At 36.9% G+C, this 57,671-nt stretch carries 49 protein-coding genes, 1 rRNA gene and 4 riboswitches (1 of these 54 running past the window's edge); of the genes, 9 read left to right on the forward strand and 41 right to left on the reverse strand.

Translation table 11 applies throughout. The features are described from left to right. From QRN68_RS07325 to QRN68_RS07400, 16 genes are all read right to left on the reverse strand, one after another. Positions 1-150, reverse strand: a 16S ribosomal RNA gene (locus tag QRN68_RS07325); the annotation flags it as partial. A 428-nt stretch (positions 151-578) separates the two neighbouring features. Then, entirely contained in the window at positions 579-1,904 is a 1,326-nt protein-coding gene (locus tag QRN68_RS07330; protein ID WP_285396113.1) for an NCS2 family permease, read from the reverse strand. Positions 1,905-2,036: 132 nt separating this feature from the next. Continuing rightward, a riboswitch (purine riboswitch) is annotated at positions 2,037-2,138 on the reverse strand. A 491-nt stretch (positions 2,139-2,629) separates the two neighbouring features. Continuing rightward, on the reverse strand, positions 2,630-5,638 hold the full coding sequence (locus QRN68_RS07335) for a SpaA isopeptide-forming pilin-related protein (protein ID WP_285396114.1): 3,009 nt from the start codon (positions 5,636-5,638) through the stop codon (positions 2,630-2,632). Between the two features lie 656 nt (positions 5,639-6,294). Further along, the gene (locus QRN68_RS07340) at positions 6,295-6,963 is read right to left on the reverse strand and encodes an MOSC domain-containing protein (protein WP_285396115.1); all 669 of its coding nucleotides are present in this window, start codon (positions 6,961-6,963) and stop codon (positions 6,295-6,297) included. A gap of 627 nt (positions 6,964-7,590) precedes the next feature. Further along, positions 7,591-9,144, reverse strand: coding sequence for a glutamine-hydrolyzing GMP synthase (gene guaA / locus QRN68_RS07345; RefSeq protein ID WP_285396116.1), 1,554 nt, complete (start codon positions 9,142-9,144; stop codon positions 7,591-7,593). Positions 9,145-9,296: 152 nt separating this feature from the next. Continuing rightward, positions 9,297-9,398, reverse strand: a riboswitch (purine riboswitch). A 36-nt stretch (positions 9,399-9,434) separates the two neighbouring features. Continuing rightward, positions 9,435-11,618: a transglutaminase TgpA family protein gene (locus QRN68_RS07350; RefSeq protein WP_285396117.1), complete on the reverse strand. Its 2,184-nt coding sequence runs from the start codon at positions 11,616-11,618 to the stop codon at positions 9,435-9,437. Next, entirely contained in the window at positions 11,615-12,796 is a 1,182-nt protein-coding gene (locus QRN68_RS07355) for a DUF58 domain-containing protein (protein ID WP_285396118.1), read from the reverse strand. Before QRN68_RS07355 ends, QRN68_RS07350 begins: the two co-directional genes overlap by 4 nt. After that, on the reverse strand, positions 12,793-13,737 hold the full coding sequence (locus tag QRN68_RS07360) for an AAA family ATPase (RefSeq protein WP_285396119.1): 945 nt from the start codon (positions 13,735-13,737) through the stop codon (positions 12,793-12,795). Before QRN68_RS07360 ends, QRN68_RS07355 begins: the two co-directional genes overlap by 4 nt. Before the next feature lie 193 nt (positions 13,738-13,930). Beyond that, a complete protein-coding gene (locus QRN68_RS07365) occupies positions 13,931-14,611 on the reverse strand; it encodes an ABC transporter ATP-binding protein (protein ID WP_285396120.1) in 681 nt (226 codons plus the stop codon). A gap of 107 nt (positions 14,612-14,718) precedes the next feature. After that, positions 14,719-15,531 carry an ABC transporter permease gene (locus QRN68_RS07370; protein WP_285396121.1) on the reverse strand — a complete coding sequence of 271 codons (813 nt, stop codon included), beginning with the start codon at positions 15,529-15,531 and terminating at the stop codon, positions 14,719-14,721. Further along, entirely contained in the window at positions 15,531-15,983 is a 453-nt protein-coding gene (locus QRN68_RS07375; RefSeq protein WP_285396122.1) for a nitrous oxide reductase accessory protein NosL, read from the reverse strand. The genes QRN68_RS07370 and QRN68_RS07375 overlap by 1 nt, the downstream gene beginning before the upstream one ends. Further along, positions 15,980-17,260 carry a right-handed parallel beta-helix repeat-containing protein gene (locus QRN68_RS07380; RefSeq protein ID WP_285396123.1) on the reverse strand — a complete coding sequence of 427 codons (1,281 nt, stop codon included), beginning with the start codon at positions 17,258-17,260 and terminating at the stop codon, positions 15,980-15,982. The genes QRN68_RS07375 and QRN68_RS07380 overlap by 4 nt, the downstream gene beginning before the upstream one ends. A 52-nt stretch (positions 17,261-17,312) precedes the next feature. Next, entirely contained in the window at positions 17,313-17,969 is a 657-nt protein-coding gene (locus QRN68_RS07385; RefSeq protein WP_285396124.1) for a nitrous oxide reductase accessory protein NosL, read from the reverse strand. A 415-nt stretch (positions 17,970-18,384) separates the two neighbouring features. Further along, the gene (locus QRN68_RS07390; protein ID WP_285396125.1) at positions 18,385-18,702 is read right to left on the reverse strand and encodes an NAD synthetase; all 318 of its coding nucleotides are present in this window, start codon (positions 18,700-18,702) and stop codon (positions 18,385-18,387) included. Between the two features lie 315 nt (positions 18,703-19,017). Further along, complete coding sequence (nadE, locus tag QRN68_RS07395; protein WP_285396126.1) at positions 19,018-19,842, reverse strand: ammonia-dependent NAD(+) synthetase; 825 nt, start codon at positions 19,840-19,842, stop codon at positions 19,018-19,020. Positions 19,843-19,863: 21 nt separating this feature from the next. Next, the gene (locus tag QRN68_RS07400) at positions 19,864-21,324 is read right to left on the reverse strand and encodes a nicotinate phosphoribosyltransferase (protein ID WP_285396127.1); all 1,461 of its coding nucleotides are present in this window, start codon (positions 21,322-21,324) and stop codon (positions 19,864-19,866) included. Between the two features lie 314 nt (positions 21,325-21,638). Here QRN68_RS07400 and QRN68_RS07405 point away from each other — a divergent pair, with 314 nt between their 5' ends. Further along, a complete protein-coding gene (locus QRN68_RS07405; protein ID WP_068986411.1) occupies positions 21,639-21,980 on the forward strand; it encodes a P-II family nitrogen regulator in 342 nt (113 codons plus the stop codon). Between the two features lie 14 nt (positions 21,981-21,994). Further along, a complete protein-coding gene (locus QRN68_RS07410; protein WP_285396128.1) occupies positions 21,995-23,290 on the forward strand; it encodes an ammonium transporter in 1,296 nt (431 codons plus the stop codon). 80 nt (positions 23,291-23,370) lie between these two features. On the opposite strand, the gene QRN68_RS07415 is transcribed toward QRN68_RS07410, so the two are convergent. Continuing rightward, positions 23,371-23,871, reverse strand: a complete 501-nt coding sequence (locus QRN68_RS07415; RefSeq protein WP_285396129.1) for a methylated-DNA--[protein]-cysteine S-methyltransferase — start codon at positions 23,869-23,871, stop codon at positions 23,371-23,373. Between the two features lie 109 nt (positions 23,872-23,980). Between QRN68_RS07415 and QRN68_RS07420 the strand changes: the two genes are divergently transcribed. The 3 genes from QRN68_RS07420 (at position 23,981) to QRN68_RS07430 (ending at position 26,510) form a co-directional block, all read left to right on the forward strand. After that, positions 23,981-24,712 (forward strand): ABC transporter ATP-binding protein, encoded by a 732-nt coding sequence (locus tag QRN68_RS07420; RefSeq protein WP_285396130.1) that lies wholly within the window; start codon positions 23,981-23,983, stop codon positions 24,710-24,712. Then, a complete protein-coding gene (locus QRN68_RS07425) occupies positions 24,709-25,461 on the forward strand; it encodes an ABC transporter permease (protein ID WP_285396131.1) in 753 nt (250 codons plus the stop codon). The genes QRN68_RS07420 and QRN68_RS07425 overlap by 4 nt, the downstream gene beginning before the upstream one ends. 74 nt (positions 25,462-25,535) lie before the next feature. Beyond that, a complete protein-coding gene (locus QRN68_RS07430) occupies positions 25,536-26,510 on the forward strand; it encodes a proline dehydrogenase family protein (RefSeq protein ID WP_285396132.1) in 975 nt (324 codons plus the stop codon). A gap of 313 nt (positions 26,511-26,823) precedes the next feature. On the opposite strand, the gene QRN68_RS07435 is transcribed toward QRN68_RS07430, so the two are convergent. The 11 genes from QRN68_RS07435 to QRN68_RS07485 form a co-directional block, all read right to left on the reverse strand. Further along, positions 26,824-27,378 (reverse strand): methyltransferase, encoded by a 555-nt coding sequence (locus QRN68_RS07435; RefSeq protein WP_285396133.1) that lies wholly within the window; start codon positions 27,376-27,378, stop codon positions 26,824-26,826. A 189-nt stretch (positions 27,379-27,567) separates the two neighbouring features. Next, positions 27,568-28,179 (reverse strand): response regulator transcription factor, encoded by a 612-nt coding sequence (locus QRN68_RS07440; RefSeq protein ID WP_285396134.1) that lies wholly within the window; start codon positions 28,177-28,179, stop codon positions 27,568-27,570. Between the two features lie 16 nt (positions 28,180-28,195). Further along, positions 28,196-29,344, reverse strand: coding sequence for a sensor histidine kinase (locus QRN68_RS07445; RefSeq protein ID WP_481817438.1), 1,149 nt, complete (start codon positions 29,342-29,344; stop codon positions 28,196-28,198). A 183-nt stretch (positions 29,345-29,527) separates the two neighbouring features. Further along, positions 29,528-30,559 (reverse strand): Delta(5) desaturase DesA, encoded by a 1,032-nt coding sequence (gene desA / locus QRN68_RS07450; RefSeq protein WP_285396135.1) that lies wholly within the window; start codon positions 30,557-30,559, stop codon positions 29,528-29,530. A gap of 110 nt (positions 30,560-30,669) precedes the next feature. Beyond that, positions 30,670-31,170 carry a GNAT family N-acetyltransferase gene (locus QRN68_RS07455; protein ID WP_285396136.1) on the reverse strand — a complete coding sequence of 167 codons (501 nt, stop codon included), beginning with the start codon at positions 31,168-31,170 and terminating at the stop codon, positions 30,670-30,672. Positions 31,171-31,326: 156 nt separating this feature from the next. Beyond that, complete coding sequence (gene metH, locus QRN68_RS07460) at positions 31,327-34,758, reverse strand: methionine synthase (protein ID WP_285396137.1); 3,432 nt, start codon at positions 34,756-34,758, stop codon at positions 31,327-31,329. Continuing rightward, positions 34,751-36,598: a bifunctional homocysteine S-methyltransferase/methylenetetrahydrofolate reductase gene (locus QRN68_RS07465; RefSeq protein ID WP_285396138.1), complete on the reverse strand. Its 1,848-nt coding sequence runs from the start codon at positions 36,596-36,598 to the stop codon at positions 34,751-34,753. The genes metH and QRN68_RS07465 overlap by 8 nt, the downstream gene beginning before the upstream one ends. A gap of 86 nt (positions 36,599-36,684) precedes the next feature. Then, a riboswitch (SAM riboswitch) is annotated at positions 36,685-36,784 on the reverse strand. Positions 36,785-36,910: 126 nt separating this feature from the next. After that, positions 36,911-38,299, reverse strand: coding sequence for a protoporphyrinogen oxidase (locus QRN68_RS07470; RefSeq protein ID WP_285396139.1), 1,389 nt, complete (start codon positions 38,297-38,299; stop codon positions 36,911-36,913). Positions 38,300-38,482: 183 nt separating this feature from the next. Further along, complete coding sequence (locus QRN68_RS07475) at positions 38,483-39,772, reverse strand: globin-coupled sensor protein (RefSeq protein ID WP_285396140.1); 1,290 nt, start codon at positions 39,770-39,772, stop codon at positions 38,483-38,485. Between the two features lie 728 nt (positions 39,773-40,500). Then, positions 40,501-41,787, reverse strand: coding sequence for an SEL1-like repeat protein (locus QRN68_RS07480; protein ID WP_285396141.1), 1,287 nt, complete (start codon positions 41,785-41,787; stop codon positions 40,501-40,503). Between the two features lie 57 nt (positions 41,788-41,844). Next, on the reverse strand, positions 41,845-42,861 hold the full coding sequence (locus tag QRN68_RS07485; protein ID WP_285396142.1) for a YdcF family protein: 1,017 nt from the start codon (positions 42,859-42,861) through the stop codon (positions 41,845-41,847). Positions 42,862-43,045: 184 nt separating this feature from the next. Between QRN68_RS07485 and QRN68_RS07490 the strand changes: the two genes are divergently transcribed. Together QRN68_RS07490 and QRN68_RS07495 are read left to right on the forward strand one after the other, a co-directional pair. Next, positions 43,046-43,507 carry a large conductance mechanosensitive channel protein MscL gene (locus QRN68_RS07490; RefSeq protein WP_285396143.1) on the forward strand — a complete coding sequence of 154 codons (462 nt, stop codon included), beginning with the start codon at positions 43,046-43,048 and terminating at the stop codon, positions 43,505-43,507. Then, positions 43,495-43,782, forward strand: a complete 288-nt coding sequence (locus QRN68_RS07495; protein WP_285396144.1) for a DUF2653 family protein — start codon at positions 43,495-43,497, stop codon at positions 43,780-43,782. The genes QRN68_RS07490 and QRN68_RS07495 overlap by 13 nt, the downstream gene beginning before the upstream one ends. 453 nt (positions 43,783-44,235) lie before the next feature. On the opposite strand, the gene QRN68_RS07500 is transcribed toward QRN68_RS07495, so the two are convergent. The 5 genes from QRN68_RS07500 to QRN68_RS07520 form a co-directional block, all read right to left on the reverse strand. Continuing rightward, entirely contained in the window at positions 44,236-45,858 is a 1,623-nt protein-coding gene (locus tag QRN68_RS07500; protein ID WP_285396145.1) for an S-layer homology domain-containing protein, read from the reverse strand. 82 nt (positions 45,859-45,940) lie between these two features. After that, positions 45,941-47,107 (reverse strand): endonuclease Q family protein, encoded by a 1,167-nt coding sequence (locus tag QRN68_RS07505; RefSeq protein WP_285396170.1) that lies wholly within the window; start codon positions 47,105-47,107, stop codon positions 45,941-45,943. 72 nt (positions 47,108-47,179) lie between these two features. Further along, positions 47,180-47,350: a hypothetical protein gene (locus QRN68_RS07510; RefSeq protein WP_285396173.1), complete on the reverse strand. Its 171-nt coding sequence runs from the start codon at positions 47,348-47,350 to the stop codon at positions 47,180-47,182. Between the two features lie 266 nt (positions 47,351-47,616). Then, positions 47,617-48,411: a heme ABC transporter ATP-binding protein gene (locus QRN68_RS07515; protein ID WP_285396146.1), complete on the reverse strand. Its 795-nt coding sequence runs from the start codon at positions 48,409-48,411 to the stop codon at positions 47,617-47,619. Between the two features lie 5 nt (positions 48,412-48,416). Beyond that, entirely contained in the window at positions 48,417-49,463 is a 1,047-nt protein-coding gene (locus QRN68_RS07520) for a FecCD family ABC transporter permease (RefSeq protein ID WP_285396148.1), read from the reverse strand. Positions 49,464-49,612: 149 nt separating this feature from the next. After that, positions 49,613-49,802, reverse strand: a riboswitch (cobalamin riboswitch). A 174-nt stretch (positions 49,803-49,976) separates the two neighbouring features. On the opposite strand from QRN68_RS07520, the gene QRN68_RS07525 reads away from it, so the two are divergent. Continuing rightward, complete coding sequence (locus tag QRN68_RS07525; RefSeq protein WP_285396149.1) at positions 49,977-50,573, forward strand: biotin transporter BioY; 597 nt, start codon at positions 49,977-49,979, stop codon at positions 50,571-50,573. Between the two features lie 117 nt (positions 50,574-50,690). After that, on the forward strand, positions 50,691-51,278 hold the full coding sequence (locus QRN68_RS07530) for a YdhK family protein (protein ID WP_285396151.1): 588 nt from the start codon (positions 50,691-50,693) through the stop codon (positions 51,276-51,278). A 28-nt stretch (positions 51,279-51,306) separates the two neighbouring features. On the opposite strand, the gene QRN68_RS07535 is transcribed toward QRN68_RS07530, so the two are convergent. The 8 genes from QRN68_RS07535 to QRN68_RS07570 form a co-directional block, all read right to left on the reverse strand. Further along, the gene (locus QRN68_RS07535) at positions 51,307-52,017 is read right to left on the reverse strand and encodes a response regulator transcription factor (protein ID WP_285396152.1); all 711 of its coding nucleotides are present in this window, start codon (positions 52,015-52,017) and stop codon (positions 51,307-51,309) included. 6 nt (positions 52,018-52,023) lie between these two features. After that, positions 52,024-53,388 (reverse strand): sensor histidine kinase, encoded by a 1,365-nt coding sequence (locus tag QRN68_RS07540; RefSeq protein ID WP_285396153.1) that lies wholly within the window; start codon positions 53,386-53,388, stop codon positions 52,024-52,026. Positions 53,389-53,726: 338 nt separating this feature from the next. Continuing rightward, positions 53,727-54,263: an NADPH-dependent FMN reductase gene (locus QRN68_RS07545; protein ID WP_285396154.1), complete on the reverse strand. Its 537-nt coding sequence runs from the start codon at positions 54,261-54,263 to the stop codon at positions 53,727-53,729. 63 nt (positions 54,264-54,326) lie between these two features. Then, complete coding sequence (locus QRN68_RS07550; protein WP_285396155.1) at positions 54,327-54,944, reverse strand: nitroreductase family protein; 618 nt, start codon at positions 54,942-54,944, stop codon at positions 54,327-54,329. A gap of 109 nt (positions 54,945-55,053) precedes the next feature. Then, positions 55,054-56,037, reverse strand: a complete 984-nt coding sequence (locus QRN68_RS07555) for a ring-cleaving dioxygenase (protein WP_285396156.1) — start codon at positions 56,035-56,037, stop codon at positions 55,054-55,056. A 51-nt stretch (positions 56,038-56,088) separates the two neighbouring features. After that, positions 56,089-56,523: a MarR family winged helix-turn-helix transcriptional regulator gene (locus tag QRN68_RS07560; protein WP_285396157.1), complete on the reverse strand. Its 435-nt coding sequence runs from the start codon at positions 56,521-56,523 to the stop codon at positions 56,089-56,091. Between the two features lie 39 nt (positions 56,524-56,562). Next, complete coding sequence (locus QRN68_RS07565) at positions 56,563-56,898, reverse strand: hypothetical protein (RefSeq protein WP_285396158.1); 336 nt, start codon at positions 56,896-56,898, stop codon at positions 56,563-56,565. Between the two features lie 6 nt (positions 56,899-56,904). After that, positions 56,905-57,671, reverse strand: the 3' portion of a protein-coding gene (locus QRN68_RS07570; RefSeq protein ID WP_285396159.1) for a YcdB/YcdC domain-containing protein. It continues 1,456 nt past the right edge of the window; the window shows 767 of its 2,223 coding nt (coding positions 1,457-2,223); its start codon lies off the right edge, out of view; its stop codon occupies positions 56,905-56,907.

Below are 57,671 nucleotides of genomic sequence, written 5' to 3' on the forward strand. Positions count from 1 at the left end.
TATCCCAAACTATAAGGTAGGTTGCCCACGTGTTACTCACCCGTCCGCCGCTAACGTCAAAGGAGCAAGCTCCTTCTCTGTTCGCTCGACTTGCATGTATTAGGCACGCCGCCAGCGTTCGTCCTGAGCCAGGATCAAACTCTCCATAAAAAGAAATTTGATTAGCTCAAATTGTTTTGCTGGCATCATGTTTGATGTCCAAAATTTTGTTTCGTTCACCAACTCAAGGTTAGCTACTAAAAACTTTATTGATTACGTTTTGCTTGTTCAGTTTTCAAGGTTCATTATTCTGTCACGCTTAAGTGACTTTCTATACTTTAACATAATGTTAACTCTACGTCAACTCTTTATGTTAGTATTTTTTATGTTGTTGTTTATGTTTCGTAACAACGTGTTTAAATATATCACTAATCTTCTAGTAATACAACCGTATTTAAAAAGAAAAATAATTCCGTGAAATTGAATTCATAGAAAAATGAATCCTTTCCTATATAAATGTTTCTGTAAAAAATTATTCTTCCCAACAAAAAAAGCTGCTCACAAATATCGTCAAATCGAATTTGTGAACAGCTTCTATTTTATAAAGTTGCTAGATACAATAAGAAGATTACCGCGAAGACATACATAATCGGATTTACTTCTTTCGCTCTCCCTTTAATAATCATTGTTAATGGATAGAAAATGAAACCTACTGCAATACCAGTTGCAATTGAATATGTTAACGGCATCATAATCATTGTTAAGAATGATGGTACTGCGATTTCAAAACGATTCCAAGCAATTTGGCCTAAAGAAGAAACCATTAAAACTCCTACTATTATTAATGCTGGAGCAGTAACAGCTGGAGTAACAACTCCTAACAACGGTAAAAAGAATAGTGATAATAAAAATAAACATCCAGTTACAATTGAAGCGAAACCTGAACGGGCACCAGCTGCTACACCTGAAGAAGATTCGACATAAGATGTAATAGTAGATGTACCCAAAATTGAACCAATAATCGTTGCAATTGAATCAGAAATTAAAGCTTTACCCGCGCGTGGTAAACGATTATCTTTAACTAATCCTGCTTGGTTAGCTACCGCAATCAATGTCCCTGCATTATCAAAGAAGTCAACAAATAAGAAAGTTAAAATTACTGACAGCATTGATAATGTATAAAAGCTTGGGTCAGAGAAAGAACTGAATAGCGCTCCAAACGTTGGTGAAATGCTAGGTGGTGCTGATACAACTTTTTCAGGCAAATCAACTAGGCCTGTAAACATACCAACGATTGATGTTATTACCATTCCGTAGAATACGCCGCCTTTAATACCACGCACCATTAAAATAACTGTCACTATAATACCGAAAATCGCTAGCAATACTTGTGGTTCGTGTAAATTACCGATACCAACTAAAGTTGCATTATTTTTAACTATAATGTGTGCATTTTGCATCCCAATAAAAGCTATGAATAAACCGATACCAGCACCTACTGCTAATTTTAATTCCATAGGGATAGCATTAATTAATTTTTCACGTAAGCCTGTTAATGTTAATAATAAGAAAAATAGACCTGAAATAAATACTGCTGCTAGTGCATGCTGCCACGGACTACCATTTACTAATACTACTGTATAAGCAAAAAATGCATTAAGTCCCAAACCTGGTGCTAAAGCGAGCGGATACTTTGCCAAGATCCCCATAATAAAACAACCAATTGCTGCTGACACTGCAGTTGCAACAAACACTGCTCCATAATCCATACGTAAAGCGTCTGGTAAATCCTTTACATTCGCTAATGTCAATGTTACTGGGTTTACCACTAAAATGTAAGCCATTGCTAAGAACGTTGTAAAACCACCAAGAACTTCGCGGCGATAATTAGTTCCTAATTCATCGAACATGAAATACTTTTTCATTTTAAAGAAATCCTCCGTATGGTCGTCTTCAATATCGAAAACAAAAAAGACACGCTGACTACTCTACTAGTCGCATGTCTACGATACATTTCATCACCGTTTTTGTGTGAAATTGATTAGTTTCTATACATTGATATATATAACTAAAATCGTAGTCAAGTTATTTACGGTAACTTGGTAGAAACTCACGGGCCTTATCCCCGACATTATACGACGACTTATTTAATTTACAATCGTAATATATCATTTCATTTTTCAGATTTCAACCCTATTTCCGAACATTTTTCATAAATAAAATACGAAAGTTCGTGTAAAATACTTATTTAATGTTCATGTTCTCTAAAATTAACGTTTATTTTTATATTAATCTTGAAAATCAAATATTCTTTGTGCACATTCAAACGGCAAACCGTCTGCAAAACTACCTCACTGCTCATCAATAAATTCAGAACCATTAATTGCATGCTCCATCAATACAGACGCTTTAAAGTACGCTGTTAAAACGATCGTACTTACAGCTATATTTCAAACATCTTTTAATATGATAGCTCTATCAGTACAGAACGACTTCGCAGACTATACAACCTATATATTATCGAATACCGTCAACTCAACCACTAAATGGACGGTGTAGGAATATAGATTACATAACTGCTCAAAACCTTAAAAAGCGCGAAAATCAATTTTAGAAACGTTGATTTTCGCGCTTTTCTGATGTGACTTTTTTAAATTTCTTTTCTGCGTCGTAATAACAAACCTGCTAAAGCTACTAAGACTAAACCAATTACTTGATATAAAGTTGCGTTACTTTCCCCTGTTTGAGGTAAGCGTTCATTTGAAGTTTGTTGCTTCTCTTTGTCAGCTTTTACATTTTGAACATCTTTGTTGATTTGCTTTTCTACTACATTACCCGCATTTTTTAGATCATATGTTTTTTCAATCGGTTTCACCAGTTGTTCTTCTTGTTTCTCTGGAATTTTTTGATCCTCTACATTACCTGTATCCTCGGAGTCTTTCGTTCCATTCTGTTCCACCGGTTGTTCTGGCTTTGGTTCCTCTACTACATTACCCTCATATTTAGGGTCATATGTTTTTTCAATTGGTTCTATCGGTTTTTCACTTGGTTCTACCGGTTTTTCTGGTGTTACCGGTTTTTCACTTGGTCCCACCGGTTTTTCTGGTGTTGTCGGTTTTTCACTTGGCCCCACCGGCTTTTCTGGTGTTGTCGGTTTTTCACTTGGCTCCACCGGTTTTTCTGGTGTTGTCGGTTTTTCACTTGGTTCAACTTGATTAAATGCTTTTAACTGAATAACAGATTCTTTGTCTACCAAACTAACTTCAAATTCGATTGGTTTGGCATCAAGTTGGTAACCTTTTGGTGCTTTTGTTTCCACAAACGCATATTTACCTGGACTTAGGTTATCTACTTTAATTTGACCGTCTTTATCTGTTACTAATTTTAATACAATTACTTCGCCCTTTTGATTAACGAGTTTGAATTCTGCACCAGGTAATACTGGACCTTGTTCATTTTTACTATGTTTTGTCAACACTACAGTTGTCTTGTTATAGGAATTTTCTACCGTTACTTGAACATCTTCTTTATCGTGCTCAATTGTAAACTCAGTTTTTTCATGTAAAGGTTTATATCCATATAATGCTTTTGTTTCCACAAACGCATATTTACCTGGACTTAGGTTATCTACTTTAATTTGACCATTTTTATTAGTTACTAATTTTTCTTTAATTACTTTGCCTTGATCGTCAATTAACGCAAATTCAACGCCTTCTAATTTTTCTTTCGTATCAGCATTTATTTTCGTTAAAACAATTGATCCTTTAGGGATTTTTGTATTTACAATATCATAACCTTCAACTTTAGACTCATATCCCTCTACTGGTTGCTCTTTCACAGCATATTTGATTTCTTTACCGCCTGCTGTGTATTGATCTAAGTTACCGAAGTTATATTTCCAACCGTTTTCTGCTGTTACTGTTTTTGTAGCAATAACCTCATCGTCTTTTAGTAAATCTACTTTGATGTCTGAAGGGCGATCTTGTTCACTATCGTTTTCCCAAGTTTTTGTTCCCTCAATTGAGAATTTTTTTAAACTGTTACCAATTGCTACTTCTACACCTTTTGTAGCGCCAGCTTCTATTGTAAATGGAAATTCCTCATTTTCATCAAACGTTACATATTTAGGAGCTGATACTTCTTTTATATAGTAATCACCAGCTTTTAAGTTTGGTACTTTTACAATTCCTTTGTCATTGGTTGTATATTGATCGCCAATTTGTTGACCATCTTTTGAGAAAACTTTGAATTGAACACCTGGAATGACTTGCTCTTTATTACCTTCTATATGTTTTAGTATTCTTAATGTACCTTTGTCTGGCAAATCTCCCTCAGCCCAGCCATTAGAAAAAACATTTTTTACTTCAACCATGTTTTTCTCAGATACTGGCTCTTGGCCGTTGACTGTGTAAGTCAAATCATATGCATTCTTCAGATATTTTTCATTTACCCCTTCAGCTGTAATAGTTGTTTTATAACTTACAGTGAATGATGTTGAGCTTGCATGTTCTTGTTTAATCACTACTTCAAATGAATTATCATCTTCAAAATGCACATGTCCATACCCATTGCTTTCAAACTCTGCAGGTGTGAAATAGCGATCACCTAAATTGCCATTTGTGCTGATATAAAAGCTATCTCGCTGTATTTTTTGACCACCTTGCGATTGATCGTGTAAAACGATATCACTTTCAAGGCTTTCTCTCTTTAAGTTGAAGTTTAGGAACCAGCGAACTTCATCTGATTTATCTGGCTGAATATCTCCTGCTTTATAGAAGAAGACTCCTGGAGAAGAACCACCACTTGGATGCGTAATTGTTACAGCTTGCTTACTTAAATCTGTTCCAAAGTCCGTATTAATCGTTTTCGATTTTCCATATTCTACATTTGTTGCTTGAATAGTAAATTCAAAGTAACCTCTAATGTTTTCACGTGACTCTACTTTGTCATTGAACGTACATACGACTTGTCCACCAGTCACATTACACGAACCGTAATCTTCTAGTTCAATAGTCGAATTGAACCCTCTTAATTCTGATGGCAATGTCATCGTAAGTGTATCGCCTGTTTTTAATTTGACATCAGACTTTTCACTAAATTTTACAAGAATTCCTGTTTGTTCACCGTATGATAAATCTGTTTTTTTAATTTCGGCACTATCAAGCAATCCTGCATGACTTAGTTCTCGTGCTTTATCTACAACAGAAACATTCGGTTCGGTTGGTTCTGGTGAAACACCTTCTTCAGTTGGTACTGGTTTTGCCGAGTTACCATTTTCTTCAGTTGGTGCTGGTTTTGTTGAGTTACTATCCTCTTTAATTGGTTCGGATTTTGTTGAGTTACTATTTTCCCCGACAGTTTTAGATTCTTCTGTAGGGGTACTTGGTTTTTCTGTAGGAGCATTTGGTTCTCCTGATTGTTCAGGTAAATCAACGCTCTTTTCTTCTCCTACTGCCCCATCATTTACACCAGCGCTTTCATTAGCTTCTGGTCCGTTTTCTACTACAGATGGTTCTTCTGAACTTTTTGCTTCAGTTGTTCCAAGTGTTTCATGTGCTCCATTATTTTGGTCCACTTCACTCGCAAACACTGAAATTGGTGATAGTACTGTTTGAAATACGAGCAGCAATAAGAGTACTGCTATGTTTATTTTTTTCATGTTTCTCTCCTTTTCTAAGCCTAGAGAGATACCTGTTAGTGTTTACTGACGATTTATATCCTTTCTTAATGTCAGAAAGATATGTCACAAACAATAGGTTGATCCCTCTTTCCTTTAAATCACTTGTTTCCATAAATGAATACATTCTAATAAGTACTCCACAGTATAGGTAATCACGACGACTTATGAATTGTGGTGTACAGTTTTTCATGTATCAGTCCTACTTTTGTTATGTCTTTTATAATAGAACTCACCACCTTTTAGGTTTATGGACTTATTATATATTCAGACACTAAACAAATTCTAAACAATTAAGGACTTTTAGTTCATTCAATTCAGACAAATTCTATATTTTTTCCATTTCATTTATCTTTATACAACAACAAAAAAACAGTAAATATCACTCAAACAGAGTGCCTTTACCGTTTTTCACCATAGGTCTATTCACTTCACTTACGTAATATACTTATTTTTATGCATAGAAAATTTTTATTTATAACTCAACTTTCACAAAGTACTAAGTGAATGCATTTAACAATTTACCCCTTTTATCTATCTGTATTGAAACTCATACGAAAAAATCCGCTAGAATCCATTCGAATTCTAGCAGATTATAATACAGCGATTACAGGAGAGCTCTCTTGATCGGCATATGTTTAATTCATTACTTTACTTTGCAAGAGCTGAATTCTTTTTTCTAATTTTTGTTTCCAATCTTCTGCTAATGCATCAACTGCTTGTATACGTTTCATCGCAAGTGCGTCTTTGTTTTTAAAATACACTTCATTGCAGTGCAAGACAGAAACACGCGCAGGGTCCTTTTCCACTAATTCAATTTTTGAATCTGCACAGATTTTCCCTTCTTCCAGTACACGCGCAAGGAAGCCCGTATAGCCTGTTTCAATTAAACGTTTGAGTAATATGTTCACCTCAGTATATTTATCAATCGTACTACATGGTACACGTCCTTGGGTAATTTGGATGACAGCATCACCTATTTTATAAATATCGCCAATACAAATATCAGCTTCCAACATATTCGTTACTGTTAAGTTTTCACCGAATGCCGCTGTCGGCAACGGTTTACCAATTTCCTGTTCCCATTGTATATAATGCTCCGCAGGATATAAACAAACGGCACGGTCAGGACCACCATGATGTTTTTTATCTGCTACATCGTCCCCCTCAAATCCACGAGCAGACAAATAAACTTCTTGTATTTTTCGTTTTTCAATCCCTGTAATCATTGAACGCCCATTACTATAATGCAATTCTTTCGGCATACCAACAGCAAGTGTATGAATCATCGCTATATTTTTTCCCATTTCAATCCCCCTAATCTAAACTAAACAACTACATAGAGCTATTTATATTCATTAGTTTACTATACCTAAAGCTTAGCAAGTATTATCCTTAAAAAAAGAGTTTCAAGAGCACAATAAGTAACATTATTAATAAAGTATCTAGTATATCTTTTTAATAGTTTTAAATCTAAAAAAGATATACTGTAATCAGCATAGTAGGATATAGGGCTCTTCACCATAACGTGTGGTTGATTTCTTTGCTAGAAAGAGCTTGTTTTTCGATAAAAGCCCAAATAGTTTCGATAAAATGAGATTTTGTTTCGATAAAAGCTCAAATAGTTTCGATAATGAGCGATTTTGTTTCGATAAATCCAGGTCTTCGTTCCTCTACATGCTCGCCGCAGGGTCTCATCTGTGACGCTGATCCCCAAGGAGTCGCCCAGTCGGAACGAAAATCAACTAATATACAGCGCGTATATTTTAAAAAATGTCATCCACAACTTTTGGTGATGAGCCAGATAAAGATATACTAACCAAATATTTCTTTTATTTAGATTTATGGTATCAGATCTTGTATCACAAAACAAAAAAGCTTGGTAGAAACCTTATTAGATAAGGCTCTCCAAGCTTTTTCTAGCTGTTATTTAATTATTCCCACTCAATAGTTGCAGGTGGCTTAGATGTAATATCATACAGCACGCGGTTCACGTGTTTTACTTCGTTTACTAGGCGAACAGAGATTTTCTCTAATACATCCCAAGGAATGCGTGCCCAGTCAGAAGTCATACCGTCGATAGATGTTACCGCACGGATACCGATTGCGTAGTCATACGTACGAGCATCGCCCATTACGCCAACTGAACGGATGTCCGGTAATACCGTGAAGTATTGCCAGATGTCACGATCAAGACCAGCTTTGGCGATTTCTTCACGTAGGATGAAATCAGATTCGCGTACGATTTCTAGTTTTTCTTCTGTTACTTCACCAAGTACACGGATACCTAGACCAGGACCTGGGAATGGTTGACGCCAAACGATTTTTTCATCAAGACCAAGCTCTAGCCCTAATGCGCGCACTTCATCTTTAAATAATGTGTTAAGTGGCTCAATTAATTTGAATTGCATGTCTTCTGGAAGACCACCAACGTTATGGTGTGATTTAATAGTTTGGGCAGTTGCTGTACCAGATTCAATGATATCTGTATAAAGTGTACCTTGTGCTAAGAAGTCCATTCCTTCAAGTTTAGACGCTTCTTCATCGAATACGTAAATAAATTCGTTACCGATAATTTTACGTTTTTTCTCTGGGTCAGAAACGCCAGCAAGCTTATCCATGAAACGTTGACGTGCATCAATTTTAATAAGATTCATGTCAAAGTCTTCAGTGAATGTTTTCATTACTTGTTCAACTTCACCTTTACGGTTTAAGTTGTGGTCTACGAACATACAAGTAAGCTGATCACCAATTGCTTTATGAATTAATACGGCTACTACAGAAGAGTCTACACCGCCAGAAAGTGCACATAATACTTTTTTGTCACCTACTATTTCGCGGATTTTCGCGATTTCAAGCTCAATGAAGTTTGCCATTGACCAGTCGCCTTTTGCTTCACAAACATCGAACACGAATTGACGTAATAAATCATTACCGTATACAGAGTGACGTACTTCTGGGTGGAATTGTACTGCATAAAGTTTACGTTCTACATTTGCCATTGCAGCGATTGGGCAAGCAGCACTTGTTGCGATTACCTCAAAGCCAGCAGGCACTTCTGTTACATGGTCACCGTGGCTCATCCATACGATTTGTTCTGTTGGTAACTCACCGAATAGTTTGTTTGAAGCTGTTACTTGGATCTCAGCTTTACCATATTCGCGTGTTTCAGCACCTTCTACTTTACCGCCTTGTGTATGTGCCATTAATTGCATACCGTAGCAAATACCTAGGATTGGTAAGCCTAATTCGAAAATAGCCGGGTCTACATGGAAGGCATTTGCATCATATACAGAGTTTGGACCACCTGAAAAGATAATACCTGCTGCGTTCATATCTTTAATTTCTTCTGCCGTAATCGTATGTGGATGTAACTCACTGAATACACCAAATTCACGGATACGACGCGTAATTAATTGGTTAAATTGGCTACCGAAGTCAAGAACGACGATTTTTTCTTGCTCTTTTAATAAAGGGCTAGCTGACAATATTTCCACCTCTTCTACTATTTTTAAAGGAACTTTTCATATGTTCAAAGAAAAACGCGTATGAAAGTAAAGACTTCCTACGCGTTCATAAGCTCTAAATTTACAAAGGCGAATGCGTAGCAAAGACAAGTATTTTACTAACCTTCTCACCTATCCAAAACATTCACCTTCATAGAGAAATCATTTATGGTGATTTCGTAGAAACATCCGAACCTTATTATCGAACTTATATGAAAGCAATCCTAATCATATATAATTTTTTTTCATTTTACTCTTTGTACCCATCAAAATCAACTGATAGTGCGATTGATTAAATATTCCCAACTTTCTTTCAGTTTTATAAAATCAACCTCTTGTTTATCCTTGCCATAAATATGTTGTTCATATACAGCGGTCAGTTTTTGCATCTGCTCTGTCTCTAACGATGCATCAACTCGTTCAGCAAATGCTCGCAATGTCTCGCCTTCTTTTCGGCGTAATCCAATACGAGATAGTTGCTTCGTTAACGCATGATAAGAAGCATCAAAGTTTGTCCAGTTCGCTTCTTTTTTACGATATGCACGTACTTGCATTTTAGGTATCCACGTTTTACGTTGCATAAACAGAGTAATCCCAGCGATGATCATCAAAATGCCTAGAGCAATCCATACATAAGTAAGTTTTTTAAACCATGTCCATACTGCATCTAAGCTAAGTGTTGTTTGGCTAGATGTTTCTTTCTTTGGTTCTTGCTCTTTCTTCTCTGGTAGCTCTTGTTTTTTTTCTGGCTGCAATTCTTGCTCTTGCTGTGGAGTGTCTTGCTTTATATCATAATCAATATTAATATTTCTCGAAAAGCCAATCGTTGGTTCAAACTCCATCCAGCCTGTTCCAGGTACGTATGCTTCCACCCACGAATGTGCATTATCATTCGTAATTCGATATTCACGTAAACCATCTGACATCGGACCAGGTTCACCAGGTGCAAAGCCTTTTACCCAGCGTGCGGGTATCCCCGCGGAACGTAGGAGCACTACCATTGCTGTTGAGAAATTATCACAGTAACCCACTTTAGTATCAAATAAAAACTGGTCAACATAATCTTGATCCTCAGCAGGGATTGCTACATCTGTTTTATCGTATCTAAAGCCATGCGTTGAAAAATATCTCTCAACTGCTTTTATTTGATCATATACCGAAGCCTTATCTTGTGTGATTTCTTTCGCTAAATCCCCTACACGTTGTGGAAGTGTATTTGGCAACTGTAAAAAACGATCAAAGGACGAATCTAATGTTCCTAGCATGGATGGTTTTGACGTTTGGAGCTGCTCCATGCTATATACTGGCTCACTATAATCTATCGTATAGTTAGACAATGATTTTGACTCGCCATTTTGTTGTTCTATTGCTATTTTTTCAGTACGTCCATCCTGAATAAACAGAGGTGAATCTTGAGCAGAAACAGATATCATGCCATACGTTTGAATTAAAAATGGCATTGGAGTAGCAATGTCCATCTGAATCTGGCGTTCATTTTCAGGAGTTCCAACTTGTAACGAAGTTAGGATAGGGTTATTGTTCTGATAAACATTTTTTCCAAAGTTCCCCTCTGAAAGAATCCAGCCCTTCGATGTATAAGTATCCTTTGTATCTATCCGCCAATAATGACGATCACGGGAAGTTGCTGTGAAAACTAGTGTATTATCACCTTGAAACGGCCCCCCTAATCGGCTATCATCCTCGCTGTAACCAACTGTTTTTTTACCTGTTCCTGAGTCCCCTTGCCCTGCAACCCCTTGAATAAAAGGCACTGGATCAGCCCAAGTCGGTCCTGCCTTAGGTAAAAAGAATGCCACTGTACTAACAAGCATTACCGAAACAATCATCGGTATAACAAGTTTCCACTTTCCTATACTGCTTGGTGCATCTGTTTGAAGCCATAAGCGCTTGACAAAAAGAAAGCCAGTCATCATTAATCCAAGCACAATAACTTTAACAATGGCCACTTTTCCATCATAGTCACTAAATGTATCTAGTGTGGCAATAAAGAATACCGTTAACACAAAGAAATAGAATATATTTTTCCGCACAGTTATCCAGTGGTGAATTAGATATATTAACATCCAAATAAGCACAAGGAATAGCGTAGTCCTAAACGCATCTGATACTTGTCCAAAATCGCCCGAAAGAATGGTTGTCATATTCCATTTCCATTCATTTATTAAAAAAGGTAATGTCTGTCCAGATATCAATGGATTTTCACTATAAGTAAACACTATAAACCAAGTAATATAGCCAAATTTCACTAATCCCGAAAGTAATGGATGTACTTGAAATAAGCTAAGTACTAGTGATAAACCAATAAACACTAAAAATAAATGTAAAAATCCTGTATTTGTTAGCTCCATTACAGGAATAAGCCATTCACGTAAAATTAGAAAAATAATTACGTATGCTATTGCTAGTTCTATAAAATTTCCTAGTGATTTTTTCACGGCTTCATCACCTCCGTGAACAAATGATAAAAATCTGTTGGATCTACATGCACAAGTTGAATTTGCTTATAACGCTTTGCTAACTCTGTTTGCATAGGTGGCTCCTTCGCTACTACAAAACAAATACAGTTTTTCACCATATTAGCAAGATTATGAAGTAATTCATCTGATACTTCACTCGTAACATACAGTAACGTTGCAACATGCTTAAAGACTTGCTGATCTCGTAATTGGAATTTGACAGTTTCCGCAGGTTTTAAAGCAGCTAAATGATACATTACTTGATCTAGCTGCTTATTACCTTGAATAATTGGAAACACCTTCGTGTTGGTACCAGCTAAAACAAATGAAATATCTCCTCGTTCTTCGACAATTGTTTGTAACATCGATGCCACAAGCTCAATTTTTTCTTCAAATAACGGAGACTTTTCGGCATGGAGTACCAACAATAACTCTTGTGATTGACGATCTTCAAATTCCTTAGATTGCAATGTTTGTGTTTTCGCAAATGATTTCCAGTGAATCCACGAAAAACGGTCACCTGGAACGTATTCACGTAAGCCAACAGCCATTGATGTATCCTTAACAATCGAATAAGGTGACATCATTGTACCAACATCAAATTTGGTTTGAAGTGCGGCATACCTCATTTCTCGTACTCTCGGATAAATTAAAATGACTTGTTCCTTTTCTGCCGCAACTTTCTTTTTTGCCCAGCCAAAAAAATCACAGAAAACAATATTAACACCTAAGTAACGATGCTCGCCACGGGGCATATTTTCCAGTACATAATTCCAACTAAATTTTTTCCTGAAGCCTACAAACTTAATAGCATTCGTTCCTTGCACCTTCGATTGAACAAGGGCTTCACTGTTCACAAGTTCCTCCATCATCATATAAGCAAACGGAAAACGTGTTTTTCGTTCTACCGAAATTGTAACCTTAGCAGATTGCCCACTTTCAATATGAGAGGGCTCAATTTTGCGTTCCACAAGGAGAATATCTTCTTTTACTAGTAAGAAAACAAATGCATATAACAAAAATGGACTAACCGTAAAAAATACGAACCAGCTGACAAATCCACCTTGGAACATGGCATAACAAAACGTTACGATCATTAACAAAGATACTAATAAGAAATGTTTACTTTTCTCTATAAAAGTTTGCCATTTCTTCATTGCTCAGCAAACCTCTTCGTTGGCACAGGTGTCTTCGCAATAATACGCTCAATAATTTCCTCTGCCGCCACGTTATCATAACGGGCATCTGGTTTTAATACTAAACGATGACTAAAGACAAACGGCACTAAATATTGGACATCGTCAGGAATAACATAACTACGCCCTTTTATAAATGCATAAGCTTGTGAGGCTTTCATTAAGGCAATTGTTGCCCGAGGGCTCACTCCTAAATGCACATAACTATCTTCCCTTGTTTGAGTCGCTAGCTCGACCATATAGTTTTTAACAGATCCTTCAACATGTACACCTTGTACAAGTTCCTGTAATTCAATTAATTGTGCAACGGTTAGCACAGCTTCAATTTTTTCAATCGGCTTACCATGTTCAGCACGACGTAGAATCTCCACTTCTTGCCCTCGTGTAGGATAGCCCATCTTTATTTTTAGCAAGAAACGATCAAGCTGTGCTTCTGGTAACGGATATGTGCCTTCATGCTCAATTGGATTTTGAGTGGCCATAACGAAAAACGGCTGGTTAATTGTTAACGTTTTACCATCAATAGTGACAGATGCTTCCTCCATTCCTTCGAGTAAAGCAGACTGTGTTTTCGGAGATGTACGGTTAATTTCATCTGCTAAAATGACATCTCCCATAATCGGACCAGGTCGAAACTCGAATTCCAACGTTTTCGGATTATAAATGGATACCCCCAAAACATCTGACGGCAATAAATCAGGTGTAAATTGAATCCTTTTAAACTGTGCATCAAAGGATTTTGCCAGTGCTCGTACCATCATCGTTTTACCGACACCAGGTACGTCCTCAAGCAAGACATGTCCCCTTGCCAGCAAGGCTACTATGCTAAGCTCCGCAACCTCTCTTTTGCCTATCATTACTTTTTCTATATTTTCTAATACATCTTGTATGTGTGAACTCATAATTCAAAAAACCTCCTATTTCATCCAACAATTGTTTGAATTGCATGATAACTTTCTTAAGCATAACGAAATATGTTTTGTAACACAATTATATAATAGTGGTAATAAAACCTTAGAATGAGAAAGAAGGCTTGTTTGAATTCTCGTTCAAACAAGCCTATCTCCTAGTATAACGTCATTACCTATCAAAATGTTACAAATTTAATTTTTTTAACCATAAATTCTCTAAAGAAGATGAATCTTCTTGTAAAAGTATTTCCTTTAAATTACCAGAAATAAGTATTTTTCCTTCATGTAAAACTAACACGTCGTCTGCTATTTCCTCCGCAAAAGCAAGTAAATGCGTGGAAAATATTACGGTACTGCCCCTCTCTTTTTCCTCTAGCATCATTTTTTTCAGCTCTGCTATCCAAAACGGATCAAGGCCATTTGTCGGCTCATCTAAAATAAGCAGCGAGCCATCGCCAAGTAAGCTTTGGGCGAGATTAAGCCGTTGACGCATGCCCTTTGAGAAATGCTTCACTCTTTGCTTTCGAACATCCCATAAAGCAACGCGTCTTAGTACATCTTCTTGTTGTTCTTTATCAATTTTCTTCAAAGAGGCAAGAAGCTGCAAAATTTCTACTGCTGTTAACATGGACGGAAAATCCACATCATCAGGCATGTATCGAATAGCTTGTGGTTTATGCCATATTATCTCTCCTGATTTTTGCTTTTCTTGGCCAGTTAACAGGCGAATTAAAGTACTCTTTCCAGCACCATTTCCTCCTACAAGCGCTAAAATACGCCCCGCCTGTAAAGAAAAGGAGGCTTCTTGAAGACCTCTATTATTGTCATAGATATTCGATAATTCCTTTGCTTCTAATAGCATCATCTTCTATCTCCTTTCTATCAATTATGCCTCGGCATAATTGCGTCCAGAATCGACTTTGTGCTTGCACAAAGAACTCCTTTCCGATTCTGTGACATCCGCCGGAGGCTTTATCTTCTTTCATTGAAAGAAGATAAACGGACTCTAGCATAAGCTAATGGACATACTATCCAAAGCAATGTCACCGCCACGTACACTGCGTAACCTAATGGTGATGAATAAAACTGCGTTATATTATAAAATGCTGGTCCAAGCACGCTAGCCTGATCCGTAAAAATGAAATAGCCAAAGCGTAGCCATTCTACAGGATTAATGTGTATCGCTATAATTGTCAGCTTTTGCAGAACATGCCCCGCCACGACAGTTCCAATAGCCATTAAAGCGTAAGAAATAAGCAACAAAAAGATTGACCAAAAAACAAGTGATAACGACAGTGCAAATAATCTTGTTTTCGCAAATGCCCCAACCGCAATGGCCAATGACACAAAAATGAATATACATAGCAATGTTAGGATAATGAAAATAAACGGTAGACGTACTCCACCTAAAAATCCACCAAGCGCTAGTATAGCCCCAAACGCTACTACAACGACCAATAAAAAGGCAAGCACGGATGCCATATACTTTCCTAAAATATATTGTTTACGTGTCATCGGATATGTCTTTAATAAAGAATACCAACCTGATTCCACGTCACCAGCTACACTCATACTTCCGATAGTTAATATAAAAAGCGGTAATAAAAACAGCAATACATTTAAAAACGAGGCTGTTTGCCGCGTAAAGCCCTCTACATCTGGCAGTGCCATTTGCTGAATCACAATGATAGCTGTAAAAACGAATGTGAAAAGTATACCGACCAGTTGCATCCAACGACTTCTGAGCATTTGCTTCAATTCTAGTTTGATAAGCATACTATACATTACTCATGGATCCCCCATTTAAAATCATCTAAATCCGTATAAGTAAGTAGCTGCCCATCACCCTCTTTAGACATCCACTCCTGTGCCGCTTCCTTCGTATCGAATGCAACTACCCCATAATTCATCGGTGTCCAATAATCCTTGTTGTACACATACACAGCTTCAAAAACGTCAATCCATTCATCTTTTGCTGCGTCTTTTATATAGGCAGCTCCAATCTCATCTTCTCCATTTGCTTCTATATATTCCATAAGACAGCCAATGTCGTCGAAAATTTCATAATCACCATTCTTCAGCGCAATCTGACCAGCATACGCATTGTGAACTATACTCATATTACAAATTTTGCAAACATCGGTTTCACTAACTATTTCACGAGGCTCATATGTTTTTTCACTACACCCCACCAACACACCACAACATAGCATTACAATCATGATCCATTTCTTCATTCTGTTATTCCTCTTTTCCATAGCCATAAACTACTTAATGTCAAGAATAAACCTACTAGCATTTGCACCACATTCATCTTATTCTTTTCTTCAGTATCCTTCATCGCCAATCTCGGAGTATTATCAACTAGCATATTCTTTTCAGTTTTGTTGATTTGCCGATCAAGAGATGTCAGTAAAATGACACTCGGAGATTCTACGAAATATTGGTAAACAGGCTGACGTACCATCCATTGACCAAAGCTTGACACAGCCACGTACGGGACATCGCCGAAACCATTGTCTTCTAAATCAATTCCCGAATAATCATCGTAATAGTTGCCTACTAGTTTAAAGCCTTGCTTATCGGAGCGCGCCGTTAAAATATTACCTGTAAAGCTATTATTACTAGCCGTGGTGTCTTCACTTACCTTTGTACCCTCAAGTGCTGTTTGGTTCATCTGAAAATCATTTGTTTCAACTTGAACATTCGAACTTTTCTGTAGTGCTACACCAGTTCTATTATTTTTGATGGTGTTAAACTTAATTTCCGCTTGCTGTACATCATATAGCAGCATTCCGTAGCCATTAAAATCAACATGATTCGCTACTGTATTACTTTCAAGGAGAATGTCTTTTGTCATCATAATCATAAGACCTGTGACATTATGAAGATATGTATTAAAAAGTGCTTCAGCATCACTCGTATACATAAAATGCGTACCGTAACGACTGTTCGTAACCTTATTTCGTTGAACTACGATACGCTTTACATCCTCTACATAAATTCCGTCCTGTACTTGCTCAATGGTATTGTCCTCGATAATGATGTCCTCACTCTTAAAAACAGCTATCCCATTACCTTTTTGTGAATAATGCCCCTCATTACCAGTCACATTAACTTCATGTATACGTACATTTTTAGAACTTTGTACATGAACACCGGTATGAACGTCTTCAATTTGTAATTTACGTAGCTCAAGTCCATCTACATTACTAGCGACAATAGCTTTGTTTTTACCTGATAAAGTTATATTTTCTACAGTTATATTGGCAGTATTTTCAATTCGAAGTGCCGGCTCGTTTCCTTCAGCAATAAGTTCAGTTCCCTCTTCACCTTGTAACATTATCGGTTTTGTCACGATGAAGTTGCCATGGTAACGACCAACAGGAATATGTACGACCTCTCCTGGTTTGGCTGCATCAATTGCATTCTGTACATCGAAATCTGCATACACTGTCTGGCTGACAAATAGATAAAACAATAAGGCAAACCCTATTTTTTTCACCAATCCCATACCTCCCAGTTCAGCACGAAAAGACTAGAGGAATTCCCCCTAGTCCATCCGATTAATGCCCTTGACCATCATGACTCTTCTCTTTCTCTTCCATATGCATAGAGTCAGATTCACCTTTGGCTTCTTTTTCAGCTTTTTCTTTCATTTTCTTTTTACGACGCTCTAATGCATCGTCTTTAATTTTTTGTAATTCTTCTACATGTGCAGTTGGATTGTCAGCGATAAATTTGTCTGCCTCAGCTTTATCGTTGAAATAAACATATCCCCAATTCATCGGAGATTTTAGGTCTGTTTTGACGATCGTTGCATCATCAACCTTTACCCAATCTTTTGTATTAAAATCACGGACAAATTTTTCGTTCTTTTCATTATTTGCAACTTCGGCATTTACTAAACAGCCAATGTCGTCATAAAAGGCAATTGTTCCATCCTCTTTAATTGCTTGAGTAGAGAATTCACCCATCTCTTCGTCCTTCATATACACTTTCATATTACACATTTCACACATTGTATCTTCTTTCGGCTCTTGTAAACGTGAATCAGCTACAGCAGTTTCTTTTTTAGTTTCTTTTTCAGTTTTATCCTTCGCTTCTGCTTCATTCGCTGCAACCTCTTGCTTAGTTTCTTCTTCCTTAACTTTCTCTTTTTCTGTACCACATGCACCGAGTAAAAGTACTACCGCTAGCGCAGGTAACCATAATTTTTTCACAACTACTTCCCCCAATTTCTTTTTTCTGTTACTACTAACTACTTTACACACAAGTTGTGAAATAAGTTAAAAATTACTGTGAAGGATTGGAAAAATTATCTTGAATATTCATTGAACATCTTGACTTCAAATATTTTGAATAAAGGATATTAAATTTCCATTTTTGATAGTCAATAGCCTCTTCAGCAAAACGTGTGGTTGATTTCCATTCCGACTGGGCGCTTTCCTGGGGGGCGTCCATTCTCCACTACAATCAACTAAAATATAGCGCATATGTTTTTAAAAATGTCATCCACAACTTTTGGTGATGACCAGTCAATAGGATTATTCTTCTTTTCTAACTTCCAGTAAACTTTCCCCAAATGAAAAAACTCTCTACATCAAGAAAGATGTAAAGAGTTCCATTCACGATCAGTTATATTGAAGAGCGGTAACTATTGAGAAGCTTCTTTTGCTTGCTGACACGACTTAGCTTAACGGCCGTTTCATTTAATTCATTGCGTATTTGTAAATCGTATGCACCGTCCAAATAACTAGCCTCTATTTTATTGGAGCGTTGTTGAAATTGTTTAGGGTTGCTAGTTTTCTTCTTATCTTTATTATTTTTCATACTATTTTTAAACTGTTGTTTCGGATTTTGCCCGAAATTGTGGCTTATATCCCCTGCATGTAAATACTGTTGCTCTTTACGAAATGTACTACTTGTCGTCGCACTTACTCTAGAAGTCCTCATAAATAATTACCCTCCTTTACTTTTTATCAACTCTATAGGTATTTATATCGACATTATATGCTTAAACTTAATAATACAGAACCAACTTACATAAAAAAAGGAGAAAAGAGCTATTTTCAAAAGTGGGGTTAATCACTTTTTCTCATAACTCTTTTCCTGAATATTGCCTATTTTCATAATATGGGGTTGATTTTCGTTCCGACTAAAGGCAGGGTCTCAGCTGTAACGCTGATTCCCAAGGAGTCGCCAAGTCGGAACGAAGATCCACTCTTAACAAATCATCTCCAACTATTGGTGATGAGCCTCAAATGTATATCACTTCCAAAAATCATCAAATATTGTAATTGGCATATGACGTTTATGTTGAGAACGTAAATAATGTCCTTCTAATGTTTTACGAGCTTCCTCAGGGATCTCCTTCCCTTCTAAATAATCATCAATCTGATCATATGTCAGACCAAGTGCTGCTTCGTCTGGTAAAGAAGGGCGATTTTCCTCTAAATCTGCAGTTGGTACCTTTAAATAAAGATGCTCTGGGCAATTAAGTGCAGTTAATATTTGTTTACCCTGACGCTTGTTGAGACGGAAGATTGGCATTAAATCCGCGCCACCATCCCCAAACTTAGTGTAAAAACCTGTAATAGCCTCTGCAGCGTGATCTGTCCCAAGCACAACAGCATTATTCATAGCAGCAATAGAATACTGCACCTTCATTCGCTCACGTGCCTTTTCATTCCCTTTTACAAAATCACTTAGTTCAATTCCTGCATTAGCTAATGCTTGTACACTAGCATCGACGGCATTTTTAATATTTACTGTGAAGGTTTTCGTAGGTTTTATATAATCAATCGCATCCTGACAGTCCTTTTCATCAGCCTGCACACCATATGGTAAGCGGACAGCCCAAAATGAATATTTTACTTCTCCCGCCTCGGCATTTAACTCATCAACTGCGAGCTGTGTTAGCTTTCCAGTTAATGTGGAATCTTGTCCACCTGATATCCCAAGAATAAATCCTTTTACAAAGCTGTTACGCTGAGCATATTCCTTTAAAAAATCAATGGATTTGCGAATTTCTTCCTGAACATCGATCGTAGGTAATACACGTAATTCCTTAATGATTTCTTGCTGTAATGTCATTTCACCTTCACTCCTTACGTTTTACAATCGATTAACCATTTCACGAGCTTCTTCAATATTGCGCATTTTATTATCCCAGCATTTTTGGCTTAAATCGACTGGGTATTCCTCAGGATTCATGGCACGTTTATATTCATCCCATAACAACTCCAAATTTTCAGCTGCATAGTCACGCATTTCTTCTAAAGTAGGATTTTGATAATTAATTTCGCCATTTTTAATGACTTGTTGTTGTAAATTCTTCGCTTCAAAGTTCGTTACAAATTTTGATACGAATGTATGAACTGGATGGAACATTTTAATGCGCTCCTCTGATTGAGGATTTTCATCTTGCATCGTAATGTAATCTCCCTCTGCCTTACCATTCTTTCTATCAATAATGCGATAGACATTTTTAAGACCTGGCGTCGTTACCTTTTCAGCATTCGCAGAAATTTTAATCGTATCCTCTAATTGCCCTTCATTATTTTCAATAGCGACCATTTTATAAACAGCCCCTAAAGCAGGCTGGTCGTAAGCTGTAATAAGCTTTGTGCCGATTCCCCACACATCGACTTTTGCACCTTGAGCTTTCAAGTTTAAGATTGTATATTCATCTAAATCATTCGATACGATAATTTTAGCGTTTTGGAATCCTGCCTCATCTAACATACGACGAGCTTCTTTTGACAAGAAAGCTACATCCCCACTATCTAAACGAATTCCTATAAAATTAATTTTGTCACCAAGCTCTTTAGCCACTTTGATCGCTGTTGGCACACCTGATTTTAACGTATTGTAAGTATCCACAAGGAACACGCAATCACGATGACGTTTTGCATAGGCATGAAATGCATCATAATCATTTTTATAGGCCTGTACAAGTGCATGTGCATGAGTACCCGACACTGGTATATTAAAGAGTTTACCTGCTCGAACGTTACTAGTTGAAGCAAATCCACCTATAAACGCTGCACGTGTTCCCCAAATGGCCGCATCCATCTCTTGAGCGCGTCGTGTACCGAACTCCATCGCCACCTCATTTTTTATAATTTGTTTAATGCGGCTAGCCTTTGTCGCAATTAAAGTTTGGTAGTTCACAATGTTAAGTAATGCTGTTTCAATTAGCTGTGCTTCTACTAATGGTGCTTCAATGCGGACAATTGGTTCATTAGCGAAAACAAGCTCACCTTCCGCCATAGAATACATATCCCCTGTAAACCGAATATTTTTTAAATACTCGATAAAATCCTCTTTATAACCAACTACTTCACGCAAATACGCAATATCCGAATCACTGAAGCGAAAATCACGTAAATACTCAAGCATTCTCTCTAACCCCGCAAAAATAGCATAACCATTGCCAAAAGGTAATTTTCTAAAATATAATTCGAAAATTGCTTTTCTATTATGTATACCATCAGCCCAATACGACTCTGCCATATTGATTTGGTATAAGTCCGTGTGTAGCGCTAAGCTATCATCTGCATAGTTTGATCTCACAAGAAACCCCTTCTTCCGCTTTGATAATTAGTCCTAGTATACACTATATACCCAAATTCTTGCGTTTGAACATTCTCCTGTATTCATGTTAGATTTCCTCACACGAATAATCAGAAAATTTCGAACTGTACACATTTTAGACACATTTTTTAGTACCGCTTTCATTCCTTTTATAAAAACCTTTTTAGCAAACTATTACGAAACGCGAAATATACGGTGTAACAAAACATAACATGCATTACAAAAAAATAATTGCACTGTTTTTGATGCCGTTTTAACATGTAAATTAAAATTACGACAAGGAGCTGGTAGTGATGAAGAAAATAGAAGCAATCATTCGTCCCGAAGTTTTCGGCGCTGTTAGGGACGGACTGGCACAGGAAGGAATTGCAGGACTAAGTGTTTCTGAAATTGCTGGCTGCGGAAAGCAATTAGGCCGGACTGGGTTATTTCGTGGAAATACCTATGAAATTGAATTTTTACCGAAGTTGAAACTAGAAATGATTGTGGATGACGAAAAAGTAGATCCAATTGTAGAAGTTTTATTACGTGATGCAGCAACCGGCAAAGTTGGTGACGGTAAAATCTTTATTTATCCAGTAGAACAAGCAATTCGTATCCGCACAAAAGAAGTCGGATCGATTGCAGTAGAATAAAGGGGGCGATATATATGGATGAAGCAATATTATCTGTAAATTTAGTTTGGATGATGCTCGGTACAATTTTAGTATTCTTTATGCATGCAGGATTTGCGATGGTTGAGGCTGGCTTTACGCGTTCAAAAAACGCAGTCAATATTATTATGAAAAACTTCCTTACGATTTCACTTGGCGGTATCGTCTATTTTCTATGTGGTTACGCTATTATGTTCGGTGATACAGTTGGCGGTTTCTTCGGTACAAGTGGCTTCGCTTTAACAGGTGTAGATGATCTTTCCTTCTTTATCTTCCAAACAATGTTTGCAGCAACTGGAGCAACAATTTTATCTGGAGCAGTGGCAGAACGTACGAATATCTTTGCTTATATCGGCGTTATTATTCTCATGTCATCTCTTGTTTATCCTGTTGTTGGTCATTGGGTTTGGAGTGGCCAAGGTTGGTTAACAGATCTTGGCTTTGTTGACTTCGCTGGATCTACTGCTGTTCACTTATCAGGTGCAGTTGCGGCATTTATAGCAGCGATTATGGTCGGCCCCCGTCTTGGTAAATATGAAAATGGTCGTGTTAACGTTATTACAGGACATAGCATTCCACTAGGAGCTCTAGGCGTATTTTTACTTTGGTTTGGTTGGTTCGGCTTCAATGGTGCCTCTACATTAGCTGCTGATCCTAAACTTGTTCCTATCGTCATCGCAAATACATTTTTCGCAGCGGCTGCTGGAGTTGTCGCTACTGCCTTTTATACACAGTTTCGATATGGTCATATCGATGGCTCACTAACATTAAACGGTGCTTTAGCAGGGCTCGTAGCTATTACTGCTGGTGCTGCGAATGTTAGTATTATCGGTTCAATCATTATCGGCATGATTGCCGCTCCATTATTAGTTGAGGGCGTCCGCTTTATTGAATGGAAATTAAAAATTGATGATCCTGTTGGAGCAATTGCTGTGCATGGTATCTGTGGTGCTTGGGGTACCCTTGCAGTTGCCTTGTTTGATATTGGTGGTCAAGGATTATTTTATGGAGGAGGCTTTGGCCTATTAGGTGTGCAAGCAATTGGGGTTATCGCTACAATTGCCTGGGTTAGCGTTTCAGTAACAGCTGGTTTATTTATAATAAAAGCATTTGTGCCATTACGAGTTTCCACTGAGGAAGAAATCGCTGGCTTAGACGTCATCGAGCACGGCGCCCCTGCTTATGAATTTCAGGATATTTTCAAAGGCTCTGCCGTTCGAGGAGAGACATTTGCTCAGCGTCTAACTCATTTCGGTAAAACACACACTAAGGTCCAAGAAGAACATGTATAGTGCTCATTGAGCTTTTATTCCTTTGCAACGAAGAACAAGAATCTGCACGCGCCTTAAGCAGCATATGCAGATTCTTCTTTTTACGCTCTCTCTAACGCAAGTAAAAATTCTTTCATAGCTAGTCCACTACGAAAACCTGTTAGCTTACCATCTTTACCAATCACACGATGACATGGAATTATCGCTAATATTGGATTGGCACCGATCGCACTGCCTACAGCTCTTACTGCTTTCGGATTACCGATGCGATGCGCAATATTTGAGTACGTTGTAGTTGTACCATATGGTAGCACCTTCAACGCATCCCATACCGCTAATTGAAACGGCGTCCCTTTTACATGTATCGGTAAATCAAATTCGGTAAGCGCTCCATTTAAATACGCTGTTAATTGTTTAATATACGGCTGTAACTTTGCTTTATGTTCTTCAAAGCGATAACCTTTAAATGGCTTTTTCGCCCACTCTTCTACCTCTTCAAACGGTGCATTTGGTGTTCCAATGTATACAAGCCCTTCATCTGAGGCAACGATATACATATCGCCTTGTGCATATGTTAGTGTATCTACATATAATATGTCCATTTCCCTGTTCCCCCACATTCCATCATTATCATTAACGCTAAATAGCTGTAGCTCCCCTTTATTTCATGCTACAGTAATTTTACCTACTAGTACAAAGGAGTTCAACTATATGAATACGTTATTCGAACCTGCTATTCACCTTCAACAGGTCAGCTTTTCAGCAAATGACAAGACGATATTAAAATCGATTACAGGGTCATTCCCTAAAGGAAAAATCACAACTTTAGTTGGTCCTTCAGGCGCTGGTAAAACAACTCTGCTTAAATTGTGTAATGGACTATTATCATCTACAGATGGTCAAATATTAATTGACAATCAAGACATTTCTACATATGAGCCAACTGCTTTAAGACAACATGTAGGGATCGCTCTTCAAGCAGCACCTATGATTGCTGGGACTGTGTTTGAAAATCTGGCACTTCCTCGTTCGTTACAAGAAAAAGGCCTAACAGAGCAAGAAGCCATCCAATATTTACAAGATGTTGGACTCGATCAAAGCTTTTTACAACGTCCTACGAATAAATTATCTGGAGGCCAACGACAAAAAGTCTCTATTGCAAGAACACTTATTAATCAATCCTCCATTTTATTGTTAGACGAAATCACCTCTGCACTAGACCGTCAATCTGTTCAGGAAATTGAGACACTTATTGCTACAATCAATAAAAAATACAATGTCACAATAATTTGGATAACTCATAATTTACAGCAAGCATTAACAATCGGACACTATACATGGGTCATGATGGACGGGGAGCTTATTGAAACAGGAAAAAGCTCCTTACTTAACGCACCTAAAAATCCACGTGTGGCTGAATTTGTACAAGGGGTGAATGCATGACATATACTACAGTTTCCTTAACATTAATTTTTGTTTTAATCCCTCTACTACTGTCAAAAACCTTAAAGCTAGGACTTGAAAAAGATACAATCATTGCAACATTGCGCTCTATTATTCAACTCCTTGCAGTAGGATATATTTTAAAATTTGTTTTTGAGGCTCAAAGCTATCTTTATATTTTCCTCATGGTTGCGTTAATGATTTTAGTAGCAACATTAAATGCTCGTAAAAAAGGGGCAGGTATTAAAGGAATTACTTGGAAAATAGCGCTAACTCTTATTGTGATAGAAGTTGTTACCCAAGGTGTTTTGCTCGGTTTCAATATTGTACCAGCAACTGCACAATATATTATTCCAATTAGTGGTATGATGATTGGTAACGCAATGGTATTGTCTATTTTATTTTTAAATCGTTTTACAGCAGAAATTACAAGTCATCATAATGAAATAGAGTTAATTTTATCGCTTGGAGGCACACCGAAACAAGCCATTCATAGACAGCTAATCAATGCTGTCAAAGCGAGTATGATTCCTACGATTGAGAGCCAAAAAACCATTGGTCTCGTTCAATTGCCGGGTATGATGAGCGGTCAAATAATTGGTGGTGCAGACCCTATCCAAGCGGTGCAGTTTCAGCTATTAATCATTTTTGCCCTTCTAACTACCGCTACATTATCGAGCATAATGATAGGTTTTTTAAGCTATCCTGCACTTTTTAACGAACGCATGCAAATACTTGAAATGAAATAATGTTCTGACGAAATCAATATTATATTATCTAAATTATGTTATACTAAAAAGAAAATGCAGTGAGGAGAATGACCATGTTATTACGCGATTTTTTCATCCACTTATCTGAAAACCAACTATTAAATAGTACTGCAAAAAAATACGGCCTAAAATTAGGAGCACAAAATGTAGTAGCTGGTACAAATATTGAAGAAACAATTGCAAGCATCAAAGAACTTAATGCACTTAATATCTCTTGCACAGTAGATAATTTAGGGGAATTTGTTTCAACTGAAGAAGAAGCAATCAAAGCTAAAGAACAAATCCTTGCTGTTATTGAAGCTATTCATGAAAACAGTGCTAATGCACATATTTCGTTAAAGCCATCTCAATTAGGTTTAGATATTGATGTTGATTTTTGCTACGACAATTTATATGAGATTGTAGAAAAAGCAGCAGCATATGATATATTTGTTAACTTTGACATGGAAGACTACGGTCGTTTACAAACATCTTTTGATATGGTTGAAGAACTATCTAAAACATTTAATAATGTAGGTACTGTTATCCAATCTTACTTTTACCGCGCAAAAGACGATATCGAAAAATTCAAAGACTATCGCCTACGTATCGTAAAAGGTGCTTATAAAGAGCCTGTAGAAGTTGCTTTCCAAGATAAATTAGATATCGATTTAAACTTTATTGAGTTAATCGAATATCATTTACTAAACGGTAAATTTACGTCCATCGCAACACATGACCATAATGTAATTGCACACGTAAAACGCTTTGTAGCTGACAATAATATTCCACTCGATAAATTCGAGTTCCAAATGCTTTACGGCTTCCGTACAGACATGCAGAAAGAGCTTGCTAAAGAAGGCTATAATTTCTGTGTATATGTACCATTCGGTGAAGATTGGTATGGCTACTTTATGCGCCGTTTAGCAGAGCGTCCTCAAAATATTAATCTTGTGACAAAGCAAGTATTTACGAAAAAAACGAACACAGTCCTTGCCGTAGCAGCAGGTGCATTCGTTCTTGGACGTTTAACAAAACGCAAAAAATAAAGTTTAAATATATAAAGAAGCCAGAAGCTTAATCAAATAAGCTTCTGGCTTTCGTTTTGGCTATTTAAAAGGGCTATACGGTCAAAATAACTCGTTACAATCCCTCTAACTAAAGTCGCTCTAATACTTACTTTCCATAGGGCAAATACAAAACCGCTTTCCTCACTGCGTTCTGTGTTTAGAGCAGTAACACTCCCTCCTCAAAATTCTGTGAAAGCAGTGAATGCAGGCTGTAGGTTAACTGTCCGAAAATGCCTGATTGGTGAAGATTGATATCAGCAGGAAGGAAGCCTCCTATGATTAAAGTTTCACTTTATTCAACATGTAAAGCAATAGCTGAAACAATTGCTTCTGCTGCGTACTCCCATTTACCATCAATATAGCTTCCTAGTTTTTGCCCAATCTCTTGTATCATTTCTAGAGTAATTGGTATATCATTTTTTTCTGCTAATGCAGCAATAAATGGAGCTGATAAACTTGTCCATCCACCTCGATCAATTTTGGTCTCCACTTTTTTTACTTCTCCATTTTCTATTTCAATAAGGTAGTATAGCTGGTCATCTGGACGCCAACTTAAATGATGTGAGATCTGACCATTCACTACTGTTAGTTCATTTTTTTTCGTAATAGAAGCTGGTTTTACATTAAATTCATGACCTAGTACATTTAATTTTTTAATTTCAGGGCCTACTAATGCTGCCTGAACAGCTTTGTCCATACTATTTTGTAAAGGGATAGATGTCTCTGTCTCAACTACTGGATCAACCATATCGTCACTTGCAGCAAAAACAGCTGAAGGATATACGCTAGTCAAGGCAAATGTTGTTGCTAATAATGCTGTTGAAGTAACTTTCGTGATTTTTTTCATAATTTCTACCACCCTTACCATTAAAATGTTTTGAAGTTTACTAAATTTTATCATTAATAGGTAAAATGTACAATATCTATTTGGTTTTATTTACGACAAAAGGCATTGAATAGTTTAAATTCAATGCCTTTTGTCTAACTTTTACCCTTACCCCTCTTAGGAGTAAGGGTATTATTTTTTCTTAGATTCTTACTTATTCCACCCTTTTTCCTTAAAACGTGCAATAGCTTCAATACGATTTCCAACATTTAATTTTTCTAAAATAGTTGAAATATAGTTGCGGACAGTCCCTGCTGATAAAAATAATTCGGCAGCAATTTCTTTTGTTGTCTTCCCCTCTGCAACAAGTGTCAGCACCTGACTCTCACGTTCCGTTAAAGGATTTTCACTATCATCCTCATAGACAAAATCAACGAGTTCAGGCGCATAAATTCTTTTGCCATCCATAATCGTGCGAATGGCACTTACCAATTCTTCTATCGGACTATCCTTTAATAGGTAGCCTCGAACGCTAGCCTTTCTTGCACGCTCAAAATAACCCGGCCTTGCAAATGTCGTTAATATAATTACTTTACAACCGGACCCAGAGTTATGTAGCTCCTCGGCAGCATCCAAGCCTGTTTTCAATGGCATTTCAATATCCATAATACAAATATCAGGCTGATGCTCTTCTACAAGCGCCAATGCTTCCTCACCATTTTTTGCTAAGCCGACGACCTCCATATCATCCTCCATACTTAGCAAAGAACGAAGTGCGCCTAATAACATACCCTGATCTTCAGCAATTACAATTCGTATCATGTCACAATCCTCTTTTCTATATGTTCTTCAGATTTTCTTTGACCTTCTGATGCGTAATCGCCACTGGAATCGACACTGTTAATGTAGTACCCTCTTCACTTTCGATTTTAAAGGAACCGTTTATAAACTCTAAGCGTTCACGCATTCCCTTCAATCCGTTACCAGTCTTCCAAGCTTGTTTTTTCGTGATTCCATGTCCATTATCACGAACTACTAAATATACTTCCTTAAAATTTTGATGGAAGGCTATTTCGCATTTTGTAGCACCACTATGCTTAACGACATTATTAACTGCCTCTTTTAAGCACATGGATAATACATTTTCTACAAGTGGTGGAACTTGCAGTTTATCTTTATCTCCATCAAATACGAATTCCATTTCGGCCGCCTTTAATATTTGAGAAATACGCATAAGCTCATCCTCAAATCTAGCTGTTCGCATATCTGATACTAATTCACGCACCTCTTTTAATGCGATACTCGCCGTTTGACGAATATCCTTAATCTCTGTTAGAGCCTGCTGTGGATTACGTTCAATTAATCTTGAAGCCAAGTCACTTTTCAAGCCTATCATCGATAATTTTTGACCGAGAGTATCATGTAAGTCACGAGCAATACGTTGTCTTTCCTCAAAAACAATTAACTCAGCTATTCGTTCATTAGCCGTTTCAAGCTGCCCCTCTAAATTTTCACGTTTATTTTTTGAATAAATCGTTAGTGGCATAAGCACCACCACTAAAATCGTTAAAACAACAAATGGTAGTTGTGATAAAAATAATTGTAGCTCAACAAAGAAGCCAACACCTGTTGAAATAACCGTAAAACCAATATGTAATCCATATATAATATAGAAGCCTACAGGTTTACGAATATTCCCAATGAAGAAAGCTGTAAAAATTGATAAATACACATAGCCATATAATATGGTCATAGCGATATTTATAACCATCCCAAAGCTAATCCACATATAAACAAGACCGCTTTTCGAATTCATGGAAAACCGATAAAAAATAAAATAGAGCATTAAGAATGTAATACCTATTGATATTTCTACATAGGATGATTTTCTAAAAATAAAGAAAAACGGTAGGAAACAAAAAATAATCCATAAATATATACTGAGCATTGGACTATTCGGAACAATACTATGCCATTTCCTCAACATAATCTCACGCTCTTTCCTACTTTTCCCTCATTATAACAAGAAAATTAATTTTATGCCCAAACATGGTTTTAAGCGTGGCAGCCGTTCAATGGCATTTTGCCATAGTAATTGCTTCATCTGCCATATACAACTCATTTATGTAAAACAGCCATCCCTTAGAAGAGATGGCTGAAAATTTTTTTACTAAGCAGCAAAACTGCCACTTGCTTTTCGTTTGATTATTTCATTAATGTCTTTAAAGGATACAAACTTACCTTGATCTTCATCATATAACTTGAAGCGTAATGATTCTAAGCTTTTACGTAACGTAATAGTCGTTGCAGTGTGTAATGGCGGTATTTCATTATGCGCCTGTTCAAGATTATAGTTCGGTACACGTGGAGATAGATGATGTACATGGTGGAAGCCAATATTGCCTGTCATCCATTGTAATAGCTTTGGTAATTTATAATACGAGCTACCTTCAACAGCAGCCTTTACATAATCCCACTCTGATTCATGCTCAAAATAAGAATCTTCATACGTATGTTGGATAAAGAATAACCAAATGCCAAGAGAAGCAGCAACATACAATGTTACACCGTGCACTAATAAGAATGTTTGCCATCCCATAAAGTAAATTAACGCAACACAAATTCCCGTGATGACTACATTTGTTAAATAAGTGTTAAAACGTTCTTTCTGTTTTGCGTCATTACGATTACGACGGTTTAAAATTAACACCATAAATAGTGGTCCTAAGCCAAACATTACGAATGGATTACGGTAAAAACGATACCATAAACGTTGCCCTTTAGATGCTTGTAAAAACTCTTCCACTGTCATCAAATCAATATCACCAATACCACGCTTATCTAAGTTCGAGCTAGTTGCGTGGTGAATTGTATGCTCACGCTTCCATTTTTCATATGGGAATGATGTTAACACCCCAGTTACAAAACCAACCCAGTCGTTTGCTTTTTTATTTTTGAAAAATGAACCGTGTGTACAATCATGGAAAATAATAAATGTTCTTACGACAAAACCAGCAGAAATTATACTTAAACCAACTGATAACCATGGTGAAATATCTACTAACATATATCCAGCTACCCAAAGAGCGATTAACGGTACAATTGTATTGACCATTTGAAAAATACTTTTAGCTGTATCAGATTTCGCAAATGGCGCTACATCTTGGCGCAGCTTTTTTGTTTTTTCTTTATCTGTTGCCATCGTCTTACTCCCTCGTTTCCGTTTTCTTATGACCTCATCATAAAACATGAGTATAAACTAGCAACAGATGCAAACATCATAAAAAGGATATGACATTTGTCATATCCTCTCTACACTTTTGGTCCAGTTAAATGCAACTGATAGAACACAAGGTCTAGCCACTGTCCAAATTTATAGCCTGCATTTTTAATAGTCCCTGCATATTCAAAGCCTAATTTTTCATGTGCTTTAATGCTGCCAATGTTTTCACCATCAATGCCCGCTACTAGTGTCTTCACACCTTGCTCTTCTGCAATTCGAATAAGTTCATGCATTAACTTTGTAGCAATCCCCTTTTGATAATGATCTTTATGCACATATACTGAGTGCTCCATTGTGTGTTTATAGCCAGGATATGGACGGAACTGACTATATGTTGCAAAGCCAGCTACGGTGCCGTTTTCGTCAAAGACAAGTAGAGGATTGCTAGCTTTTCCCTGCTCCTTGAACCACTGCTTTTTTTCTTCTAACGACTGTGTTTCATATCGATAAACGGCTTTGCTTGTTAAAATAATGTCATTGTAGATGGTTAAGACCTCGGGCAAATCTTTCTCTTCCATTAATCGAATCATCATACTCACATCCTTACTTAAAGTGCACTATAATAAATTAGCACTCTGCCTTTCTTTTCCATAGGTTGTAGCCACAATTTAGTAGAAGTTTCAGACAGAGCGCTAAATCTCTTTCATAATCATCCCACTTTCGGTGATGAACCACTTTTTTCAACTTTACACATTAAAATACCGAGCATCTGGATGGGCAAAGACAATCGCTGAAACAGAAGCTTCAGGCTCCATCATAAAGCCTTCCGTTAAATGCACACCAATGTCTTCTGGTTTTAATAAGCCAAACAGTTTCTCTTGATCCTCTAAGTTCGGACATGCCGGATAGCCGAATGAGAAGCGCTGTCCTTGATATTTTGCCGCGAAACGATCACGCATTGTAAAGTCTGTCGCATCTGGGAAGCCCCACTGATCTCGAATTTCTTGATGCATACGCTCCGCAAAGCCTTCCGCAAGCTCAAGTGCTGTAGATTGTAATGCATGACTTTCAAGGAATTTCCCTGCCTCTTTTAGCTGATGAGCCTTTGCCATGACACCTTGTCCTGCTGTTACGACCATTAAGGCAATATAGTCCATTTCACCACTTTCAACTGTTTTCAGGAAATCTGCGAGACATAAAAACGGTTCAACCTGCTGACGTGGGAAGGTAAAACGTTCAATTTCCGTTTTACTATCTGCTGTTTCATACACGACTACATCATCTCCATCTGCTTGTGCAGGGAAAAATTGATACATACCTGATGGCTTCAATAGATCACTTTGTAAATAATCGTCAACTAAGTCTTTTAATTCTGTTGCTCTTGCATCGCCAGCATCAAGCAATTGCTGTACTTGCCCCTTTAAACCTAGGTGATGTCCAAGTAATGTCCGCATATTAACATATGGATATAAATGCGAAACAGCATATTCTCTCTTTACATGGCGTCGCAAATCAGCTGGAAGAAAGACAGGCGCTTCTTTTACCATACGTGTAGGCTTTACAGTTACTTCTTTTGCAGGGCGAGCCGCTCTTTTTTCGTCTGCCTCTAAGCGTTTTTTCCGTGATTCCTCAATTTCAACTAAGAAATCTGCACGTGTATCTGTCCCCATTAGTCGATTCGCCTGCTCTAAACCTTGCATCGCATCCTTTGAATAAATGACAGGTCCATTATATTCGCCGGCGATTTTCGTTTCAGTAAAGCGACGAGATAATGCAGCCCCTCCTACTAAAATTGGTACGTCAATACCCGCTTCCTTGAAATCCTGAGCTGTAATAACCATCTGTTGTGCTGATTTTACAAGTAAGCCAGAAAGTCCAATGAAGTCTGGCTTTTCCTTACGAATTGCTTCAATTAATTGGGTAGGTGTTACTTTAATGCCAAGATCAACAACCTTATAGCCATTATTACTTAAAATAATATCGACTAGGTTTTTCCCAATATCATGCACATCGCCTTTTACAGTAGCAAGTACCATTTTACCCTTACCAGCACTCTCTTCATCTTTCTCCATAAATTGCTCTAAATGTGCTACTGCTGCCTTCATAACACCCGCTGATTGCAATACTTCCGCTACAATCAGCTGATTATCGTTAAATAACCGTCCAACCTCCGCCATTCCTTCCATTAATGGCCCATTAATAATATCAAGCGGGGCTTCAAATATTTCACGAGCAGCATCCAAATCCTCAATAAGACCTTCCTTTGTACCTTCTAAAATATAGTAAGCTAAGCGACCTTCTACTGTTTTCGGAATATCTTCCTCTGTTTTTTCTTTCTTTTTATCACGATAGAAATCCGTAAAAACAGCTAATGTTTCATCATTTGTATGGAAGAGTAAATTATTGGCTAACTTAATTTCCTCTTCAGGAATAGATGCATAACGTTCTAGCTTCTCCGTATTCACAATTGCATAATCTAAACCAGCCTGTGTACAGTGATATAAATACACGGCATTCAATACTTCACGACCTACAGGCGGTAATCCGAACGAAATATTACTTACACCAAGCACCGTTAATGTACGTGGCATTTTTTCTTTAATAAGGCGAATTCCTTCCACTGTTTCAAGTGCTGAGCCAATATACTGTTCATCTCCCGTACCTACAGGGAACATTAGTGGGTCAAAGATAATATCTTCAGGCGCGATACCCCACTTTTCTGTTAACAATTTATAGGAACGCTCAGCAATCTCTAACTTACGGTGTCGATCAACCGCCATACCTTGCTCATCAATTGTACCCACTACTAAAGAGCCACCATATTTTTTCACTAGCGGTAAAACTGCGTCAAAACGCTCCTCGCCATCCTCTAAGTTAATTGAATTAATGATAGCTTTCCCTTGAGAAAATTTAAGTGCTTCCTCAATTACTTTTTCATCTGTTGAGTCAATAACAAGAGGTACTTTTACTTTTTTTACAACCTCCTGCATAAAACCTTGCATATCAGCTAATTCATCGCGGTCAGGATTCGCTAAACAAATATCAATAACATGTGCTCCATTTTTCACTTGGGCACGCGCGATTTCGGCTGCTTCCTCAAACTTTCCGTCAATAATTAAATTTTTAAACTTACGAGAGCCAATTACATTTGTACGTTCCCCAATAAATAATGGACGCATGGAATCGTCATACACTAATGGCTCGATACCTGATACTACATGGCCATGAGTTGCAGCTGGTAACTGATGAGGCTTTTCGTTCTTTAGCACCTCTCGAATTGCTGCAATATGTGCTGGCGTTGTGCCACAACAGCCTCCGACAATATTCAGCCAGCCCTTTTCGGCAAAACCTTTTAACTTCTGTGATAATGATTCAGGCGACTCATGGTAGCATCCTTCCTCGTCAGGTAAACCTGCATTCGGATAACAGCTAATATAGCCTGTTGAAAGCTCTGCAAGTGAACGAATATGATCCGTCATAAACTCTGGTCCCGTCGCACAGTTTAAGCCAACTGATAACGGTTTAATATGCTCAATGGAAATGTAAAAAGCATCGATTGTTTGACCAGCAAGTGTCGTACCCATCGGTTCAATTGTTCCCGATATCATCACAGGGAGCTCTTTTCCAGTTGCTTCAAAAGCACGAGATACTCCTAGGGTTCCCGCCTTAACATTCAACATATCCTGACTTGTTTCTAGCAACAGAACGTCCGCTCCAGCTTCGATTAATGCCTTTGCCTGTACATAAAAGTTTTCCTCTAACTCATCAAATGTAATACCACCAGTTACCGACAAGGTTTTTGTAGTTGGTCCCATAGCCCCTGCTACAAAACGTGGCCAATCGGATGTTGAAAACTCATCTACTACTTTACGTGCAATTTCCACAGCACGTTTATTGATCTCTTCTGCCTTCACACCAAGATCATATTCATTTAATACAAGTGGTGTACCGCCAAATGTATTTGTACAAATAATATCTGCTCCAGCCTCTAAATATTTCCTATGAACTTTTTCTAGCACATCTGGTCTAGTTAGCACAAGATTTTCATTACAGCCATCGTATTCCTCGCCGCCAAAATCCTCTGCTACTAAATTTTCATTTTGTAGCATTGTACCCATTGCGCCATCAAGAATTAAAATTCGTTTCTCTAGTTGCTCTTCAATCAAGTGCTTAGCCATTTATACTTACCCCTTTTTTCTGTTCATCCAATTGCTTAATAAATTTCATCAACTCTAGTGTCATATCATAGCGTAAAAATGGTGTGATCAGGTAAATACCATTGAAATATTGCGCTGCTACTTCCACTAATTCCTTGGCAATTGCAATCCCTTCTAGTGTTGCGCGTTCCTTATCTTCACCACAAGCCTTCATACGAGCTAGCGCATCATCAGATAGTTTGATGCCTGGTACTTCATGATGTAAGAACTCCGCACTTTTATAGCTCGTTACTGGCATAATACCTATATATATAGGTGTTTCTAAATGCTTTGTCGCCTCGTAAATTTCCACAATTTTTTCCTTTGTATAAACAGGCTGCGAAATAAAATAATCTGCCCCATGTTCAATTTTCTTTTCTAATCGAGATACAGCGCGATCCAGCACACGTACATTAGGGTTAAACGCTGCCGCTACAGAGAAATTCGCCTTTTTACGAAGTGGTTTTCCTGAGAACGATACACCTTCATTTAACTGTTTTATTAATTGGATTAGTTCCATTGAAGATACGTCATAAACGCTAGTCGCACCTGGGAAATCACCTACCTTTGTTGGATCTCCAGTAACCGCTAAAATATCATGAATCCCTAGAGCATTTAATCCCATTAAATGTGATTGAAGACCAATTAAATTACGATCTCGGCAAGTTATATGTGTCAACGGTCGTACCCCATGTGCTTCTTTCAGTAAGGCACCCATTGCAATATTACTAATCCTTGGTGATGCCAGTGAATTATCAGCCATCATGACTACATCTGCGCCAGCCTCATATAATTTTTCAGCGCCTTCAATAAAGCCTTCAATTTCTAAATGCCTTGGTGTATCTAACTCCACTATAACTGAGCGTTCACGTTTTGCTTTTACATGTAATGGCTCATAATTTGGTGGCTCTGCCTCACGTAAAACCTCAACTTTTTCTGGCTTCGCGTACTTTTCCTCTACTGGAGATAGCTCCTCTAAGTACTTTTTCACTGCAGCAATATGCTTTGGTGTCGTACCACAGCAGCCACCGATTAAACGCACCCCCTGATCACGAAGTGCTACAGCTGCTCGCCCAAAATAATCTGCCTCTGATTCATAAACGACACGGCCATCCTCTAAATCAAGTAGCGATGCATTCGGATACGCTGACATAAATGCTTTTTCAGGAAGCTCTACACCTTCAAATGCTTGAATAGTATGGTGTGGACCTAAGCGACAGTTAACACCTACGATATCAGCACCTAGCGCTTCAAGTTCATGTAAAGCGTTATTTAAACTCATTCCATTTTGCAAAACTCCTGGTTCATGCATAGAAACTTGAGCAATAATCGGTAATTTTGTTTTAGCTCGTAGCATTGTTAAAGTTGCTGCCAGCTCTTCAAAATCATAATATGTTTCAAGTAAAAGACCATCTGGATTTCCTGCAAGTAGAACCGTTGCTTGCTCTTCAACCGTTGCTAAAATTTCCTCTAATGTTGCATCACTCTTTCGAATACCACGGATTCCTCCAATAGTACCCAAAACAAATTGTCCACCATCTGCTGCCGCTCGTTTAGCAATCGTAATAGCGGCTTCATTAAACTGCTGCACTCGTGATTCTAATCCATAGCGGGCTAATTTTATGGCATTAGCTCCGTATGTGTTCGTTTGAATAATATCGGCTCCAGCTGCTATATATTCTCTATGAATCTTTTCAATTAATTCCGGTCTCTGAACATTCATTTCCTCATGGCAGTACTCCAAGCCATAGCCATATAAAAGCGTACCAATTGCACCATCTGCTGTAAGAACATTCGTTTTTAACTTTTCAAGCAATCCCATAAAACTAGCCTCTCTTCCCTTATCTCTAAAATAAAAAAGCCTTCTTTCAAAAAAAGAAGGCTTTTACGTTTCGTAATTGTTTTTCCTTCTCATCTTCGACACATAGGTCTTCTGGATTTAGCACCTGACAAAAAGTTGGTTGCTGAAGCTTCATAGGGCCAGTCCCTCAGCTTCTCTTGATAAGAATGTATTATGAATTTTTTAAATAATTAAAAGAATCATATCGTTTACGAACGATTGAGTCAAGACTATTTCACTGAACAAAAGATATTTTCTACTAAAAAAACATTATATTTTGATTTTATTAAGCAATTACAATAGTTTTTCAGCAAGTTCCTCGCCAATTTTTTTCCCGTTTTGAATACAAGCACCTATGCCTACTCCAAAATAAGAACATCCCGCTATTGATAGATTTGGATAGTTGTTCTCAAGCTCTCGCACTAGACCTTGCAACGCTTCACGATGTGCCAAATCATACTTCGGCATTTGGTCAATCCATTTTGTTACATCGACAACAGTTGGTTTTTCCTCAATGCCTAAGCTTTTTCTTACATCCTCTAGAGCAACAGCTGCTAACTCTTCATCTGTCATCATACGCAATCTCTCATACGCAGGGTTAATGCTTTTATAAAAAAGTCGCACAAGTAATTTTCCTTCTGCAGAAGTGTGTTTCCACTTGCGACTTGTCCACGTTGCTGCATTACATATAACATCAGAATTATGCGAAACAATATAACCTGTTCCATCTGCTGGTAATCTATGGTCAGGTACATCAAATCCTAAGTAAATCGTAATGGCTGATGCAGTATTGAATTGTTCAAAATAGCCGTTCAATGATTCATCTTGCAACAAGTTTTGTACTGAGTCATTAGGAAGTGCCAAAACAATATGATCTGCTTCAATCAATTTATCGTTTGCTAATGTAACCGAGTATTGATTCTCCTGCTTTTTAACACTTGTCGTAGCAATTCCTTTAATAATTTCTACATCCGTTAATGTTTCTTCAAGTCGATCAATTAATGACGATAAACCATTTTTAAATGAAATAAATTTTTTATTTGCGGCTTTCGCAAACTGCTCTCTGTTTGCATCGAAACCTTTAATAATACTACCGTATTCATTTTTATAATCGATTAAATACGGTAAAGTGGAAGCAATAGAAAGTTGATTTAAATCTCCCGAATATACACCTGCAAGTACTGGTGCTATTTGGTTTTGAACAAGCTCCTCACCTAAATAATATGTTAAAAATTCCCCAATAGAGCTTTCCTTTGTAAATCTTTCATTTGGCATTGTTAAATCATTTAATGCTACCTTTTTCCCCTCTTCTGATACAAGCGTGCTTTCCTCAAGAGATTGTAAGCTCATTGGAATACCGAACGTTGAGTCAGCTGGGATGGCATGAAGCTCATTGTTTGTGTAAATATATGAAATACCTGTTTCGTTGTACACAAGATTTTGTTCAAAATGAAGTTCCTCTACTAACTCCATGACACCTTTATGACGCGCTACAATAGAATCTGCTCCTGTTTCCATAATGAAGCCTTGTTCATATGCAGAGTGAAGTTTGCCACCAAGGTATGTATTTTTTTCAACAAGTACAAGCTTAACATCTACGTTTTTCTCCCGAACCTGACGTTGCAAATAATGCATTGTACACAATCCTGTAATTCCGCCACCTAATACAACAACTGTTTTCATATTAAACCGCCCCTATTTTTAGTTCTTTATTTAGTATAAACTTTTTTTCTTAAAAATTATGCTAAACCCTTTACAAATTTAGCAAAAATGGAGCTACCCAGCGTACTGGATAGCCCCATTCTTTTTCTATTAACCTTAGCCCTAAAGTGTGCGGTGCCGTTATGTTCTTTGGCATTTTCTTAATTAATTTAAATTCTGTGTAATATTCGCTAATTTTTCAGCAGAACTTGTTACCTCACCAAAGGCAATCCCTAATTCATTGAGAATTTCCGCTATCGCTAGAACCTCTTTTTCCATACAATCATTTTGTTCTTTAGCTTCTGTCATAGAATCTAATATTTTGGTGAATTGTCCTTCTGTTTGTGCCATATTTTCTTCACCAGATCCGACTTCTTCCTGAATATTACTAAGCGAATGAACAAGTTTATCTGTCCGCTCATTCGTTTTATGTAGTAACGTCGCTACCGATGTGACAGAATCCTTTGTTTGAATCGATAGTTTTCTCACTTCATCCGCAACAACACTAAAGCCTTTACCCGCTTCTCCAGCACGAGCCGCTTCTATAGCTGCGTTTAAAGCTAACAAATTTGTTTGGTTTGCAATGTTCGTGACAACATTCATGATGGATTCCATTTCCTTTGACATTTCGGTCAACTGTTCAATATTTTCTGTTATATCATTAAGTGAATGAATAATATTACTCATATTGTGTGATTGACTTTTTAATTGTTCACGACCTTCTAATGCATGATTCTCCGCCATCGCCGACACTTGAAGGGATTTTTTTGCTAATTGTTTAATCTCAACTGATTGTCTACTTAAGCGCTGAAATGAATTATTTGTTTCCTGAGATATTGTGGCAAGACCTTCAGAAGACTCTACTATTTTCTTCTCTAGCGCTTCTTTTTTTCGTTCCATATCTTCCTTAAGCTGTTCAACAGTATTCTCAAATGCTTCTAAAACCAACTGTTGCTCAAAATTAGAGATTTTTGAAATGGCTCGAATTGTATTGAACTGGTCCTTTGGATGATTAATATATTGCTCAACCAAGTCAATAAATGATACCGACAAATCTTGAAAAGCACAAATATACCATTGTGTTCTAAGTCCAATATGTACATGTACCTTTGCAATTTTAATGCGTCTCAGATAAAACTCTTCATCGATTGAACCATTAAACATTTCGATAATATGACGACGTAGTGTGACTTTCAGTTTTTCTACAGAACTATGTCTATTAATTATATTTACTAAGTCACGTTCAGTTCCAATCATTGAGTAAAACCTGTCAACAATATCATCAATATTATCCACAACAAATGGTTGAAAGGCTTTTAAATATTGTAAATCCTGCTTTGTTAAATTTAGCATTTCTATTTGCTTTATCATTGACTGGCGATTTGGTACATCCATTTTTACAATGTATTGTTGCAAATCTAACGCCGTTGTCTTTCTCTGTTTTTGAAAAATCACACATTTTCCCTCTTTCATATCGTGTACTTTTGCAAAGCTGAGAAAAATCCAATTCCGTTCACCAAAAATATAAGAAATCAAGATTTTAATTAACTATTTTTAGACTGATCACCATAACGTGTGGGCGCTTTCATGGGGGCGGCCACAACTTTTGGTGATGAGCTTATTTTTATCCATTTTATTAATTAGAAGACGCGGATTTCCACTACGGGCTAAGCATAAATAAGCAAAATATCATAGAAAATCCTTTGATTGATCCATAATAACCCTTATTTTCTTAATCAATATACCTGATAATAAAGTACCATCATTTCAGATAACATTACAAAAAATTGGTATAAATAAATAACATTATAATTAGCTATAGCTACTACACTCTTTCAAAATCACTCATTTACCTTATACATTTTATAAATAGCTGTCAATTTTAAGGCATACATTTATTACCATTAACTATATAAAAAGTCCCTATTACCTAACTTATTGTTCAAAGCAGTAAAAAAGCTACCACAATACTTTTCGGTAGCTAATTTTTATCATCTTTTGTTTTTTATACTTATTTTTTCTTGTTTTTGTTTATGGTAATTACATCTTCATTATATTAATATTTTTACAATGAACTTATACAAGTAATATATACCTAAAACAGAGATCAAAACAAATTCGTAAGAACTATCGAAAAAACACAATAATCGAATCTAAATACCTACTATTTTTTAATAAAAAATTTACATTTCTTTTAATCCTTGCAGTAAAATAGCTGCCTCCTCAATACCTGCATCTGCCGCAAGTCCATACCACTTTATAGCCTCTTTAATATTTCTAGTTATTCCGTCCCCTTTATTGTAAATATGTCCTAGTTGTAATTTAGCTTGAGCATCGCCTTGAAGAGCAGCCTGTTTAAACCAATGAATTCCCTTTTCAATATTGCGAATACCAGTTAATCCTTGGCTCCAAATAAAGCCCAAATCATAAAAAGCGTCTACATGATATTGCTCCGCAGCTCTTTCATACCAATATAGTCCACGGTTTGCATCTTTAGCTTGCCTTAAACGCCCCTCTAAATAGATTCCTCCCAACCTATATTGTGCTTCAACATAGCCTGCTTCAGCAGATTTCTTATAGCAGATAAATGCTTGCTCTTCATCAATGTCAACACCTAGTCCCTGCTCGTAAATTATTCCGAGCGTAAACATTGCCTCTGCAACACCTTTTTTCGCGGCGAAGTCGAACCATTTTTTCGCAAGTACCATATTCTCTTGTACACCTTCACCGTTAAAGTACATATCTGCTAAGTTATTCGCTGCATCTGGATGGCCCTGTTTTGCCGCAGCCTCATACAATGTAAAAGCCTGATTATAGTTTTCTTGCACACCTATACCTTCAAAATAAAAATTACCAAGTGCATATTGTGCGTCAGCATTCCCCTGTGATGCTGCTAACTCAAACCACTTAATTGATTTTTCAGGTTGAAAATATTTGCCATCAATTACACTATAATATTCTCCAAGCTGAAATTGTGCATCTGCATCCTGCTCCTCGATGGCATCTTTATATAAATCAATTATTTCCTCATGATCTAGATCTTCTTCATCAAATGCATTTACCTGCTCATCTTGGTGAATAAAATACCATTCCAATATATCAAGTACATCATCAACAACTTCAACGCAATTAGCTAACTTCTCCAATGAAGAAATCTGCCAAATAAATATATAAATAGGGAGTGGAATTGCTTCACGCAGTAAATCATCATATTCAGCTAAAAGTGTCAATACATTCTCCTGTACTGACTGCGTCTGCTCTGGATGTATAATTTGTAAATGTCTTTGTTGATTTTTTTTCAAAAGTCCTCGCACAACTTGATACAATATTTTGTGCAAGGCTGTTAATTGCACTTCTTCTACCATTATCAAATTAATATTTTGTGCAAACCATGTATCTTGTGTTTGCGTGAGCTTTTGTAGGGATTTAATTCGCTCGTTATTTTGTTTTGCTAAAATTTGCCCATACATTAGATTCCCCCCTTGCATTGCCTTAGCATTATTATATGGAAGACAGTTCAAAATTGGTTACACATATGCTCTCAATATTAAGCCGATGAACAATGTGATGATTAAAAAGACAGTGACATGAATCCATTTATACATTTCTAATAAACCGATAAATTCGCGAGTAAAGGCATTTGGTACATAATAAAAGGCTGTCTTTGAACCAACACCTTGTGCATCTATCTTCGCCTTTTTGGCATAAATACTTGCACGAAAAACATGAAAATTATTCGTCACAAATAAGGATCGATATTTTTTTCCTCGAGCATGTTTATCCATAATTTCTTTAGAGAATGCCAGATTCTGTTCAGTATTTGTCGATTGATCTTCCATTAATACTTTTTGAGTTGGTAGTTGATGTACATCAACTATATATTTTTTCATCGCATATGCTTCTGATACGTTTTCATCGCTTCCCTGACCACCTGAGACGATAATATAAGGTCGCTCACCATATTTTTTATATTGCTTGACCGCCTCGTCTAAACGACTAGCTAAAAGCGGCGGTACTTTATCACCAATTAGCCCTGATCCTAATGCAATAATATAGTTTGGCTCATAGAAAATAGGTGTAAAATGGTATAGAGTCGCATAAGCCATTGTACTTGTGTATAAAAACATTGTATAACCAAAAACCAAAAACGCATAGAAGAAAAGAATATGCCAAAATTCATGTTCGATATTCGTAAAAATAACAAATACATACCAAATCATCATGATAAAAAAACTTAAGCCGAATACAGCTAACAATAAATTACGAACTTTACGTCCTTCTTTTTCAAGTAAAACTTTACTATTAAAAAAAGTAGCTATCGATAAAATAAACATCATACTAGGGAAAGTTCCAAGTATAATGACTATTCCCATTTTCGACATAATCCCCTGCTCATTTGGCAGCAATACAGGATAATGGGTAATTATTGTACTCAAAATATCCAACCCTAAAAAACCTAGAACTACTGCATTGAAGAAACGTCTTTTTTCCGTTATATATAACAATAAAAAAATTGCACTTAATAGCACTATTGTTGTATTCAACGTCTCACACCTTTCTTTTTATAGCATTTTTACACTCTTTCCTATCGACACTTCTTGTTCAAATTTGTCGAAATACCTAATTTAATGGAAGCGATTATTTTATTTTTCGGGATAGTTCATGTAAGATTATTATTAAGAACTAGTTTATGACAAATTTAAAAATTATATTGGAGGAAAGTAAGTAATGAAAAAAATTCTTGCCGCACTTTTTGCAGCTTCACTTATGTTTGCGTCTGTAGGTGCAACCTTGTTCATTTCTGATACACCAACTGCAGAAGCGAAATCCTACAAATCGGGTAAAAAAAGCTATTCGAACAATAACAATAGCTCTAATTTCCAAAAATCTCAGGATAAATCTAAAGACCAAAATAATGTAACAACAAATAAAAATACAAACAAAACAGGTTCAACAGCTAAGAAAGGCGGCTTCTTCTCTGGCGGCCTTATGAAAGGCTTAATGGTTGGTGGTTTAGCTGGCTTATTATTCGGAGGTCTTTTCAGTGGCATGGGTATGCTTGGTAATATTTTAGGCTTAATCGTTAACTTTGCAGCCATTGCTATTATCGTAATGCTAGTTGTAAAAATTATTAATATGTTTAAAGATAAAAAACGTAAAGAGGAAGCACAATCACAATGGCACAAGTAATTAATGAGCAAGATATTATAAATGCAATTTGCTTATCTCAGGCCTACTATAAAAACGTTCGCCCAGAAGATGTGCTTGTAGAGCTAACATACGATGATGACACAGGCTTTGGTGCAGAAGTTGAAGTTAATGGACAAATTGAGATATTCAATACAGCAGCCATGATTGGCGCACTACGTGTATGGATTAAAGATGTCCTACACAGTGATCCATTTTCAACTGGCATTGAACTTGTCCTAGACGATGAGGAAGGCATTATTGCCAGACTATCGTAAATAAGTAAAGAATGAGGCTGGGACAAAACTAGCTGATATTAAAGAAAAAAGAGAAATCGATGCTGTTCGATTTCTCTTTTTCTATGTTTGACCAAGTCATTCTATTTTCTTTTCCCTATTTCTCTGTTAATGGCAGTATATTTCCGGAGATATACTGCCTTGAGAACTTTTGATTGTTTATCGACTAACTTTTTTAATTTATCGACTAACTTTTTCGATTTATCACCCAACTTTTTTAATTTATCACCCAACTTTCGAAAAATATCGACATCTACCTCCATGAAACACTAAATTTGACATCAAAAAAGCGCGAGAAATCAACGTTTCTAAATTGATTTCTCGCACTTCCAGTTTTGTCCCAGCCACTTGTTATTTTCAAGGCGTTTTTTGCCTGTTCTTTGAATCATTTGACTTCATTATTTACAACCTCTACCTTGCATTATTTCACTATCTTTATTTTTTTAATAAACTATTGAAATTTACAAATATTTTTGCTGCATGGCTACGTTTTGTCGGAGCCTCTGGTGAAAATTTCCCTTCACTACCTATAACAATGCCTTGTTCATACAACATAGTTATTGCACGTTTTGTTTCTTCATTGTAAGAGGCAATATCAGAAAATGGTGCTTTTCCTTTCACAGCATAAGGTTGCTTTAGCTGATGTTCATAGGCACGATTAATCATTAATGCTAATTGAGCACGAGTAACTGGCTGTCCTGGGTTAAACTTCTCACCTGTTCCCTTCACTAGCCCATATGCATACGCTGCTGCAATTTCTGACTGAGTTCCAACGTCATAGCTTGCGATGTCTGTAAATGGTGCATGTTCCTTCGTCGTTAAACCTAGGCTTCTAACAAGCATACTAGCTGCCTGTGCCCGAGTTACATTTTGCTCAGGTCTAAACGTACCATCTGCGTAGCCGTTCATAATACCTTCTTCTGCTGCCTTCAGGATATATTCCTTCGCCCAATGATTGTCTATATCAGTAAAGCTTACATTTTTCCCTGTCGTAAAAGTAACTGTTGGACTTTGTACACTTTCATTGCCTGCTGCATCAACTGCTTTAACAGCTACCGTGTATGCTGTGTTCTCTATTAAATGATCCAAAGTTATAGCCGTTGTATCAGCCTTTTGCGTAAATGATAGCTTACCATTTACATATATATTGTATTTAGTGACACCTACATTATCCTTCGCTTTCTGCCAGCTTAGTTTTGCAGTTGTACTTTCTTTCACATTTACTTGGATAGCCTTTGAAACATCCCATAACGTACTTGCTTTAATCGCTGGTAAAAATGCCTCGTTCGCTACTGCTAAATAGCCTGCTTCACTTAAATGAATATTTTCTGGGTTTGGTAAATAGCTTGGAACATCTTTTGCTACAATATCGTATGTCGGTACAAAGATAGCACCCGCATTTTCAACAGTTGTTTTGATCGTCGTATTCATAACTGTTAATAACATTTTAAACTGTTTCTGTAAATCCTCACTATAGTACGGGAAAGAATTATAGTATCCCATAACATAAATTTGAGCGTTCGGATTTAGTTTCTTTATTTCTTCTAAAATAGCGGCAATATTTTTAATTGCTCCTTGCGATGCCTTTAACATCGCTGCTGCATTTATACCAGTTGTCTGAGACTCTTTTAAAATAGGTATTAAATCATTGGCACCTGCTGTCAAAGTAATAATTTCAGCCTCTTTAATAGAGGGACGAAGTTTTACCTTGTCATTTTTATACCCGAATCCTGTCACAGGCTTTTCCACATCATTTTGTATATCTTCCAGTACATTTTTTGTTGTATAGCCTGAATACGCAAATCCCTTATTATAAGAAGTGATGAAACCATCTTGCTGTAAAGCTTGTGCAACAAAATCTGCGTAACCTAAACCGATCATGCCAACCTCATTCATACCATGAGCCAAAGAATCGCCAAGTGCAACGTAATCTGCCTGAGCTACCCAACTTGGCGCTATGTAATCTCTCTGCTCCGCAGCGTTTGCCCCTACTGGTAGCGCTAATTGCAACGCCAGTACACCAGCCGCTAAAAATCGAAATTTCTTTGATAATTGCATACACTCACTCCCCCATCTTTTGCTAATTACTATTTTAATATATGGAGGATGAAAATGGGTTAAATAAGAGAAATTGTTTTTTCTATTCAAGCTGTATCTTCCCATAAATGCCACCACCACCAGCTTCAATTGCCAATTGTCCTGTTCTTGCTAAATCGATCATCTTAGCAATCTTATGTGGTACAATTTGTTCAAGCTGTTCTAGTGAGACTCGATGCAAGATGTTCATCTCTGTACCAAATGCTTGTAGCAATCTTTCCATCATTTTCGGTCCTAAACCTGGAATAAAATCTAGTGGTACTTGGTGAATATACGGTGGTCGAACACGTTTATCCGTCAGCTGCTCTGATAGCTCCATAATACGTAAAGAAACTCCCTTAATAATTTGGATACTTTCACAGTTAGTACAGATTGTTGCCATATTGCTAAGCTGTTCACCACATTTTGCACAGACAGTCTGATGATATTTGCCCAGCAAAGGATTTAAGCCATAATTGGCTGTTACAGCGCGCCCTTGCTGTTCATGTAGCGCCATTTGTAGCTCTGTAAAATTGGCATCAGATAGTCTTAATTTTTGATACTCACGTGCAATTTTCCCAAGCGAATGTGCATCAGAATTGCTGACAAATGTGTATGCTTGAAGCTCTCTGATGTTACTCACCATAGCGGTATCAGAACTTAAACCTAGCTCAATCGCATCTATAAGTTGCGGGTCAAATACTTCTGTTAAACTACGATGCACACCTTTACCAAACAAACTTTTAAACGGTGTAAAAACATGCGCAGGAATAAACAGCCCTCCTAACTCACGAACCTTTTGCTGCAATGTTCGACCATCACAATAGATACGCTGTGAGCTTAAATGAATATTTTTCATATGATAAGACATCCAATTTGAAAATTCCCTCATAAGTAAAAGTGTTGGAAAATAGGCAAGTACGTGGATTGGTCCAAGGCAATGACAATCATAAATCTCAATTTCAGTGCCTGGGATAAGGGTTGTGTCTTTATAACGAAGCCCTCCCTGTTCTAGCTCCTTCAGTTCACCCCGTTCAATCATTTCTGACATTTCATCCATAACCTCTGGTGAATGGCAATCAATAATTCCAATAATATCTAGTCCCTTTCTTGCACTAGAAGTCTCGAGAATTTTTGTTAACGTTAACGATTTACTGCCAGTAATTTTGACAGCGCGTCCACTTAAAGTACGTCCAATATGAATATGTAAATCTGCATATAAATTTTGCATCATTGTAAACACCTCTATTATTTTCAATGAAATAAAAAAACCTCACATTGCTGCAAGGCGTTTCACTCTTAATTATGATGGATGATTGCTGTGAGTACTATTATTTGATTCATAAGCACCTGAGCCCTGTGATGGCATTGTCGAAGAATCATACGCCACTATTGTCACGCCAATTGTCTTCTCTAGCTCATTAATTTTTTCAAGCTGTTGCTGATCTAATTGTGCAAACTTTATCTCTTCCACTTTCATCAATTCCTTTCACGTATACAATTCCCCAAAAAGGATATAAGTATACACGAAGAAAATGAAGCTCTTTCTTCTATTAACAGTTGTCCTATCCATAAATAGCAGGTGTATCTGTTATTGTTGAAAAACAAAATGGTCAAGAAGATCTTTGTAAATTTTGTGGCGCTTTAAATAAGGGTGATTTCCGTCCCAGGCTATTCGTAAAAAAGCGCCCAGCCGGAACGGAGATCAACCCCTCCTTTTGCCGAAGAACCATACTTTATTTATGTAGTTTTTAAAGCTTTCTTCGTAAATTGCTCAGAGACATACGTTAAATAAGGCTTCCCTGTAAGTGGATGTATTTGAATATCAGCATAAACACCAAATACATCCTGTAATAATTGTGGCGTAAGTACTTCTTCTGGTGTTCCAAAACAAACAATTCGACCTTGCTGTAAAACATAAATTTGATCGCAATACATAGCTGCAATGTTTAAATCATGTATGGCAGCAACAACTGTTAAATGTAGGGTTTGAATTAGATCCATTAGCTGCAATTGATGCTGAATATCTAGATGATTTGTTGGCTCATCTAAAATAAGCATCTGTGCTTGCTGAGCGAGAGCACGGGCAACCATCACACGCTTTTTTTCTCCCCCCGAAAGAGAGCTAAAGCTACGTTTCTCTAAATGAGCAATCCCTGTTTGATCAAGTGCACTTTTTACAATTTGAAAATCTTGTTGTTGATCAAGCTCGAATAGTTTTTTATGGGGTGTTCTCCCCATACTTACTAAATCATGTACGGTAAAGTCGAATAAGACCGGTGTTTCTTGGCTCACAACTGCTAAATTTTTCGCAATACTTTTACTCGATTGCTTTAAAATATCCTGTTCATTTAATAAGACTGTTCCACTTTCTGGTTTTAATAAACGATACATATTCTTTAGTAGCGTTGACTTCCCACTACCATTAGGACCAATCAGCCCAACGAATTGCTTTTCCTTTATTTGAACACTTACTTCATGTAATATGCGTTCATCAGAAATGGAGAAAGATACTTGTTTCGCTTCTAATGTCATAATTTTCAATCCCCTTCACCGAAAGAATAATTGTTACGACGTAGCAGCCAAATGAAAAATGGCCCACCACAAAAAGCCGTGATAATTCCAATTGGCATTTCTTCAGGAGCAATTAAAATTCGGGCAAGTGCATCTGCCCAAACTAAGAAAATCCCCCCTAATAAAGCACTAATCGGTATGACATATTTATGGTTTGAACCTACAATTAGCCGTACAATATGTGGAATGATTAAGCCAACAAATCCGATTGAACCACTGACTGCGACAAGAACACCCGTTAATAATGAAACTAATAAGATAAGTTGAACTCGAAACTGTTGTAAATTAACCCCTAAAGTGACAGCTGCTTCATCTCCAAGAAGTAATAAATTTAAACTTCGATAGTGGAGCCATAACAAGGCAAACACCACAATAAAAATAACTGTAGGAATTAAAACATTACTCCACTTTGCACCAGCTAAGCTTCCTAGCATCCAAAACATGACTGCCTTCATTCCGCCCTCTTGCTTCGACATCATTAATATAAAATTTGAAATAGCAGATAAAATAAACGACACCGCCATCCCTGAAAGTAAAAGTCGAAAGACAGAAACTCTACCGCCAACACGCGCTAAGAAGAAAACTAACGCCATCGCTGTGAGAGAACCGATAAATGCAGATACGGAAAGAGCATAAACACCAAGAAATGAAAAAGCACCTAAAATGATGACAGCTGTAGCACCAACCGTTGCACCAGAAGAAATCCCTAAAATATATGGTTCAGCAATTGAATTACGAACAAGTGCCTGAATAGCTGCTCCTGCAATTGCCAATCCTGCTCCAACGATAGCAGCGAGCAATACACGTGGAGCTCGGATTTGCCAAATGATAATTTCCTGTGAGCGACTCCAATCTTGTTCTATTCCATTTTGTATAAGTGGGATTTTTGAAAGGATGACCTTCCATACATATTGTGGCGTAACAGAAACCGATCCAACCATTATAGCAATTGTCATTGAAATGAGTAGAACTAGAAGAAGAGTCATTGAGAGTAGTATAAATTTTTTATTCATCTGTTTATTAACTCCTAATCAAAAATAATAGGTACGAAGCAATAAAAAAGGGTATTCCATGCTAAATACGCATAGAAATACCCGAGATTAAACAAAGTAAGAAAGATTTCCTTCTATTGTCCGTAATCGCTTTCATCCTCGTGGGCATTACAGGTATTCGCTAATTGGCAGGTCTCCTGGCTTCGAATCAATGTACTATGATTGCCTTCCCATTCTAGAACAGTGGCTAAATCATCATAGAACTCCTCGTTACAGTTGCGGGACAGCGTCGGATTTGCACCAACTTCCCTTTTAAGTGACACATTTACAAGATGTCACACCATTAGCATCATATATATTTTAAAATTATGACGATTCTATCATATATTTTAATAGTTCGTCTATTACTAGAATTATTCATCCAAATAAGAAGGATAATTATTTTTGTGTTAACTGAATAAAATAATCAAGTTGACACAAAAACTTTATTTTCTTACACTATTATTATCAACATTACTTATTAGGGGTGAAATAATGACAACAGTAGCGGAACACTCGCATCACAAATTAAGAACAGTAGATATTGCTTATATTGGACTATTTTCAACATTGATGATGATTGGCGCTAATATTACTTCCTTTGTACCTTTTATGGTTGTTGGTGGCGTACCAATTACGCTGCAAACATTTTTTGCTATATTAGCAGGACTGATTCTTGGTAGTAGAAAAGGTGCACTCGCTTGTACTGTTTATATGTGCATCGGTTTAGCAGGCGCACCTGTATTTGCACGTTTCAGTGGTGGCTTTGGACAAATCTTAAGTCCTACATTCGGTTTTATTGTCACTTTTATATTAGCTGCATATGTTGCAGGGCTTATTGTAGAGCGCAGCGGAACGAAAAAAAGCTATGTAATTGCTGCTTTAATTGCAACTGCCATTAATTATTTACTTGGAACGAATTGGATGTATTTCGCCTATAAGCTATGGGCTAGTGCTCCAGATGCTTTTTCTTATAAGATGGCATGGCTTTGGATGATGCCTCCATTACCAAAGGATATTATTTTAGCTATATTTGCCGGTATTTTTGCCTACCGCCTACAAAAAGTATTGAAAATAATTCCTGTTAAATAACAGAAACCCTTCTTTAGTTTGATGCTAAAGAGGGTTTTTTTTCTTGTAAGACTGCTATCCACAATTTCTGCACATTTATTTGCTACATTAAGGGCAAATAAGGAGGAGGAAATTAACATGATATTAAAAAGACAATGGCTTATTGGCATACTGACAGCATTAGCTTTACTAACATTATCAGCTTGCTCTGCCAGTTCAACTAAGCCGGAAACCAATTCAAAAAATAACACCGAAACTGAGCAGAGCACTGAGATGGATCATTCTATGATGAACCATTCAAGCTCTAGTGAAGTACCAACAACTTTGAAAAATGCTGAAAAACCAAAGTTTCCTGTTGGAAGCACCGCCATTATTACGGATGGTCATATGGCAGGTATGAAAGGCGCAGAAGCAACGATTGTTGGGGCTTATGATACGACAGCCTACATTGTCTCCTATGAGCCAACTACAGGTGGAAATCGCGTAGATAATCATAAGTGGGTTATTCATGAGGAATTGATAGATTCAGGTGAAGCTCCATTGGCTCCTGGTACAGAAATCAAAACGAATGCATCTCATATGGAAGGCATGGAAAATGCGACTGTCCATATAGATGAGGCACTACAAACAACCGTTTATATGATTGATTATACGTCTACAACTACAGGTGAAGCAGTGAAAAACCATAAATGGGTTACGGAAGAAGAGCTAGCAACAAAAAAATAAAAATTCAACCTCTGCGGGAATTCTTCCGTCAGAGGTTGTTATTTCTAGCTTCTAAAGGCTTTCGATCAGCTGACTTATGCCATTTATAGCCGATTCCCCAAACTGTTTGTAAGTACTCATCAGCTGGAAAACCACTTTTTCGTAATTTTTCTCGTAAATTACGGACATGTGAATCAATAGTTCGATCTTCAATTGATACGTTATAACCCCAGACTGTATTAATGAGATGTTCTCTTGAGAAAACTTTATTTTGATAATCAAGAAATAACGCTAACATTGCAAATTCTTTCGGCGTTAAAGGAATAGCCTCTTGTTGAAAATATAATTCAAAGGATTCTTTATTTAAACGTAGCCCTTCAAAGAAAATAACTTTTTCTTCGACTTTCGTTCTTCTTAATACAGCATTTATACGAGCTAGTAATTCTTCTTCATCGAAAGGCTTTAAAATATAGTCGTCTGCCCCAATATTTAACCCTTTTATGATATCAGCCTGCTCCCCTTTTGCTGTTAGCATAATCACTGGTATATCCGAAAACTTCCTTATTTCCTGACAAGCTTGCCAGCCATCCATCTCTGGCATCATAATATCTAACAGCACTAAGTCTATATGATTTTCCTCTAAATACACTAGAGCATTTCTAATCGATGTCATTGCTATACAATGAAACGTAGGCTCTAAGTAAAGAGATAGTAAATCTAGCATCCTTGATTCATCGTCAATTAGTAATAATGTTTTCATTCGTTCCTACTCCTTAAACAGTAATTCAAAAGTAGTCCCTTTGTTTTCCTCACTAAAAACGGTTACTTCTCCTCCTTGTGCATGTACAAGCTCTTTGACAATAGCGAGGCCTAATCCTGAACCTCCATGCGCACGTGTACGAGATTTTTCTACCCTATAAAAGCGTTCAAAAATATAAGGTAAATCCTTCTTCGGAATCCCTTTCCCAGTATCTTTTATAATAATTTTTAACAAGTTACTGTGTCTTTTCACAATTACGGAAGTCGAATCTCCTGAGGAACAATACGTTAATGCGTTATTTAAAAGATTTAAAATAATTTGCTCAAGTCTTGCCGAATCAGCCATTAATGTTAATCCCTCTTCACATTGAACAAAAAAATCTATTTGTTTTTCCTGAAAAGCAGGGCTCAGCTTGGCTTCAATATTAACCAAAAACTCATCCAAATGAAGATATTCCTTGTCAATAACAAAAGAATTTTCATCCATTTTTGCTAAATCAAATAAGTCTTTTATTAAACGAGAAAGTCGATTTGTTTCTTCTATAATAATGCTTAAATATTTTTGGCGATCTTGCTCCGTCAAATCACGTTTATAAAGTATGTCTGTATACCCTTTTATAAACGTTAATGGTGTTCTAAGCTCATGGGCAATACTTGATAAAAATTCCTTTCTCTCTTCTCTTAAATGTTGTAAATCATCTGATAAAAGCTGTATTGCATTAGAAAGATCGCTTAATTCATCTTTACCATTAGTAGAAAGGGCCACCGTAAAATCCCCTTTACTCATTTTCAAAGTAGCTTCTTTCATTTGAACTAATGGATAGGCGAGCTTTCTAGACAGAACAATAATGACTGCAATGGTCACCAATCCTGAAATAATACCAACAATTAGAAAATGCTTATTTAAGCGTTCCATTAATGCATGGATAGAATCTGTATTTTGAAACATAAAAACATATCCAATTGTCGTTTGCTGTTTTTGGATAGGACTAATTGTTGCAATATATTTCTTCTCCTGCCAATTATCCTGCAATACCTTTCCATTATAAGGAATGTTATCCTCAAGCTTCTTTATATAAGCTCTTATTTCAGGGTGTAGCTGTGAAGCAACTAATAGTTTTCCAGCCTTATCTGTAATAACAACATCCGTATTTTCTTTTGATTCCATTAATACTACGTGAGCTAATGTTTCCTTATCGAAATTTTGCTCTAATATTGTTCGATGTGAATTTCCCCTTGCCTGCAAGCTCTTTAATTCCTCTTCAACTCTAGAATTGGTCAAAGACGCATGTAAGAAAAGCATCATAAATGTTTCAATACAAAATAATGTGCTAAAAAAGATTATTCCAAGCTTAAGTGAAAGTTTTTTCATCCTCTAACCACCAATATAGGATTTCATAAAAGTATAACGTTAATATATGAAGATTTCATGCAGAAATAAATCTTATAAAGCGAGAGGTTGATTTCCGTTCCGGCTGAAGCTACTTGACGCTCACTCACAGGAAAACGGGTAGCCTAGAACGGTAATCACCCTCATGTAAAGCGGCTCAACATTCACACATTTTTTTATCAATACTAAGAGGTTGGGACATAAGTATATTTCTGAAGCAAAATTACAATATTTCACATCAGAAAAGCGCAAGAAATCAACGTTTCTACAATTGATTTCTCGCGCTTTTTAAGGTTTTGACCAGTTATGTCCTAGCCTCTTTATTTTTTCATCCAGTTTAAGAAGTTATCAATAACTACATCAAGGAATTTAACAGTACTCTCATCTGTTAAATTGCCTTCTTCATCAAATTTAGTGTGCACAGCTCCAATATAAACGTCATTACCACTAAGTAATGGTGAATTAACACCAGGTGAGAATAAAATATCTCGTAAATGTAATTGTGCTTTAACCGTACCTAAGTTACCCATTGATGCCCCCATCATGAACGATGGCTTGCCAATCATTACTTTGTCCACACGAGATAACCAATCAATAGCGTTAACCATAACACCTGGCACAGTACCATTATATTCTGGTGTTACCCAAAGAACTGCATCTGCCGCTTTAACTTTTGCTTTAAAATCAAGTACTGTTTGTGGTGCTTCATTTTCGATATCTTGGTTATACATTGGTAGATCTTTTAAGCTTACTATTTCAAGATCAAATTTCTCTGTATAACGTTTTTGAATAAATTTTGCTAATTGCATATTATAAGACTCTTTGCGGATACTACCTACGATTGCTACTACTTTCATAAATGCTTCCTCCTAAACATACATTAACTTTATTATTTATAAACAATTCTATTTTATACTACCCTAATAATAGGTAGCAAATTCCTCAACCGGTTTACGATAACCTCGTAAGCGGCGACTGCTTTCTTTTTCCTTACCTATTGTCATCATTAGTGCTATTTCATGTGTTTCTGGCACATTAAAAAGAGCTCTCATTTGTTGCTGATCAAAGCCGATCATTGGGCATGTATCCCATCCACGATTTTTGGCTGCTAGCATAAATAGCATAGCTGAAAGTGAAGCGTTACGAATCGCTTCTTCCTTCATGAATTCCTTGCCACGTTCTTCATAAAATTTTGTATTTTCATCAACAAGATTATCTAACTCACAAGCAGTAATAATGCCTAAGTCTACCATCCCTTGACTAAGGTTAGCTGTATTTTTATAGGCTTCCTTATCCCCTAAGACAAGGATGACCCCTGAAGCTGAATGCACTTTATATTGCCCATTAGCTGCTTCTCTTATTTTTTCTTTCATTTCTTCATCCAAGACAATGATGTAATTCGTATGCTGTAAATTAAAGGCTGACGGAGCAAGCTTTACATCCTCCAAAATGGGGCGTATATCTTCTTCTGTCATTTTGATGCCCTCTATAAAATTATTTGCAGAACGGCGCTTATCTATTAGCTTTGAAAATTCCACCTATCTAACCCTCTTTCTTAAAAAAAGTCAAAATCATGTAGCTGTTAAGAGTATGTAATTGCCATTCATCAGTGTATCGTGTTTCACTGCAAACATGGCAAAAAAAGTATTACTCATTTTCTTTATCGAACGTAATCGTACTTCTTACAGTGTCAATAGGGCGAACAAGCTCTTCGATTTGTGCACGCTTTGGCTCTAAAAATGGTGGCAACGATAATTTTTCACCTAAAGTTTCATAAGGCTCATCTCCCATAAACCCTGGGCCATCAGTTGCTAGCTCGAATAAAATTTGTGGTGCTACTCGTGCATAAAGTGATTCAAAGAAATGACGATTTACATAACCAGAAGTATGGAAGCCAAAGCCTTCAAATCGTTCAGTCCATTCATCTAATACAGCCCGATTCTCTACACGGAACGCTGCATGATGTACTGTACCGAAGCCTTGACGGGCTACTGGTAAAACTGTGTTAAATTCTACAACCATTTGTGCACCATTTCCGCCTTCACCAACCTCAAATAGATGGAAATCCCCTTCCTCCGCAATTTCTGTAAAGAGCATCACTTTCTCTAGCACCTCTTTGAAATGTTTAAAGTTAGCCACTCTAACAAAAACCGGGCCTAATCCTGTAATCGCATATTCAAGTGGTATCGGTCCATCCTGCCATGGCGTACCTGATGCAATACCTGTATTATTTTCATCAGAGATAAGTTGATATTGCTGATCATCAAAATCAACGAAAGATAAAGTTTTCTTGCCAAACTGCTCTTTAATACCTGTATGTTTAACATTTAATCGATTAAAGCGTTTTATCCAATAGTCCAATGCTACATCTGTTGGAACTCGGAATGATGTTTTTGATATTTCATTTGTTCCATGTATACCTTTTTGAATGTTCGGGAAGTCAAAGAAAGTCATATCTGTACCAGCACTTCCTTTATCATCTGCAAAGAATAAATGATATGTTTGGATATCATCCTGATTAACCGTTTTTTTCACTAATCGCATTCCTAACACATAAGTAAAAAATTTATAATTCTCTTCCGCACTACTTGTAATAGCAGTAACGTGGTGAATTCCTTTTAAATGATTCATTCTATATTCCCTCCTATTTATCTCGAATTCGAGATATTTACGTAAAAATTTTTATTTTTTTATTGCATTCAAGCCAACCTTTTTCAAAGACAGAATCATTGTCTCCATCTCCTGTTGATCTAATACTGCAAAAATATCGTTAATTTTTTGTTCATGCTTTGGAAATATCTCTTCCATTAAAGTCTTTCCTTCAGATGTTAATAAAACATATGTGACACGACGATCATTCGGGCAAGCATGTCGATACACGAAGCCTTTTTGTTCGAGCTTATCAATAACATATGTAATACTACTGCTTGCTATTAATATTCTCTTTCCAATCATTTGAATTGGTTGCTCACCATGGTGGTACAAAAACTCAAGTACCGAAAATTCGGTTTGATTTAAATCATATTGAAGTAAATCTTTCTTTGTTGCATCCTGAATCGATTGATACGCCCGGAACAAGACCGTAAAAGCTTTTAAATTACGATTGTCTTCCTTCATCCGACTCCCTCATCTCATTTACTTCGAATTAAATTATCTTTAATTCGAGATAATGATATCATATAGACTTCTTAACAGCAATCTTTTTGTTTTGCTGTAATCTCCTAAAGTACAATGTTGCTCATTTATTCGTGCCTCTGCAAAGACGATAACACTTAGCAAAATTAAAAGAGCCAGCAAACTAATTATTGTGTTAACTGGCCGTTGTTCAGTTGAAGCATCGGCAGGGACATTTTGTACTTTTTCCTTATTACACCCATAAAGTATTACGATCATTAACAAAACGGCTAACAATAATTTTATTCTCATCTTCCCACCAAAATCGCCTACAAACGAAAAAGAGTATCCCCAACTATTAGGAGATACCCTTTTCATGTTCGATTACCAGTAATTGCGATTGCTGTTATTTTCATTAACAGCTTTTGCTACACGAACTGTTGAGACAGCTAAATCTGCATATGTCACTTTCTCAGTAGCGTTAAATTTATTTTGCTGTGCATCCATTAGTCCCATTGCGCTTACTAAAGCAACATAGCCTGCATGCGCTGAATCAATTGTGCCTGCATCAGTGAAGTTTAATTTGTAAATGTCACTATGTTTTGCTGCTTTTTCCAAATCTAGTACACGTACTAACCATTGTGCCAGCTCTTGACGAGTCAATGTTGCATCAACTTCAAATTTATCAGCCGGTTGTAAAATACCCATTCTTACAGCTTGTTCAACAGTTCCATATAATGGATGCTTTTTATCAATATTGTTGAAGGATTGCTTATCGTTGTTCCCACCATAAGGACCAAAATCAGAATATCCATATGATAATGATTTAACTAAAATTTTCAAAGCTTCTCCCTTTGTTACAGCTGCATCAGCATTAAAGTTAGCTGGGTCTTTAACATCTAACACATTTTGACGATATAAATAAGTTAACTCTTCCCCAGCTGTTGGATGTGAAATAGCTGGTTTTTCTTTAGAATCATCCGCTTTCAGTAGCCATTCGCCAGTTGTTGCATCAATATTATTGAATAGGATTCCATTATAAACTGGAGAGTATACTAAATTATAGTGGTTATTACCCTCTCCATCCTGTTTTGAATACTGCAGATTTAGTTTTAGCCCATCACTGAACATTGCTTTTGCTTTATCAGCAG

The organism is Lysinibacillus sp. fls2-241-R2A-57 (assembly GCF_030209535.1).
GTDB lineage: Bacteria > Bacillota > Bacilli > Bacillales_A > Planococcaceae > Lysinibacillus.

Coding starts and splice junctions, on each gene's coding strand:
- QRN68_RS07330 (WP_285396113.1), bottom strand. CDS start 1,904: ATGAAAAAGTATTTCATGTTCGATGAATTAGGAACTAATTATCGCCGC.
- QRN68_RS07335 (WP_285396114.1), bottom strand. CDS start 5,638: ATGAAAAAAATAAACATAGCAGTACTCTTATTGCTGCTCGTATTTCAA.
- QRN68_RS07340 (WP_285396115.1), bottom strand. CDS start 6,963: ATGGGAAAAAATATAGCGATGATTCATACACTTGCTGTTGGTATGCCG.
- QRN68_RS07355 (WP_285396118.1), bottom strand. CDS start 12,796: ATGAAGAAATGGCAAACTTTTATAGAGAAAAGTAAACATTTCTTATTA.
- QRN68_RS07360 (WP_285396119.1), bottom strand. CDS start 13,737: ATGAGTTCACACATACAAGATGTATTAGAAAATATAGAAAAAGTAATG.
- QRN68_RS07365 (WP_285396120.1), bottom strand. CDS start 14,611: ATGATGCTATTAGAAGCAAAGGAATTATCGAATATCTATGACAATAAT.
- QRN68_RS07370 (WP_285396121.1), bottom strand. CDS start 15,531: ATGTATAGTATGCTTATCAAACTAGAATTGAAGCAAATGCTCAGAAGT.
- QRN68_RS07375 (WP_285396122.1), bottom strand. CDS start 15,983: ATGAAGAAATGGATCATGATTGTAATGCTATGTTGTGGTGTGTTGGTG.
- QRN68_RS07380 (WP_285396123.1), bottom strand. CDS start 17,260: ATGGGATTGGTGAAAAAAATAGGGTTTGCCTTATTGTTTTATCTATTT.
- QRN68_RS07390 (WP_285396125.1), bottom strand. CDS start 18,702: ATGAGGACTTCTAGAGTAAGTGCGACGACAAGTAGTACATTTCGTAAA.
- nadE (WP_285396126.1), bottom strand. CDS start 19,842: ATGACATTACAGCAAGAAATCATTAAGGAATTACGTGTATTACCTACG.
- QRN68_RS07405 (WP_068986411.1), top strand. CDS start 21,639: ATGAAGAAAATAGAAGCAATCATTCGTCCCGAAGTTTTCGGCGCTGTT.
- QRN68_RS07410 (WP_285396128.1), top strand. CDS start 21,995: ATGGATGAAGCAATATTATCTGTAAATTTAGTTTGGATGATGCTCGGT.
- QRN68_RS07415 (WP_285396129.1), bottom strand. CDS start 23,871: ATGGACATATTATATGTAGATACACTAACATATGCACAAGGCGATATG.
- QRN68_RS07420 (WP_285396130.1), top strand. CDS start 23,981: ATGAATACGTTATTCGAACCTGCTATTCACCTTCAACAGGTCAGCTTT.
- QRN68_RS07425 (WP_285396131.1), top strand. CDS start 24,709: ATGACATATACTACAGTTTCCTTAACATTAATTTTTGTTTTAATCCCT.
- QRN68_RS07430 (WP_285396132.1), top strand. CDS start 25,536: ATGTTATTACGCGATTTTTTCATCCACTTATCTGAAAACCAACTATTA.
- QRN68_RS07435 (WP_285396133.1), bottom strand. CDS start 27,378: ATGAAAAAAATCACGAAAGTTACTTCAACAGCATTATTAGCAACAACA.
- QRN68_RS07440 (WP_285396134.1), bottom strand. CDS start 28,179: ATGATACGAATTGTAATTGCTGAAGATCAGGGTATGTTATTAGGCGCA.
- QRN68_RS07445 (WP_481817438.1), bottom strand. CDS start 29,344: ATGTTGAGGAAATGGCATAGTATTGTTCCGAATAGTCCAATGCTCAGT.
- desA (WP_285396135.1), bottom strand. CDS start 30,559: ATGGCAACAGATAAAGAAAAAACAAAAAAGCTGCGCCAAGATGTAGCG.
- QRN68_RS07455 (WP_285396136.1), bottom strand. CDS start 31,170: ATGATTCGATTAATGGAAGAGAAAGATTTGCCCGAGGTCTTAACCATC.
- metH (WP_285396137.1), bottom strand. CDS start 34,758: ATGGCTAAGCACTTGATTGAAGAGCAACTAGAGAAACGAATTTTAATT.
- QRN68_RS07465 (WP_285396138.1), bottom strand. CDS start 36,598: ATGGGATTGCTTGAAAAGTTAAAAACGAATGTTCTTACAGCAGATGGT.
- QRN68_RS07470 (WP_285396139.1), bottom strand. CDS start 38,299: ATGAAAACAGTTGTTGTATTAGGTGGCGGAATTACAGGATTGTGTACA.
- QRN68_RS07480 (WP_285396141.1), bottom strand. CDS start 41,787: ATGTATGGGCAAATTTTAGCAAAACAAAATAACGAGCGAATTAAATCC.
- QRN68_RS07490 (WP_285396143.1), top strand. CDS start 43,046: ATGAAAAAAATTCTTGCCGCACTTTTTGCAGCTTCACTTATGTTTGCG.
- QRN68_RS07495 (WP_285396144.1), top strand. CDS start 43,495: ATGGCACAAGTAATTAATGAGCAAGATATTATAAATGCAATTTGCTTA.
- QRN68_RS07500 (WP_285396145.1), bottom strand. CDS start 45,858: ATGCAATTATCAAAGAAATTTCGATTTTTAGCGGCTGGTGTACTGGCG.
- QRN68_RS07505 (WP_285396170.1), bottom strand. CDS start 47,107: ATGCAAAATTTATATGCAGATTTACATATTCATATTGGACGTACTTTA.
- QRN68_RS07515 (WP_285396146.1), bottom strand. CDS start 48,411: ATGACATTAGAAGCGAAACAAGTATCTTTCTCCATTTCTGATGAACGC.
- QRN68_RS07520 (WP_285396148.1), bottom strand. CDS start 49,463: ATGAATAAAAAATTTATACTACTCTCAATGACTCTTCTTCTAGTTCTA.
- QRN68_RS07525 (WP_285396149.1), top strand. CDS start 49,977: ATGACAACAGTAGCGGAACACTCGCATCACAAATTAAGAACAGTAGAT.
- QRN68_RS07530 (WP_285396151.1), top strand. CDS start 50,691: ATGATATTAAAAAGACAATGGCTTATTGGCATACTGACAGCATTAGCT.
- QRN68_RS07535 (WP_285396152.1), bottom strand. CDS start 52,017: ATGAAAACATTATTACTAATTGACGATGAATCAAGGATGCTAGATTTA.
- QRN68_RS07540 (WP_285396153.1), bottom strand. CDS start 53,388: ATGAAAAAACTTTCACTTAAGCTTGGAATAATCTTTTTTAGCACATTA.
- QRN68_RS07545 (WP_285396154.1), bottom strand. CDS start 54,263: ATGAAAGTAGTAGCAATCGTAGGTAGTATCCGCAAAGAGTCTTATAAT.
- QRN68_RS07555 (WP_285396156.1), bottom strand. CDS start 56,037: ATGAATCATTTAAAAGGAATTCACCACGTTACTGCTATTACAAGTAGT.
- QRN68_RS07560 (WP_285396157.1), bottom strand. CDS start 56,523: ATGAAGGAAGACAATCGTAATTTAAAAGCTTTTACGGTCTTGTTCCGG.
- QRN68_RS07565 (WP_285396158.1), bottom strand. CDS start 56,898: ATGAAAAGGGTATCTCCTAATAGTTGGGGATACTCTTTTTCGTTTGTA.